Origin of the sequence: Paraclostridium dentum (assembly GCF_012922555.1) — a bacterium.
In the GTDB taxonomy this organism is placed as follows: domain Bacteria; phylum Bacillota; class Clostridia; order Peptostreptococcales; family Peptostreptococcaceae; genus Paraclostridium; species Paraclostridium dentum.
This window is the reverse complement of the sequence record NZ_WIPK01000003.1, coordinates 57672-115342: the sequence shown is the minus strand read 5'-3', so window position 1 is coordinate 115342 and position 57671 is coordinate 57672. Positions and strand designations below refer to the sequence as shown.

55 protein-coding genes, 1 pseudogene and 1 other annotated feature (1 of these 57 only partly in view) are annotated in these 57671 nt (G+C 29.1%); of the genes and pseudogenes, 8 read left to right on the top strand and 48 right to left on the bottom strand.

What is annotated here, in order from left to right; all coding sequences use genetic code 11:
• The 14 genes and pseudogenes from GFJ41_RS08115 to GFJ41_RS08045 all read right to left on the bottom strand — a co-directional run.
• Positions 1 to 1132 carry the 5' portion of an L-cysteine desulfidase family protein gene (locus tag GFJ41_RS08115; protein WP_170075055.1) on the bottom strand. 170 nt of this gene lie to the left of the window's left edge, so 1132 of the gene's 1302 nt are visible here — the first part of the coding sequence; its start codon is at positions 1130 to 1132; its stop codon lies off the left edge, out of view.
• Positions 1133 to 1306: 174 nt separating this feature from the next.
• Entirely contained in the window at positions 1307 to 3082 is a 1776-nt protein-coding gene (locus GFJ41_RS08110) for a sigma-54 interaction domain-containing protein (protein ID WP_021430278.1), read from the bottom strand.
• Positions 3075 to 3224 carry a hypothetical protein gene (locus GFJ41_RS08105; protein WP_021430147.1) on the bottom strand — a complete coding sequence of 50 codons (150 nt, stop codon included), beginning with the start codon at positions 3222 to 3224 and terminating at the stop codon, positions 3075 to 3077. Before GFJ41_RS08105 ends, GFJ41_RS08110 begins: the two co-directional genes overlap by 8 nt.
• Positions 3225 to 3269: 45 nt before the next feature.
• Positions 3270 to 3833, bottom strand: coding sequence for a class I SAM-dependent methyltransferase (locus tag GFJ41_RS08100; RefSeq protein ID WP_035117108.1), 564 nt, complete (start codon positions 3831 to 3833; stop codon positions 3270 to 3272).
• Between the two features lie 139 nt (positions 3834 to 3972).
• A complete protein-coding gene (locus GFJ41_RS08095) occupies positions 3973 to 4608 on the bottom strand; it encodes a single-stranded DNA-binding protein (protein ID WP_021430247.1) in 636 nt (211 codons plus the stop codon).
• 181 nt (positions 4609 to 4789) lie between these two features.
• Positions 4790 to 5662 (bottom strand): sulfite exporter TauE/SafE family protein, encoded by an 873-nt coding sequence (locus GFJ41_RS08090; RefSeq protein WP_021430298.1) that lies wholly within the window; start codon positions 5660 to 5662, stop codon positions 4790 to 4792.
• 113 nt (positions 5663 to 5775) lie between these two features.
• Positions 5776 to 6783, bottom strand: coding sequence for a proline racemase (locus GFJ41_RS08085; protein WP_021430157.1), 1008 nt, complete (start codon positions 6781 to 6783; stop codon positions 5776 to 5778).
• A gap of 19 nt (positions 6784 to 6802) precedes the next feature.
• Positions 6803 to 8050: pseudogene (gene prdD, locus GFJ41_RS18710) on the bottom strand (proline reductase cluster protein PrdD).
• A 58-nt stretch (positions 8051 to 8108) separates the two neighbouring features.
• Positions 8109 to 8834, bottom strand: coding sequence for a D-proline reductase (dithiol) protein PrdB (gene prdB, locus GFJ41_RS08070; RefSeq protein ID WP_077175920.1), 726 nt, complete (start codon positions 8832 to 8834; stop codon positions 8109 to 8111).
• A 16-nt stretch (positions 8835 to 8850) separates the two neighbouring features.
• Positions 8851 to 9120 (bottom strand): CBO2463/CBO2479 domain-containing protein, encoded by a 270-nt coding sequence (locus GFJ41_RS08065; RefSeq protein WP_021430161.1) that lies wholly within the window; start codon positions 9118 to 9120, stop codon positions 8851 to 8853.
• 37 nt (positions 9121 to 9157) lie between these two features.
• Positions 9158 to 11041 carry a D-proline reductase (dithiol) proprotein PrdA gene (prdA, locus tag GFJ41_RS08060; RefSeq protein ID WP_035117114.1) on the bottom strand — a complete coding sequence of 628 codons (1884 nt, stop codon included), beginning with the start codon at positions 11039 to 11041 and terminating at the stop codon, positions 9158 to 9160.
• A gap of 19 nt (positions 11042 to 11060) precedes the next feature.
• The gene (gene prdC, locus GFJ41_RS08055; protein ID WP_206001526.1) at positions 11061 to 12347 is read right to left on the bottom strand and encodes a proline reductase-associated electron transfer protein PrdC; all 1287 of its coding nucleotides are present in this window, start codon (positions 12345 to 12347) and stop codon (positions 11061 to 11063) included.
• A gap of 334 nt (positions 12348 to 12681) precedes the next feature.
• Positions 12682 to 14451: a sigma-54 dependent transcriptional regulator PrdR gene (gene prdR, locus GFJ41_RS08050; protein WP_170075053.1), complete on the bottom strand. Its 1770-nt coding sequence runs from the start codon at positions 14449 to 14451 to the stop codon at positions 12682 to 12684.
• Between the two features lie 137 nt (positions 14452 to 14588).
• A complete protein-coding gene (locus GFJ41_RS08045) occupies positions 14589 to 15353 on the bottom strand; it encodes a polysaccharide deacetylase family protein (protein ID WP_053832093.1) in 765 nt (254 codons plus the stop codon).
• 123 nt (positions 15354 to 15476) lie between these two features.
• Here GFJ41_RS08045 and GFJ41_RS08040 point away from each other — a divergent pair, with 123 nt between their 5' ends.
• From GFJ41_RS08040 to GFJ41_RS08030, 3 genes are all read left to right on the top strand, one after another.
• Positions 15477 to 15641, top strand: coding sequence for a hypothetical protein (locus GFJ41_RS08040; RefSeq protein WP_021430201.1), 165 nt, complete (start codon positions 15477 to 15479; stop codon positions 15639 to 15641).
• Positions 15642 to 15755: 114 nt separating this feature from the next.
• Entirely contained in the window at positions 15756 to 15953 is a 198-nt protein-coding gene (locus GFJ41_RS08035) for an alpha/beta-type small acid-soluble spore protein (RefSeq protein WP_021430292.1), read from the top strand.
• A gap of 178 nt (positions 15954 to 16131) precedes the next feature.
• Positions 16132 to 16668 carry a DUF4364 family protein gene (locus GFJ41_RS08030; protein ID WP_021430274.1) on the top strand — a complete coding sequence of 179 codons (537 nt, stop codon included), beginning with the start codon at positions 16132 to 16134 and terminating at the stop codon, positions 16666 to 16668.
• A gap of 1 nt (position 16669) precedes the next feature.
• On the opposite strand, the gene GFJ41_RS08025 is transcribed toward GFJ41_RS08030, so the two are convergent.
• Positions 16670 to 17536 carry a YncE family protein gene (locus tag GFJ41_RS08025; protein WP_053832094.1) on the bottom strand — a complete coding sequence of 289 codons (867 nt, stop codon included), beginning with the start codon at positions 17534 to 17536 and terminating at the stop codon, positions 16670 to 16672.
• Positions 17537 to 17701: 165 nt separating this feature from the next.
• On the opposite strand from GFJ41_RS08025, the gene GFJ41_RS08020 reads away from it, so the two are divergent.
• Complete coding sequence (locus GFJ41_RS08020; protein ID WP_021430220.1) at positions 17702 to 17953, top strand: TIGR03905 family TSCPD domain-containing protein; 252 nt, start codon at positions 17702 to 17704, stop codon at positions 17951 to 17953.
• Between the two features lie 51 nt (positions 17954 to 18004).
• Here GFJ41_RS08020 and GFJ41_RS08015 read toward each other — a convergent pair whose 3' ends face one another.
• The 14 genes from GFJ41_RS08015 to GFJ41_RS07950 form a co-directional block, all read right to left on the bottom strand.
• Positions 18005 to 19300 carry a bifunctional folylpolyglutamate synthase/dihydrofolate synthase gene (locus GFJ41_RS08015; protein ID WP_170075052.1) on the bottom strand — a complete coding sequence of 432 codons (1296 nt, stop codon included), beginning with the start codon at positions 19298 to 19300 and terminating at the stop codon, positions 18005 to 18007.
• A 316-nt stretch (positions 19301 to 19616) separates the two neighbouring features.
• The gene (locus tag GFJ41_RS08010; protein ID WP_021434113.1) at positions 19617 to 20240 is read right to left on the bottom strand and encodes a PH domain-containing protein; all 624 of its coding nucleotides are present in this window, start codon (positions 20238 to 20240) and stop codon (positions 19617 to 19619) included.
• Positions 20241 to 20551: 311 nt separating this feature from the next.
• Complete coding sequence (locus GFJ41_RS08005; RefSeq protein WP_170075051.1) at positions 20552 to 23215, bottom strand: valine--tRNA ligase; 2664 nt, start codon at positions 23213 to 23215, stop codon at positions 20552 to 20554.
• A 54-nt stretch (positions 23216 to 23269) separates the two neighbouring features.
• Positions 23270 to 23500 (bottom strand) — a binding site (T-box leader).
• A 67-nt stretch (positions 23501 to 23567) separates the two neighbouring features.
• Entirely contained in the window at positions 23568 to 24380 is an 813-nt protein-coding gene (locus GFJ41_RS08000; RefSeq protein WP_025162342.1) for a polysaccharide deacetylase family protein, read from the bottom strand.
• Positions 24381 to 24548: 168 nt separating this feature from the next.
• Positions 24549 to 25202 (bottom strand): phosphate signaling complex protein PhoU, encoded by a 654-nt coding sequence (gene phoU, locus GFJ41_RS07995; protein WP_170075050.1) that lies wholly within the window; start codon positions 25200 to 25202, stop codon positions 24549 to 24551.
• Between the two features lie 37 nt (positions 25203 to 25239).
• A complete protein-coding gene (gene pstB, locus GFJ41_RS07990) occupies positions 25240 to 25995 on the bottom strand; it encodes a phosphate ABC transporter ATP-binding protein PstB (protein WP_021430165.1) in 756 nt (251 codons plus the stop codon).
• 1 nt (position 25996) lies between these two features.
• Entirely contained in the window at positions 25997 to 26821 is an 825-nt protein-coding gene (gene pstA / locus GFJ41_RS07985; RefSeq protein ID WP_025162339.1) for a phosphate ABC transporter permease PstA, read from the bottom strand.
• Position 26822: 1 nt separating this feature from the next.
• Positions 26823 to 27728: a phosphate ABC transporter permease subunit PstC gene (pstC, locus tag GFJ41_RS07980; protein WP_052169210.1), complete on the bottom strand. Its 906-nt coding sequence runs from the start codon at positions 27726 to 27728 to the stop codon at positions 26823 to 26825.
• Positions 27729 to 27957: 229 nt separating this feature from the next.
• Positions 27958 to 29742, bottom strand: a complete 1785-nt coding sequence (gene pepF / locus GFJ41_RS07975) for an oligoendopeptidase F (RefSeq protein WP_035117130.1) — start codon at positions 29740 to 29742, stop codon at positions 27958 to 27960.
• A 26-nt stretch (positions 29743 to 29768) separates the two neighbouring features.
• Entirely contained in the window at positions 29769 to 30620 is an 852-nt protein-coding gene (locus GFJ41_RS07970; protein WP_035117131.1) for a DegV family protein, read from the bottom strand.
• Positions 30621 to 30667: 47 nt separating this feature from the next.
• Positions 30668 to 31288, bottom strand: coding sequence for an MgtC/SapB family protein (locus tag GFJ41_RS07965; protein ID WP_261914080.1), 621 nt, complete (start codon positions 31286 to 31288; stop codon positions 30668 to 30670).
• A 151-nt stretch (positions 31289 to 31439) separates the two neighbouring features.
• Positions 31440 to 32276, bottom strand: a complete 837-nt coding sequence (locus GFJ41_RS07960) for a mechanosensitive ion channel family protein (RefSeq protein WP_035117132.1) — start codon at positions 32274 to 32276, stop codon at positions 31440 to 31442.
• Positions 32277 to 32401: 125 nt separating this feature from the next.
• Positions 32402 to 32575, bottom strand: coding sequence for an aspartyl-phosphate phosphatase Spo0E family protein (locus GFJ41_RS07955; protein WP_021430156.1), 174 nt, complete (start codon positions 32573 to 32575; stop codon positions 32402 to 32404).
• Between the two features lie 65 nt (positions 32576 to 32640).
• Positions 32641 to 33150 carry a Gx transporter family protein gene (locus tag GFJ41_RS07950; protein ID WP_025162335.1) on the bottom strand — a complete coding sequence of 170 codons (510 nt, stop codon included), beginning with the start codon at positions 33148 to 33150 and terminating at the stop codon, positions 32641 to 32643.
• A gap of 174 nt (positions 33151 to 33324) precedes the next feature.
• Here GFJ41_RS07950 and GFJ41_RS07945 point away from each other — a divergent pair, with 174 nt between their 5' ends.
• Both GFJ41_RS07945 and feoB read left to right on the top strand, forming a co-directional pair.
• A complete protein-coding gene (locus GFJ41_RS07945; RefSeq protein WP_025162334.1) occupies positions 33325 to 33543 on the top strand; it encodes a FeoA family protein in 219 nt (72 codons plus the stop codon).
• 11 nt (positions 33544 to 33554) lie between these two features.
• The gene (gene feoB / locus GFJ41_RS07940) at positions 33555 to 35483 is read left to right on the top strand and encodes a ferrous iron transport protein B (protein ID WP_035117133.1); all 1929 of its coding nucleotides are present in this window, start codon (positions 33555 to 33557) and stop codon (positions 35481 to 35483) included.
• A gap of 57 nt (positions 35484 to 35540) precedes the next feature.
• On the opposite strand, the gene htrA is transcribed toward feoB, so the two are convergent.
• The 16 genes from htrA to lon form a co-directional block, all read right to left on the bottom strand.
• Positions 35541 to 36623: a serine protease HtrA gene (gene htrA, locus GFJ41_RS07935; protein WP_085282894.1), complete on the bottom strand. Its 1083-nt coding sequence runs from the start codon at positions 36621 to 36623 to the stop codon at positions 35541 to 35543.
• Positions 36624 to 36770: 147 nt separating this feature from the next.
• Entirely contained in the window at positions 36771 to 38123 is a 1353-nt protein-coding gene (locus GFJ41_RS07930; RefSeq protein WP_170075049.1) for a glucose-6-phosphate isomerase, read from the bottom strand.
• A 181-nt stretch (positions 38124 to 38304) separates the two neighbouring features.
• Positions 38305 to 39927, bottom strand: a complete 1623-nt coding sequence (locus GFJ41_RS07925) for a Na/Pi cotransporter family protein (protein WP_170075048.1) — start codon at positions 39925 to 39927, stop codon at positions 38305 to 38307.
• A gap of 143 nt (positions 39928 to 40070) precedes the next feature.
• The gene (locus GFJ41_RS07920; protein WP_170075047.1) at positions 40071 to 41669 is read right to left on the bottom strand and encodes an NAD(P)/FAD-dependent oxidoreductase; all 1599 of its coding nucleotides are present in this window, start codon (positions 41667 to 41669) and stop codon (positions 40071 to 40073) included.
• Positions 41670 to 41752: 83 nt separating this feature from the next.
• Positions 41753 to 42130: a hypothetical protein gene (locus GFJ41_RS07915; protein WP_170075046.1), complete on the bottom strand. Its 378-nt coding sequence runs from the start codon at positions 42128 to 42130 to the stop codon at positions 41753 to 41755.
• Positions 42131 to 42169: 39 nt separating this feature from the next.
• Positions 42170 to 43207 (bottom strand): SEC-C domain-containing protein, encoded by a 1038-nt coding sequence (locus tag GFJ41_RS18865; RefSeq protein ID WP_021430280.1) that lies wholly within the window; start codon positions 43205 to 43207, stop codon positions 42170 to 42172.
• A 75-nt stretch (positions 43208 to 43282) separates the two neighbouring features.
• Positions 43283 to 43957 (bottom strand): hypothetical protein, encoded by a 675-nt coding sequence (locus GFJ41_RS07905; protein ID WP_170075045.1) that lies wholly within the window; start codon positions 43955 to 43957, stop codon positions 43283 to 43285.
• Positions 43958 to 44030: 73 nt separating this feature from the next.
• On the bottom strand, positions 44031 to 44453 hold the full coding sequence (locus tag GFJ41_RS07900) for a hypothetical protein (protein WP_170075044.1): 423 nt from the start codon (positions 44451 to 44453) through the stop codon (positions 44031 to 44033).
• A gap of 9 nt (positions 44454 to 44462) precedes the next feature.
• The gene (locus GFJ41_RS07895; RefSeq protein WP_170075043.1) at positions 44463 to 44909 is read right to left on the bottom strand and encodes a hypothetical protein; all 447 of its coding nucleotides are present in this window, start codon (positions 44907 to 44909) and stop codon (positions 44463 to 44465) included.
• 2 nt (positions 44910 to 44911) lie between these two features.
• Positions 44912 to 45721, bottom strand: a complete 810-nt coding sequence (locus tag GFJ41_RS07890; protein ID WP_170075042.1) for a type IV pilus biogenesis protein PilM — start codon at positions 45719 to 45721, stop codon at positions 44912 to 44914.
• A gap of 12 nt (positions 45722 to 45733) precedes the next feature.
• Positions 45734 to 46108, bottom strand: coding sequence for a pilus assembly FimT family protein (locus GFJ41_RS07885; RefSeq protein WP_170075041.1), 375 nt, complete (start codon positions 46106 to 46108; stop codon positions 45734 to 45736).
• A 23-nt stretch (positions 46109 to 46131) separates the two neighbouring features.
• Positions 46132 to 47316 (bottom strand): type II secretion system F family protein, encoded by a 1185-nt coding sequence (locus tag GFJ41_RS07880; RefSeq protein WP_170075040.1) that lies wholly within the window; start codon positions 47314 to 47316, stop codon positions 46132 to 46134.
• The gene (locus GFJ41_RS07875; protein ID WP_226890240.1) at positions 47303 to 48577 is read right to left on the bottom strand and encodes a GspE/PulE family protein; all 1275 of its coding nucleotides are present in this window, start codon (positions 48575 to 48577) and stop codon (positions 47303 to 47305) included. The genes GFJ41_RS07880 and GFJ41_RS07875 overlap by 14 nt, the downstream gene beginning before the upstream one ends.
• A 354-nt stretch (positions 48578 to 48931) precedes the next feature.
• Entirely contained in the window at positions 48932 to 50008 is a 1077-nt protein-coding gene (locus GFJ41_RS07870) for an ATP-binding protein (protein WP_170075039.1), read from the bottom strand.
• A 218-nt stretch (positions 50009 to 50226) separates the two neighbouring features.
• Complete coding sequence (gene yihA / locus GFJ41_RS07865) at positions 50227 to 50838, bottom strand: ribosome biogenesis GTP-binding protein YihA/YsxC (RefSeq protein ID WP_025162320.1); 612 nt, start codon at positions 50836 to 50838, stop codon at positions 50227 to 50229.
• A complete protein-coding gene (lon, locus tag GFJ41_RS07860; RefSeq protein WP_021430256.1) occupies positions 50828 to 53185 on the bottom strand; it encodes an endopeptidase La in 2358 nt (785 codons plus the stop codon). The genes yihA and lon overlap by 11 nt, the downstream gene beginning before the upstream one ends.
• A 167-nt stretch (positions 53186 to 53352) precedes the next feature.
• Here lon and GFJ41_RS07855 point away from each other — a divergent pair, with 167 nt between their 5' ends.
• Together GFJ41_RS07855 and GFJ41_RS07850 are read left to right on the top strand one after the other, a co-directional pair.
• Complete coding sequence (locus GFJ41_RS07855; RefSeq protein WP_021430250.1) at positions 53353 to 53868, top strand: chromate transporter; 516 nt, start codon at positions 53353 to 53355, stop codon at positions 53866 to 53868.
• On the top strand, positions 53853 to 54380 hold the full coding sequence (locus tag GFJ41_RS07850) for a chromate transporter (protein WP_021434139.1): 528 nt from the start codon (positions 53853 to 53855) through the stop codon (positions 54378 to 54380). The genes GFJ41_RS07855 and GFJ41_RS07850 overlap by 16 nt, the downstream gene beginning before the upstream one ends.
• 30 nt (positions 54381 to 54410) lie before the next feature.
• Here GFJ41_RS07850 and clpX read toward each other — a convergent pair whose 3' ends face one another.
• From clpX to tig, 3 genes are all read right to left on the bottom strand, one after another.
• On the bottom strand, positions 54411 to 55661 hold the full coding sequence (gene clpX, locus GFJ41_RS07845; protein ID WP_021430344.1) for an ATP-dependent Clp protease ATP-binding subunit ClpX: 1251 nt from the start codon (positions 55659 to 55661) through the stop codon (positions 54411 to 54413).
• A 17-nt stretch (positions 55662 to 55678) separates the two neighbouring features.
• Entirely contained in the window at positions 55679 to 56263 is a 585-nt protein-coding gene (clpP, locus tag GFJ41_RS07840) for an ATP-dependent Clp endopeptidase proteolytic subunit ClpP (protein ID WP_021430325.1), read from the bottom strand.
• A gap of 83 nt (positions 56264 to 56346) precedes the next feature.
• Positions 56347 to 57633 carry a trigger factor gene (gene tig / locus GFJ41_RS07835; RefSeq protein ID WP_170075038.1) on the bottom strand — a complete coding sequence of 429 codons (1287 nt, stop codon included), beginning with the start codon at positions 57631 to 57633 and terminating at the stop codon, positions 56347 to 56349.
• Positions 57634 to 57671 lie beyond the last annotated feature (38 nt).

Genomic DNA, 57671 nt, shown 5'->3' with positions numbered 1-57671 from the left:
GTACTGCTGCTGATGCTGCTGATGCAAGTTTTAATGCACATCCAGCCTTAGCTCCATCACATATCATACCACTTAAGTTAGCTACCATATTTTCTATAGCACCTTCTATTTGAGTTTCATTACAACCCATTAACCAAGATAATCCTGATGTAGCTCCTATACTTGCTGCAACTCCACATCCACATACTGCAGATAATCTTCCTGTGTAGTTTTTAACGTATGCAGTTAATAAGTGAGATATTGCTAATGATCTAGCTAATTTATCTTCGCTTTGAGGGAATTTATCGTTGTATGCAACTATTGGAAGTATAGCAGTTATACCGTGGTTTCCACTTCCGTTAGAACTCATAACTGGTAATTTAACTCCAGCCATTCTTGCATCAGATGCAGCTGCTGTTATCATCATTGTGTAGTTCATTAAGTCATCACCTAATAATCCTGATTCAATAGATTTCTTTATACCGAACCCTACACCTACTCCTACTTTTTCATTTAATCCGTACTTAGCTATCTCTTCATTCATAGTTATTCCATCTAATAAGAATTTTATGTCTTCAAAATCTACAGTTTCCATAGCTTCTACTATTTCTTTTATTGTTATAGTATCTAATATATTTTCTTTAGGTTCTGCTGTAGTTGCAACTTCAACTACTTCTTCACTTACTAATACATCTTCATTTTTTTCAACAAATACTATGTTGTCATGCTTAGTTCTTATAACAACTTTAGCAGTGTTGTTTTTACCTTCTAATTCAACTTCTATATAAACTTTTTCTTCTGTATCTATTGGTGATATGTTTATATCGTTGTTATCCATGAAGTCTTCTGCAACTTTAACATCTTCTTTTGTTAATGTTTCTAAAACTCTTAATCCGTTTTCTGATTTTCCACCTATAAGTCCCATTGCTGCAGATATTTTTAATCCTAATCTTTCAGTTCCTGGTATACCTACACACATACCGTTTTTGTATACGTTAGGGCTAAGACCTATTGTACATTTTACTACTTCTTCACCTAAAGTTTCTTTTGCTTTAGCACAAGCTAATGCTACTGCTACTGGTTCTGTACACCCTAAAGCTGGTTTAACTTCTGCATTTAATATATTAACTAATTTTGTTTGTAAATTTTTCATTGTGTTTTCCTCCTGATAGCTATAATATTTATGTCTTATTTATAAAGCAAGAACTATGCCAACTTTTATTATTTTTCAAACCCTTGAAATCGCTTTATTTATAATTTATAAAAATAATTTTTTATCATTCTAATCTCATTTCGAAAAAAAATAGTCTCAAAATGATATTAAGTATCATTTTGAGACTATTTTATATCTTTCTATTTTTCTATATAAGGTAGCTCTAGATATCCCTAAAGCTTTTGCAGCTAAATCCTTATCTTTTTTATAATCTTTATATTTTTCTAATGCTTTTATTATTTCTTTCTTTTCAAGCTCGTCTAAAGTTTTTATGTTTTCATTAGACTCTATAATTTGATCTTCATTTGAATTTGCACGTTTTATTCTGTTAGGTAAATTATCTAATGTTATAATCTTACCTTCGCATCTATTAACACTATATTCTATAACATTTTGTAGTTCTCTAATGTTTCCTGGCCAACTATATTCACATAAATATTCTAATGCTTGTAAATCTATATCTTGTACATTTTTATCTAGCTTATTAGAATATTCTTTCATCATATATTCAATTAGTAAGTGTATATCATTTTTTCTTTGTCTTAAAGTTGGAAGAACTACAGGTATAACATTTAGTCGATAGTATAAATCCTCTCTAAATGTGCCTTTTCTGACCATATGCTCTAAGTCTTTATTAGTAGCCGCTATTATTCTTACATCAATCGATACATTGTGTTTAGCCCCTATTTTATCAACTTCTTTTTCTTGTAATACTCTAAGTAATTTTGCTTGTAAATGTAAGCTCATATCACCTATTTCATCAAGGAAAATACTACCTTTATCAGCTAATTCAAATTTACCTAAACTTCCACCTTTTTTAGCTCCTGTAAATGCACCTTCTTCATATCCAAATAATTCACTTTCTAGTAAGTTATCTGGAATAGCTGCACAGTTTATAGCTATAAAAGGATTTCCTGCTCTACAACTGTGATTATGTATAGCTCTTGCAAATAATTCTTTTCCTGTACCACTCTCTCCAGTTATTAAAACTGTAGAATTAGTTTTAGATGCCATCAACGCTTCTTCTTTTGATTTATTTATAGCATAGCTACTTCCTATTATATTTTCTAAATATATCTTATGATCATTACTTATCTTGTTATAGTTTTTTATAGCATCTACTTTATCTATAAAATCCAATACATATCCTTTTAATTCTTCATTTAAAATAATCGGCTTTATATTATATATCCCTTTAAATTCCTTCTTTGCTCCTCTATATGTAAAGCTACAAGATTTATCATTATTTATATTATTGAAATTGTTGTCTTTCGCAAAGTTTAATACATCGCCTATAAAGCTTCCTATTATATTGCCTTTAACTTCAAAAATTTCTTTGAATTTCAAATTGTACTTTTCTATATTCGCGTCTTTATCTAATGACACAACTGCTTTATCCATATTATCTAATAATGTTTTTAGCTTTTTCTTTTCTAACTCTACCTCATAAGTTTTTATTTCTGCTTTTAACTTACTTGATATTAAATCTGCCATTTTATGCAAGAAGTTCATTAAATCATCTTTTCTAAATTTAATTACATCGGCTTGCTCTTTAGTAAAAGCTATAAGTCCAATTACACCATAAGACTTATCATCATATACTATAGGACAGCATACCTCCGCAAACTCTTTACAAACTTCACGAGTATAACATTCATTGCATATCTCATTACTCTTTGGATCTTCTATTATTAATTCTTTTTTAGTAGTTAAAGAATATTTAAATGCTGAGTATTCTTCTAATTGTTGTCCTATTTTATGAAAATAAGTTCCGGTACCCGCTATTCTAACTAAACTCGAATCTACTATTGTTACATCAATTTCTAAAACAGACGATATAGCTTCCGCTATGTTTTGTATATCTTTTCTTATAAAGTTTAAATTAATCATACTTCCCATCCCTTAGTTTATCTTTGTACATAAGTACTTTAATTTCATTGAGAGTTTTGTATATTTTATTTAAAGTATACTGTATTGATACTAAGATTACAAACAACATACAGATAATTATCACATTATAATGTATTTTCATAAAATTTCCTCCTACAAGAAAAGACTAGGTTTAACCCCAGTCTTTTTAATCATTCTTCATTCCTATATAAATATACTTTTCACAGTCTTTATTTTCTAATATTCCTTTAAATTTTGAATGTTCTAATGTCTTTATAAGTTCATGTGGGTAGTAGTATTTTATACGTTCTCCACATACTCTATGCTTAAACTTTTTAAGTTTTACTTTAAATTTGTGTAGATTAGAGTCTTGTAATACAACCTCTCCTCTTAATTTTAACACTCTATAAATTTCTTTCAATGCTTTCTTTTGGTTATGAGTGTAATTAAATTGATTTAGTACTATTACTTTATCGAAAAATCCATCTTCAAATGGTAATAATTCTAAACAACCTTTAACAACACTGCAGTTTTCATTATGAATTAATGAATAGCAGATATCTTGGTATGCACTATCTTCAAGTATAGTTACATTGGCTCCAAGCATCCTTAACCTCTTGCCTAGGGTACCTATATTTCCTACCAATAGGATTCTTTCTCCCATTTCATATTTAATTACATTTAATATATCTTCTACGGTATCCTGTGCAAAATAATTTGCTTCATAACTCCATTGTACTACGCTTTTCACAGTGCTCCCCCTCTTTTGGATTTATTATCATTTTTTACATCATAGAATAGATTATAATAAATCCCAAGCAACTATTCAATAACCATTTTGAAGTATTTTAAAATTATTTTTTTAATAATGTTTTCCTTGACTTTCTATGTTAATTTATATTATTTTCATCCAATTTTTTTATTTTAGAAATAGAGACTTCATATGCAACTCTTTTCTCTATTTCTCCATTTTCAAGTTTCTTTTCGTAGTCTCTACTTTGCACTCTACCCCACATTTGGATTCTATCTCCAACTTTTAAATTTTTTGCAAATTTAGCATTTCTACCCCATACTATAGATGGTATGTAATCAGATTTATTATATGGTCTATTTATAGCAACTAGTAAGTCTGCTATTTCTCTTCCTAATGGAGTTTTTCTGTATATTGGATCTTTACATATATATCCATCAAGGAAAATATTGTTTGGATCTTTAGCTTCTCCATCAACAACTTTTATTTCTCTTGCAAATACAGTGAGAACTAATTTATTTTTATTATCTATATTTTTATTATAAGATCTTAACTGGCCAACTAGGTCAACTAAGTTATTTTCATTTAAATTTACTTCTTCTAATAATCTTTCTGATATAGTTATAGGTAAAACATCATATGTATCGCTTAATCTATGTATTTTTATCCTTGCACTATAAAATTTTTCCCCAAATATTTCATGGCTAAATGTCAATTCCTCTTCAAGTTCTCCTCTTAAATTTACTATGTTAGTATCTTCTTTTAAATTTATCATTTTATTCCCCCCACAATTGTTAAACCATATTTTATCTTAAAATCTATATAATAAATATATTTCTGCATGGCCATTTTTATTACACCTTTAATAAAATAAATTTGATTAAAAGCTTTAAATTTCAAAAAATAAAAAATATACCGTATTTTTAAATACGGTATAGTCTTATCTCATTAATTTATTAAGCTGTTTGCTTAGCAAATGCTTTTTTTAACATAGTTACTGAAGTATATGCTATTACAATTATTACTACCCATCTTAATATATCCATAGGCATTGAGCTAACAAAGTTAGCTGCTATAAATACCCCTATAACTCCACCTATTGTTATAAATAGAGAAGTTTTCTTAGCATATGTTCCTTCTTTTATAAATTTAACACTTGCTGTTGGCATTAATAGAGCGCAAGATCCCATCATAATAGGGAATGCTACAGTTGGTGACATTCCTAAGAAATAGACCATTGCCATACAAGGAGAATATAGTCCAACTCCAGCAGTCATTAATGCTCCTAATATAAAGTTACCTACTACCCCTATAACAAGTTTAGCTCCAGTTAATCCTGTTGCATTTCCTCCACCAGGCATTAATCCTAATTGAGCTAATAACATTAATATAGCTGTTACAACTAGTGCGAATCCCATAACTATTTGGATTTTTCTTTCATCCATCTTAGATATAATTCCTGCACCTACATAAGATCCTACAACTGCTGCTCCTAATAAACTTATTAAAGTTATTGAATCAACCTTTATAACTGTCGTAAATATAAACGCTTCAAATACAACTGGTATTGTATGACATACGTTTAGCGTACCTGGTATTAACTTGTCAGGTATATTAATTTTTAGAGCATTCATCATTGCTACTGTTGGCGCAAATGAACCTATTCCTAAAGTATCGAAGAAGTCAGTTACAAAACCTGTTGCTAAAGGCTTCCAAGCTGGTACATCTTCAAACCCGTTAGATGCTTTAGCTTTTGATAAGTCCTTGATGAAGTTAAAACCGAATAATGAAACAAAAGCTGCTAATAATACTCTTACTAAATTTAACATCTCAAATAATTCCTCCTAATGATTTTACTAAAAAGTGTCTTACATAGAAATATGATTAAATACTACTAGTAGTATTTAATCATATTTTAATTAGAATTTATACAGTTATTTTCTTACTTTAGTATAAATCCATATTTTACTGGATCATTATCATCTATTACGAAATGGTTGAATCCTGTTATATACGCAGCTCCTGTTATTTCAGGTATTATTGCTTCATAATCAGCTACTTTATCAACACCAACTATTCTTCCTTTGAATAGAGTTCCTAATATACTTTCATATACGAATAATTCGCCTTCTTTTAATTCTCCTTTAGAGTATAAAGTTGCAAGCTTAGCACTTGTTCCTGTTCCACATGGAGATCTATCTACTTGTCCTTGTCCAAATATAACTACGTTTTTGTAAGTAGCTTCTGGATGAGTTGGATCGTCATATATTTCAACTAAGTCAACAGTTTTTATATGAGATAACTCTGGATGTTGTATTTCTATAGTTTCGTTTATTATATCTCTCATTTTTAAACCTATTTCAGTTAGTTTTTGAGCATTCTTTGGCTCAACTTTTAACCCTAACTCACTAGCTTTAACTATAGCAAAGAAACTTCCTCCGAAAGATATATCGAAAGTTACAGTTCCGATTTCAGGCATTTCTATTTGTACATCTTTTTTGTATAAGAATGCAGGTACGTTTACTATAGAAACTTCTTGAACTCTTCCGTTTTCAACTTTAGCATCTGCTCTTACTATTCCTGCTGGAGTATCCATAACTACATGAGTTGTAGGCTCTTTCATTTCTACCATACCAGTTTCAATTGCAGCTGTTACAGCTCCTATTGAACCATGTCCACACATGTTTAGGTATCCTCCACCATCCATGAAGATTATTCCGAAATCTGCTTCATCGTTGCAAGGTTGAGTTATTATAGAACCGAACATATCATTATGTCCTCTTGGCTCTAACATTATAGCTGTTCTTAAGTGGTCTAGATTATTTTCTAAAAACGCTTTTTTCTCAGCCATAGTCTTTCCTTTTATATTAGGTATTCCACCTGTTACTATTCTTGTTGGTTCTCCCATTGTATGAGAATCTATCGCTTGTATACTTCTTGAAAATTTCATTTTACGGCCCCCTATATTATTATTTTTTTTTATTATTTCTTTGCATTTTTAATTTTAATAAGGCTAATGATTTTTTTGCGTCTAACTCGCTTACAGTGTTCTCTCCGACAACTTCTGTTTCTATCCCCTTGTCTGATTTATTAAAATCTACTATTGTGTCCATATATTTATTTGTAACTACAAACTTAGCTTGTGTTCCATTAAATGTAAGTCCAACTACCGGGATCTCTCTTTTTCCTATTTCTTCAATAGTATTAGCATAATCTACGTGTGAGTTTCCCCACCCATCACATGAAATTATAACACCATCTGCTCTCATAGCTTCTAGCCATGCAGCTGTTCTTTGTCCAACAAATTCTTTTTCTTTGTTGTCCTGAGGTGTTCCTACTACTACTATCCCCAGAAGATCTATGTCTTTGTCATTACTAACTATATCAAGAAGCGGATCTCTAAAGTGATGTAATGATGTTTCTTTAGTTGATGGTCCTATACCCATTATCTCACCTCATTAAGTCATAGCTCTCAAGGCGCCATCTCTGTATTCATTAGGTGATATTATCATCGGTACATTTCCCATATCAATAATGGATGTACCTCCCTCTAAACCACTTGGTTCATGAGAAAATAATTGATTGTCATACATTGCACCCTGACCTGCTATTTGTTTTACTATTACAACTTTTTTAGCGTCAGGTCTAATTTTGTCAAAATATTCACGAATTTCTGTAGCATCTCTTCCGTCTTGCTGTTTTAAAACATTTCTTATACCTTGTATAAAAGTATCACATGCCTTAAATGTCATCATCGGAAGTTTTCTCTCATATGGCAACCCACCTTTAACTGTAACATCAAAATGAATTATGTAATCATTAGTAGATGGAGTACCATATCTTCCAAACACCATTTGCTCAGAAAGTATACCTTCTGAAGATCCAAATTCATGCATTTGTCTTCCATCTTCATCAACACCAGTAAGCATAACATAAACACCTGTTAAAGTGTGTGTTATTCCTTCACCTAATCTACCTAAAACTTTAGTAGATATAGGGATTATATCCATGATAGTATTAATTTCCTTGTTATAATCTCCTGGTTTGATTATATCTAATTTTATGTCTGTTATTAATTCATGTGAATTTTTAATTTCATTTATGTAGTCATTGTTTATGGATAGTGTACCTTTTTTTATTGAGAACTTTTCATTGAATTCAACATTATTTATATGAAATGGTTTAATTACCAAACGTCTAAGTATTTTCTCTTCCATTTATATCACCTTTTTATATAAGCCCTTCTCTATTGCTAGGGAAGGGCTGTGTTATCTATTATACTTGAGCTACATACTCGTATGGTAATTGAATTATCTTACCAGCAGATGGTATAGCTATTAATTGCTCTAAAGTATCTCTTAATATATGCATTTGCATTTCTTTATTGTTTGGTTCACCAGCATTAGCACCCATTGGAACTAGTGGAGCAACTGCTCTTGGAGTTCCGTTTTGTCTAACTACTGGAGGAAGAGCTGCTATTATTATAGTTGGTATACCAGCTTCTTCTATTGCTCTCTGCACGATCACGGCAGTTCTATGGCAAGTACCTCAGCCAGCTGTTAGAACTACACCGTCTACTCCCTCATCTTTTAATCTTTTAGCGATTTCAGGACCAGTTTCTTCAGTGAATTTAGTTTGGTCTCCACCACCACCCATGAATCCTATATGAACTGGAGCTACAGATTTTATAAATCCTTCTTTAGCTAATTCATGTAGTCTGTCTATAGGGAACATACAGTTTATATCTTTGTTAACATCAGCGTTATCATATCCTCCGTGAGATACCATCATCTCATCAGTAGTTGCTGTGTCTGGTATTTCTCTAAATGTAAAGTCACCTGCTAGGTTGAATCTCTTATCAGCTTTTAAATGTACACCTGACGCTGTAGCTAAAGCTATAGTCATATCCTTTAGTTCTTTAGTTACAGGAGTCCAAACAGGAGGAGGTGTTATTGGTACAAATATTTCAGATTGAAGTCCTTTTATTGTTGTAAGGCTCATAGTTTTTCTCTCCCTTCTATTTCTCTAATTCTTCTTTATTTTTTTTATTTCTTTCGATTATATCTACATACTTTTGATTAGGTTCCGGACTTAGTACTTCTGGATAACTTAACATAAACCCAACCTCAAGACCAAGCTTAAGCTCATAATCAGTTATAAGCATTCTTTTCGGTATTTTAAATTGGCCTAATCTGCCTTTTAAGTCTATAGTAACTCCACCGTCAGTGATATCTACTATAACTCCTTCATACATTCTTTCAGTTGATATATATTTTAATCTATCCATAATATTTCATCCTTCCATAACCTATTAACGTCTTTTACTATTTAGCGTCTTTTTCGTATATATTCTTTCTTTTTTCACTCATTGGTAAAGTTTGCTCGTTTTCAACAAGTTCTAACTTCTTACCAGTTTCTTTTTCTATTAATTCAACGTTATTTAATTTAACGTTAGCATTCCATTTTCTTTCAGCGGCTTTAACTTCTTCTCCACCCATTACTGTCTTTAACATTGCTAAAGATCTTACAGCATCTTCTGGGCATAATGTATTGTTTGATAATACTTCATTTTCTATACCTTGTTTAGACTTGTTGTTGTCTATCATGTATTTCATGTATTCATTACCAACAACTAGAGCACCTTGAACAGCAGAGAAACTTACACCTACTACAGCTACATCTCTCTTACCTATTTGCTCTATATGAGAAGCGAAATCTATATGGTTGTTTCCGAATCCTTCAGTTGTTACTATAGCACCATCAACACCCATAGCTTCTATCATCATACCTAATCTCTTAGATACATAGAATTTCTCAGCATTTACTTGTGGAGATCCTACAAATATAACACCTACTAAATCTATTTCTTCATCATGCATAGCTTCTATTACTAATGGCTCTCTCCAGTAATGTCTAGAGTTTTCTTTAGATGCAGGTCCTATACAAGTTAATGCATGTATACCACCATCTAATACTTCAAGTGGAGATAATACTACTGGAACGTTTCCTAAGTCAACGTTTGGTTTAGCTCCTAATGTTCCAACTGGCTCAACAGGTAATATTAAGTTATCATGCATTGCCCCTTGTCCCATTATCTCTTTAACTACAACAACCTTTTTCTTACCAGGTCTTCTATATTGAGTTAATTCTTCAGTATCAACTACTAAAGACTCTTCAGCTTTCTTTAATGCTTCTCTTATTTCTTGAGTTATATAATCAGATGCACAGTGAGCAGCTAATGGTCCTGGTCTTTCCATGTTAGTACCAGCTTTAACTGTTACTTGAGTTTTGATGAATATATCACCTTTATCAGGAGCACCTGGTCTTCCCCACATTATGTTAGTTTCTAATACACCTTCTGAAGAACCGAATTCACCTATTTGAACTCCGTTTTCATCAGTACCAGTTACCATCATTATAACTCCATCTATAACTCTTGTTACACCTTCTCCTATATCTCCTTCTTCTTTAGTCGCTATAGGTTGAACGTCCATTATAGTTTCACTGTATTTGTTGTATTCAGCTGGAGTTATTATTTCTAACTTCATATCAACAACTAATTCTTCTGAATTTACAGCTTCTTTAGTTAATTCTTCTGGAGTTCTTAAGTATAAAGTAGTTCCATCTATTTTAGTTTCTTCAGCGAAAACTACTTTTTCTATTTTAAAATGTTTTTTAGTTAAGCTTCTTATTGCTTTAGCTTCTTGAACTGGCTCAGCTTTAACTTCTACAGCTTCTGCATTTTCTGCTACAGCTACAGGAGCAACTGGTGCTACACCCATTCCTTGAGCTACATTTAAAGGTATTTCTAAGTTTATATCTCTACCTTCACCTATATGTATCTTTATAGTTTGTCCATTTACTGGAGCTATTTGAGATACTGGAGCTACTGAAGCTACTGGTGCTACTTCTTTAACTTCTTCCTTAACTTCTTCTTTAGCCTCTTCAGCTACTGCTACTACACCTTCTACACAGTCAGCAGTTATTGGAGTTAAAGCATCTAAAGTTTTTAATAATTTAGCTCCTAAAACTTGCTCTATTGTTAAACAATCATCTGCTATTGTTAATAATCCTGAATCCTCTAAGTCAGCGAATATTGCTGGATCTTCTAAATTTGATGGTTCTAGTACAGTCCCAGCTTCAAATCTACAGCAGCATACCGCTGGATCTTTAGCATGAGCTTTAGCTGTTTCTACAGTTATTGACATTTTCTAATACCTCCTAGCATTATTTTTTTCTTCTATATAATCTATGTCCCGAAGCTCTTAATACATGGTCTGTACTATGGTATACAGGCAAACCTAACCTAGGCGCCACTTGCATAACTGTGTTTGTTCAGTCCTCGCAGTTACCTATTAATACAGCTTCAGCTCCTTGACTCTTTAACTTAAGCACTTTTTCTGCTTGACCTGGGCATATACCTGGTAAATCACATCTAAATCTACCATTTACCTCAGTCATTCTTTTACATTTTTCTTCTGCTACAACTTCAGCACCCATTAAAGATGCTATTTGTTTTAATCTTTCTTCTTGAGCTCCACATTCACAAGCTATTATTCCTAATTTCTTGCTTTCTTGTGGAAGTGGCATAGATACTAATATACCTCCTAGAGTTTTAGTAACTGGACTTTCTTCTTCACCGTGTCTTCCAGTGAAAGGACCTCCAAGTACTATTTCTCCATATGGTGCAATGAATCCTCCACATTTTTCTATATATGTTATTATAGGCATTCCTATAGGAACATCCATAAATACTTTGCCTTTGTTCTCTGCACCTTTTACTCTTCCTCCAACAGTTATGTCTTTAGTTATAAAAGGTTTTCTTTCTTCTATAGCTTCTACTATACGTTTTATAGTTTCAACATTAGAAACTACAGTTTTCGCTTCTATTGGAAGTTGTCCTGGAACAAGAGTTATTCCTAATAATTCTCTTATTATAACCCTCTCGTCACCAGCTGGGTACATATCTGGTAAATATTTTAATTCTATGTTTGCTTCATTCTTACAAGCTTTTCCTAATGCCATTATGGCTTTTTTGTACTTCGGCTTTACAGCTATATAAGCTTTATCAGCTTTAGTTATATCAAGCATGTATTTTAATCCTTTAATTATTATCTCTGGATTATTTTCCATTAACTCCACATTGTGACCAAGTACTGGCTCACATTCTGCAGCATTTGCTATGATACATCCTCCTGTAAGATCTACATTAAGTTTTACATGTGTAGGGAAACCAGCTCCTCCTGCACCAACTATACCAGCTTCTTTTATAGCGTCTAAGTTACTTTCTGTATCTTTTATTTTTACATACTCATCAGGTTGATTCTCAGAAGCCTCTATTATTATAGAACTTTCTGTAACTTCAACAACTTTACCATAAACACTTGAATGTATATTTGCTCCTAATCCTTGTGGCTCAGCTATAAGTTGTCCTTTTTTAACTTCGCTTCCAACCTCAACTATAGGTTTACATGGCGCACCTACATGCTGTCTTAATTCTATTTTAAGCATCATAGATTTCACCCCCTGACTAATTTTATTTTACACCATTTTATTATTAGCAATTACCGTGCCAAATATTTTATTTTAATTATTTTTTTAAAGTTTTTGTCGTATTTGTTTATAAAATATCATTTTTCGACACGTTTTTCACATTTCTCTTCAATATCTACATATATTTTATACCAAATTTCATCAAATTACAACGACAAATTACGTTTTCCCGAGAATAAGCGTCATATTTTCGACACTTTTAAGGTTTCATTTTAATTTTTTTATAGTTATTTTTATCACATCCCCCTAACTTCCCTATTTCAAATTGAAAACGTTATAAATGTCAGTTTTTCGTCTAATGTCTATTTTTCGTCACCTCTATGTCGTACTGTTCAATCTTATAATAAAGAGTTGTTCTTGGTATATTAAGTATTTTAGCTGCTTTTGCTTTATTTCCATTAGTCATGCTTAGTGCAACCTTTATAGTTTTTACCTCTAATTTGCTTATAGCTTTATTAAGGTCTAATGGATATTCTTCATCTACGCTTATATGTTGACTAGATTCAACTATATAAACAGGTATATCATCTTTATCTATTATATCTCCAGTAGATAACACTACTATATTTTCTATTGTGTTTTTTAATTCTCTTATATTACCTTTCCACGTATATCTTTGTAATATATCCATAGCTTCTTTACTTATTTTTAGTGGTTCTCTATTGTTTTCTTCACATATCTCTTTTATAAATTTATTAACTAAAAGTAATATATCTTCTTTTCTTTCTCTTAATGGTGGTAAATCTATTTCTACTACATTTAATCTATAATATAAATCTTCTCTAAACTTACCTTCTCCAACTAAATTTTGTAAATTTTTATTAGTTGCAGATATAATTCTAGCGTCTATTTTTATAGTTTTTTCTCCACCTATTCTTCTTACTTCTTTTTCTTGTAATACTCTTAATAGTTTTGCCTGCATGCTTAATGGTAAATCTGCTATCTCATCTAAAAATACAGTACCGTGCTTTGCTAGTTCAAATATACCCATTTTACCTTTTTTATTTGCACCGGTAAACGACCCTGCTTCATATCCAAAAAATTCACTCTCAAATAATTCTGATGGTATGGCACTACAGTTTACAGGTATAAAAGGCCCTTTTCTTTCACTATAATCATGTATAGCACGTGCAAAAACTTCTTTACCTGTTCCACTTTCTCCAAATATAAATATACTACTATTTGTATTCGAAACCCTTTTAGCCACTTCCTTAGCTCTTTCTAATTTATAACTTCTGCCTAATATATTATCAAAACTTCCTTTTGATAAGTTTTTTACTTCATCCTCTAAGTATTTTAATCTATCATTTGCCTTATCAAGTTTTCTTGAAAGCTTTTGTGCCTCTGTTATATCTACTTCTGTACATACAACTCCTACAAATTCCGAATTTATAAATATAGGGTTTGCATCAACTACTCCATAAACATCATTTTCATTATCATTATTTTTGTATATACCACTTTCTCTTGTTTTAGTTCTTAAAACTCTAGCTGATATAGTTCCACTAAGATACTTCTCCATGGATTTCCCAACAATCTCTTCTGACTTTATTCCATATCGATTTTCCATAAACTTATTCCAAAGAACAACTTTTCCATCTGTATTTATAGCACATATTCCTTCTTTTATTTCACCTATTATATGCTTAACAGTTATTCCGTAATCTTCTAACTCCATATATAAGAAATCTCTTATATGTTTTTGATTTACGACCCCTATTAACTTTTCATTTTCTAGTACTGGTAGTACCCCTATGTTATTTCTCATCATTATGTTTCTGCATTCATCTAACTTTGCATCTTTATTTATACTTATTAGATTTTTACTCATTGCATTTTTAACTAACTCATTTTTATAATCTTTACGTTTTAATGATAGATTGCATATATCCGTTAATGATACGATTCCTTTTATGCCGCCGTTTCCATTATCAACCATAACTTCTCTTTCATTTTTACTTACAATCAAATCGATAGCTTGTCCTAGTGTGATGTTTTCATCAACTAAGACAAAACTCTTTCCCATAACATCTTTTACTATTTTAGTTTCTGGTACAGAAAACATTATAACCTCCTGAGAATGAAAATTTTTATAAGTACTATTATACTATATACCTTCTACATAAAATACTTTCTATTTAAATACCTTTTAGAAAATAAAAAATTAGAAAAAAGTTATAGGCTTTTGCCTATAACTTTTTTCTAATTACTTTTTAATTTTTGAATTCCATTTGAATCAACTTCATAACCTTCATTATACATTAACTTTGATAATGGAACTATTTCATATTTTTCTTTTAACTTTGATATTGTTTTTTCTAAGTATTGTTCACTATTTTTTATATCTCCATGAAATAAAACTATAGATCCTGGTTTAACTCCCTTTAAAACTTTCTCTGTAACAAAATTAGGCCCTATTTCCTTCCAGTCAAACGAATCTATATCCCAATTAACTACAGTGTATCCTAAATCTTCGCAAACCTTTAAACTTTTATTATCAAATTCTCCAAAAGGAGGTCTATACATCGTTGTCTTTTCTCCTGTTATAGATTCTATTTTGGATGATGTTGTGTTTAATTCATTTTTTAAATCTGATTCACTTATTTCTTTCATATTAGCATGTGAATTTGAATGGTTTCCTATATCGTGCCCACGCTCACTAATTTCTTTTACTATTTTTTCATTTTCATCTACCCAATTTCCAACTAGAAAAAATGATGCTTTTACATTATATTTATCTAAAACATCCAATATAGTTTCTATATTAGATGATCCAGATGCTATATCAAAAGTTAAAGATATTTTTCTATCATCAGTTTCCACTTTACTTATTGGCATTTTTTCATTTGACATATTTTCCCCTATGTACCTTACGCTATACACTACCCCAAATACAATCGTAAGCGTAAAAGCAAAAAACAAGAAACTAGATATCAACGATTTAATTTCAGTTATTTTCTTATTCATATCATCCCTCCAATTATAAATACTCTAGTACAAGTTTATTTTTATTTTTTTCAAAAAATTACTACTAAATTAATTTTATTAATTGGGAAAGTTAATTGTAATCTAAAAAAAGGTGGTGTATTTATGACTAATCTAAGAAGTGAGTTTGGAATTTTAAAAGGAAAAGCTGAAAACAATGAAATCAAAAGTGTTAAATTAAACAGTACACATTTTTTAAGAGAAGCTCATGGAATTCAAGAAGGAATTAGAAAAGATAAAAAGATAAAAATAAATAAAAAATTTAAATAAAAAAAATTTTAAAAATGTGAATATAATTTTGGGCATTGGTTAAATTAATACCAACAACAAGATTTTAGAAAAAACTTGTTGAGACATCTTATAACTTTAAGGAGGAAATTTACTATGTCAACTAAAAAAGCCGTTCCAGAAGCTAAAGCAGCATTAAATCAAATGAAGCTAGAAATAGCTAATGAGTTAGGTTTATCTAACTATGAATCAGTAGATAAAGGAAACTTAACTGCTAGACAAAATGGATATGTAGGTGGATACATGACTAAAAAGCTAGTAGAAATGGCAGAAAGACAAATGTCTGGAAAATAAGTAGTAAATTAGACACCTAGGATTCATAAGAAGGCTACCTGACAAGGTAGCCTTTTTACATAGATAAATAAAATTTTTATATAAGTGCATATATTTAAATATTAAATTCTACTTTTATTTTTATATGTTTTAGTTTAATATAGTAGTTATATAGAAACATTATACGGAGGATGATATTATGTTTGAAAACTCATCTGAAGAATTAGCTTACCATAAGTTATTAATCTTATATGTTTTAGAAAAAGCTAAGATGGATTTAACAAATTCTCAAATAACACAAGTTATTCTTGAGACGGAAGTAATGAATTATTTCTCATTACAGCAATTTCTTTCACAACTTATGGATGCCAAATTCTTAAAAATATATGAAGATTCAAATAGAGAGTATTACACTTTAACACAAAAAGGTATTGAGACTCTAAACTACTTCTTATCTAGAATTCCTTCTCAAATTACAGAGAAGCTAGATGAGTATATAAAATTAAATAAAGAAAACTTATTAGCAGATACTCAAGTAAAGTCAAGCTTTGTCAAGCAAAGTGATAATGAATATATAGTAAATCTACGAGTTATTGAAAACCAATCAAACTTAATAGATTTAAATTTAAACGTATCTTCCGAAAAACAAGCAAAATTAATATGCGACAATTGGAAAAAGAATGCATCGTATATGTATGCTGAAATAATAGAACTACTTATTACAAACAAAAAATAGCCTACACAAAAACTATAGTGGTAGGCTCTTTTCCTACCTTAATTTCATCTATAATCTCATTTTTATCCGTTCCATAAATCTTAACACTATTATTAAAAGTATCAGTTAAAAACAAAAACTTACTATCATTTGATAGTTCTAACCCTTGAGGATTTCCATTTATCTTTATACACCCAATTTCTTTATGTGTTTTATAGTCTAATATTTTTATAGCTTTATATCCTAAGTCTGCTATATATATATGTTCTTTTTTATAATTTACGCATATTTCAACTGGTATTAAAAAATTTCCTATTGTATCTAATATATTTAAGTTTTTTTTATCTAAAATAATTATCTTACCATCTAATGTAGATGTATATATAATATCCTTATATTTATCTATTTTTATATGCCATGCTTTATAATCTAAATCGACCTTTCGTTCAACTATTTTCTTTTCTATATCTATACATAAAATAGAATCGATACAAGGCACATATAGTTTATTATCTACTTTATCATATGCAAACCCATGAGGCATATTGTCAACGCTAATAACCCCTATTGGTTCCAGATTATCCTTATCCAATACATAAATACTATTCGAATCTTCATTAGCTACAAAAAGTTCATTTTTACAAAGCGAAACCTGGCTTAAATTTCCTCCTATAGATACAGAATCTATTATTTTCTCTTTTCCAATATCTAAAACATAAAGAACTCCATCAAACGAACTTGGTATATACATTATGTTTTTATCTTTTTCTATGCAAAAATGGTGAGGATATATGTCTGGCCCTAAATTTATTTCTTTTTCCAATTTAAGAGTCTGATAATCTATTACACTTAAACTTTGTGATAAATAATTAGATGTATATAGCTTCAAAACAAAACCTCCTCGCAATAAAATGTACTATCATAGTATATTGTTTAAAATGCTCGTCTTATTACTTTTTTTACTAACTAGGAAATTATACTTATTAAAAAGTTGTTGATATTCATCTATATTATTTGATATTATTTACTTATCATGTTTTTGGAGGTATTTACAATGAAAGTATCATTTAAACCATCAGGGGTTTGTTGTAAGGAAATGGTGTTTGATATCGATGAAAATAATATAGTTACAAGTGTAGACTTCGTTGGTGGATGTCCTGGTAACTTATTAGGTCTTAAACATCTTGTAGAGGGAACTCGTGCTGATGAGGTTGCAGAGAAATTAGCTGGTATAACTTGTGGAGGAAAATCTACTTCTTGTCCTGATCAATTATCAAAAGCTTTACGTGAACAATTATCAAAATAAAAAATAGAGTTTGTAATTTAAGTATTTTAACTCAGATTACAAACTCTATTTTTATTTATTTACTATTATAGTTCTTACGTTTCCTATCATATATAAAGATCCTGCACTTATTATTACATCATCTTTATTTGATATTTCTAATGCATAGTCAACAGCTTCTTTTATATTTGGTTTGCAAGTTACTTCTATATTATATCTTTCTATTTTTTCTTTAAGTTTATCAGCATCTATAGCTCTTGGATTATCAGGTGTAGTAGTTATAACATTATTAAATTTAGGTATTAATAAATCTAATACAGATTCTATATCCTTGTCTTCAAGCATTCCTATAACTAGAATTTTGTTTTTATTTTCAAAATATTTATCAATAGAATTTGCAAGTGATTTAGCACCTTCTTCATTATGTGCTCCATCTATTATAAACATTGGATTTTCACTTATTTTTTCTATTCTTCCTGGCCACTTAGTTTCTAATAGACCTTTTCTAATATTTTCTTCAGATATGTTTGTAATTTTAATATCATTTAAATACTCAATAACATTTAAAGCTACAATAGAATTTTTTATCTGATGATTTCCTATTAATTTAATTTCTAAATCTCTTAATTCTTTTCCATTTATATTACAATTATATATTTGTGAGTTAATATTTGATGATTTTATTTCTATATTTTTAAAATCGCATTCTATGTATTTAGATTTCTTTTCCTCACATATATTTTTTATAACTGCACTTGCTTCTTCTTGCTGTGGATACACTATAGTAGGGCAATCTTCTTTTATAATTCCGCCCTTTTCAAAAGCTATTTTTGCTAATGTATCTCCAAGTATACCTGTATGATCTAAACTTATTGAAGTTATTGCACTTACTACAGGTTTATCGATAACATTAGTTGCATCGTATCTACCTCCAAGACCAACTTCTAGAGCAACAAAGTCAACTTTTTCTTGGTTGTAATAATAAAATGCCATAGCCGTAACTATTTCAAATTCAGTAGGATAAGAATATCCTTCACTAACCATTATTTCTATTTTTTCTTTTATTAAAGATACTATTTTTCCAACTTCTTCTTCACGTATATTTTCTCCATTTACTCTTATTCTTTCTGTAAATGTCTCTAAAAATGGAGAAGTATATAATCCTACTTTATATCCGCTTTCTTTTAAAATAGATGATATGAAAGAACATGTTGATCCTTTACCATTAGTACCTGCAACATGTATTATTTTTAAATTACTTTGCGGGTTTCCTAATAGTTCTAATAATTTTTTTATATTACCTAATCCTAGTCTCATACCAAACTTATGACTTTCGTGTATAAACTGTAAAGCCTCATTATAATTCATATTGTTCCTCCATTGTATAATTAAGTGTAAATTATTTCTAATGTTATTTAATTTCGGCAAAATACTCAATTAATCCTCTTGTTAATAACTTAAAAATTCTATGCAAATTTCTTTCCTGAAAATTTTCAAAAACAAAATTGCCAACTTATATTTTAACTTATATTTAGGCAAGTTATCTATATACTATTTCATATTTTTTAGCTATAAACATAAAATAGCCCATATATAAGTTTTAGCTACATTTCAAAGCATCTTTACCGCTTTGTTAAGCAAAATTTATATATGGACTCTACATACTCTACTATTATATATTGGTTTAATTATTTATATATTTTTCAAATACTTCAGTGAAATCTTTATTGCTATAATTTAATCTTAGCGATTCCATCCAATCTAAGTTAAAGTTAGTTAACTCTTTTACAACATTTACTGCATTTCCATCTAAATTACATCTTGAAATTGCATTGTTTGCCATATCAAGGCCTTTTGTTCCATCTTGTATAGCAACTTGGTTTTTACCTTGTTGTATTCCAACTTCAACTAAAGCTTTATATAAATCTTTTAATTGTTCTAATTGTTTTTTATCTACATCTATACTAAATGCTTCTTCTCCAAAGCTAAATTTTATCTCTATGTCTAAGTCTACAGTTCCCGCAGTTTCTAGTGTTACTGAATGTACTCTTTCATAATAAAATTCATGTCTTTTAACAGTTCTTTTTTTACTAATTGCATTAGCTCCGTCTACATGTAAAAGACCTCTATTTGTAAATACATACTCATCCGATTTTGATTTTATAACAAAGAATATTTTTTCTCCATCTTCATGCATTATATAATCATCACCATCTACTTTATCAAAATCTCTTGGCGATATTATTTTACCTATATCAGATAAACCTAAAGTATCAGCTGCCATTCTTCCAAATAAATTTCCTGCCATAAATACCCCTCCTTAAATTTTATTATTTACTATTATACCCTATAATCCATATTCTTCACATAACTCTTTACCTTTATCCTTATCTTCCCATCGTAAAGAGATCCTGACGACATTTCAAAGCGTCTTTTCAGCTTTGTGGAACAAAACTCATCCTTACCTTCCTCTCCACAAAATAGATATCTAAATTAAGTATAAGCATAGTAAAGAGACCCTATATAAGTTTTAGCGACATTTCAAAGCAATCTCTACAGCTTTGTGGAGCAAAATTTATATAGGGTCTCTACATCTATACTATTATATATCTATTTTTACTACTTCATTTTAGCTTCTATATTTTCGATTCTTTCAATAACTGATTTCATCATTTCTTCAAATTTTTCTTTTTTAGCTTTTTCTTCATTAACTAAGCTTTCTGGAGCTTTAGCTAAGAATCCTTGATTAGAAAGTTTTCCGTTTACTCTCTTTATTTCACCTTCTAATTTAGCTTTTTCCTTATTTAATCTATCTAGTTCTTTAGTGAAGTCAACTAATTCATCAAGAGGTATAAATATTTTTACACCATCTATAACAACACTTACAGCGTCTTCTGGTATATTAGTTTCATCTTCAACTATTTCAACTGTAGATGCAGATGCTAATGTTACAAAGTAATCAAGTCCAGCTTCCATAGCTTCTTTCTTATCAGCTGTCGGAACTATTATCACTTTAGCTTTCTTTGATGGTGGTACGTTCATTTCAGCTCTTACGTTTCTTATGTTTCTTATACCATCCATTGTTAAGTTCATCATTTCTTCTTCTTTAGCCATATTGTCAGCTTCATCGTAATGAGGGAACTGAGCTACAACTATACTTCCTTCTACAGTTGGAAGGTGAGTATATATTTCTTCAGTTATAAATGGCATGTATGGATGAAGAAGTTTTAATATTTTTTCTAATACATATGTTAATGTATATAATGCTGTTTGCTTAGCTTCTTTATCATCTGAGTATAATCTTGGCTTAACTATTTCTATATACCAGTCACAGTACTCTGACCAAGCAAAGTCATATATCTTCTGAGCTGCTATTCCTAAGTCAAACTTATCCATGTTATCAGTAACTTCTTTAACAACATTATTAGCTCTTGAAATTATCCATTTATCAGCTAAAGTCATATTTTTTTCTACTGATTCTCTAGTAACACCATTCATTATTTCTTCATCTATATTCATAAATACGAATCTAGATGCATTCCATAACTTATTAGCAAAGTTTCTAGATGATTCAACTCTTTCCATATAGAATCTCATATCATTTCCTGGAGAGTTTCCTGTAGCTAACATGAATCTTAAAGCATCAGCTCCATATTGATCTATTACTTCTAATGGATCTATTCCGTTTCCTAGAGATTTACTCATTTTTCTACCTTCTGAGTCTCTTACAAGTCCATGTATTAATACATGTTCAAATGGAGTTTCTCCCATACAGAACATTCCTGCAAATGCCATTCTTACAACCCAGAAGAATATTATATCGTATCCAGTTACAAGTACACTTGTTGGGTAGTAGTAGTTTAGCTCTTCTGTTTTATTAGGCCATCCTAATGTTGAGAAAGGCCATAATGCAGATGAGAACCATGTATCTAATACATCTTCATCTTGCTTAAAGTGAGTATGTCCACATTTACATTGTTTTGGCATTTCTTTAGCAACTACTACCTCACCACATTCTTGACAGTAGTATGCTGGTATTTGATGTCCCCACCATAACTGTCTTGATATACACCAGTCTCTTATATTTTCTAACCATTGTAGGTAAGTTTTATCAAATTTATCTGGAACAAATTCTAAATCTTGTTTCTTTAATATGTCTATAGCAGGTTTTGCTAATTCATCCATTTTAACGAACCATTGATCTGATAATCTTGGCTCAACTACAGTTTTACATCTGTAACAAGATCCTACATTGTGATTATGATCTTTTATCGCTATTAAGTATCCAGCTTCTTCTAAATCAGCTATAATTTGCTTTCTACACTCATATCTGTCCATGCCTTCATACTTACCAGCTAATTTATTCATAGTTCCATCTTCGTTCATTACGTTTATCTTTTCAAGGTCATGTCTTTGACCTACTTCAAAGTCATTAGGGTCATGTGCTGGAGTCATTTTAACTGCACCTGTTCCAAACTCTAAATCAACGTAATCATCTGCAACTATTATAAGTTCTCTTCCTACTAGTGGAAGTATAGCATGCTTTCCTACTAAATGAGTATATCTTTCATCTTCAGGGTTTACTGCTATACCAGTATCTCCTAACATTGTTTCTGGTCTAGTTGTTGCTATTTCTAAGAACTCTTCACTACCTGCTATTGGGTATTTTATATGATAGAACTTTCCATCATGCTCTTCATGCTCAACTTCAGCATCAGATAATGTAGTTTTACAATCAGGACACCAGTTTATTATTCTGTTTCCTTTGTAAATTTGACCTTTTTCATATAACTTTACAAAGAATTCTGTAACTGCTTCATTACAACCTTGATCCATTGTAAATCTTTCTCTTTCCCAGTCACATGAATCTCCTAATTGTTTCATTTGGTCTACTATCTTTCTACCAAATTCATTTCTCCAGTCCATAGCTCTTTTTAGGAACTCTTCTCTTCCTATTTCGTACTTAGTTTTTCCTTCTTGTTCTTTTATTCTTTCAACAACTTTAACTTCTGTTGCTATAGAAGCATGGTCTGTTCCTGGTTGCCATAAAGCTTCATAACCGTCCATTCTCTTCCATCTTATAAGTATATCTTGTAATGTATGGTCAAGAGCATGCCCCATGTGTAATTGCCCCGTTATGTTTGGTGGGGGAAGCATTATAGTAAATGGCTTTTTATTTGGGTTTGGCTTAGATTTGAATAAACCTTCTTCTACCCACTTTGAATATAATCTTGATTCAAAGTCTTTTGGATTATACGTTTTTGGTAAGTTTGTATTTTCCATGTAAATTCCTCCTATTTTTTATTTTATATACATAAAAAAGAGCCCTTCATCCTATTTAAGGACGAAAAGCTCGCGTTACCACCTTAATTTTATGTAAAGCTTTTAATCAAGCTCTACATAACACTTAATAAATTTAACGATTCTCACCGTCTAAGCTTACTATTATTTTCAGCTTAGAAACTCCAAAGCTACCTTCTGCAATTCATTTCTTGGAAAGTCTTTCAGCCGGTGAACTTTCCTCTCTGTAAGTTGAGTTTGCATACTCCTCTTTTTCTCAGTTTTTAAATATTCTGTTTATCTTTTAATTATATATAATCATCATTATTATTGTCAATATTTATAAATATTATATTCAGTTACGTAAATTTTGTTCCCAAAAATTTTTCGGCATATCACTTTCTTCTATTGGCATTATTGTATATCCTTTTTCTTTTAATTGATTTATTATACCTTGAAGAGCTTTAACACTTTGTTCCTTTTCATGCATTAAAAGTACAACTTCACTATGTTGATTGGAATATTTATTTACATTATTTACTATAGTTTGTGGAGTCCCCTTCCAATCTTCTGTATCCAAATTCCAATCCCAGATTTTAAATCCATCATCAACTAATGCATTGTATGATTCTTCTGGAGCATAAGGTTTACTACCATAAGGCAATCTTATTAAGTTTGAGTTTACTTTAGTAATTTTATTTAATGTGTCTTGGCACTTATCAAATTCATTAACAGTATTTTCCGGAGTTTTATATAGTACAGATATGTCGTGACTTACACTGTGAAATCCCATAGAGTGGCCCTCTTGAGCGATTCTTTTTAATTGTTCTGGATGTTGTTTCATATTACCTTCTATCATAAAGAACGTGGCTTTAACATTATTGCTATCTAAAATAGATAGTATTCCATCTGTGTATTTAGATGGTCCATCATCAATTGTTATATAAGCAACCTTCTCAGGTTTTGGCTTTGGTCCTCTATTATTTACACTACTTGCTTTCATCATGAGGTCAGTTAATGTCATCGTATCACTTTCTAGCAATTTTATATCTATATTATTTTGTTCACTTGATGTAGCAATGATTTTATCAAATGTAACAAATAATAAAAACAAAAGTAATACAACTGTAGATACACTTAAAAAAATAGGTTTTATTTTTCTTTTCATCCCCACTTCCCCTTTGTTTTTTATATTTTAATAAATACTATTAGTTATTATTGACAATTATTTCAATCAATATAGCTAAATTTTATAATTAAACACTGTACTTTAATAGATATGTTTGTACTCAATAAAATATTAGCACAAAAAAAATAAAACTACATTCCTGTAGTTTTATCCTATTTCAATCATATCGCCTCTTAATGCATATATAATCTTTTCACATATATTGGTAATATGGTCTCCAATTCTTTCTAAATACCTAGCAACAAACAACATCGTCACTCCTTGATCTATGTTTACTTCTTTTTCATGCATAACCTTAAGTGTATGTTCATGTATAACATCATACAACTTATCTACTAAGTCATCTTTTAAAGCTGTATTGTATGCAAGTTCTTCATCTCTTAGTTCTAAAGCTTTCTTTGCATCTTTTATCATATCAATGCATATATCTTTCATTTTAGGTATGTCTATTAATTCTTTTATATATTCTTCTTTTCCTATCTTTACAACTTCAACTGATATATTTACAGAATAATCGCCTATACGCTCTAACTCTAAGCACATACTTTCTAATGCATATATAAATCTTAAATCTTTTGCCATAGGTTGTTTTAATGCCATAAGCTCAATACTTCTATCCCTTATATAGTCTCTTAAAGTGTCTATTTCATCATCTTTTTGTGAAATTCCTTTTGCTTTTTCAATATCTTTTGTCATCATGCTGTTTACTGATTCTTCTAGAATTTCTTGACTTTTATCAAACATTTTTAGTGTATAGTTTATAAGGGTATTTATATTTAACTCTAAGTTATTGTTGACCATTTTAAAACTCCTTTTTATTGATTATTTTATATTTATTTTATCCAAATCTTCCTGTTATATAATCTTCTGTACGTTTATCCCTTGGACTAGTAAATATAGTTTTTGTTTCGTCAAATTCTACAACTTCTCCTGATAGGAAAAATGCAGTTTCATCCGATACACGAGCTGCTTGTTGCATATTATGAGTTACTATTACTATAGTATATTTATCTTTTAACTCATCTATTAATTCTTCTACTTTAGATGTTGATATCGGATCTAGCGCTGAAGTTGGCTCATCCATTAATATTACTTCTGGCTTCATAGCTATTGTTCTAGCTATACAAATACGTTGTTGCTGTCCTCCTGATAATCCTAAAGCTGATTTATTTAATCTGTCTTTAACCTCTTCCCAAATAGCAGCTCCTCTTAAACTTTCTTCAACAATCTTATCTAATGTAGCTTTATCTTTTATTCCATGTATTCTAGGTCCATAAGCAACATTATCATATATGCTCATCGGGAATGGATTTGGTTTTTGGAATACCATTCCTACTTTTGTACGTAGTTTTATAACATCATCAGATTTATATATATCTTCTCCGTCTACAGATATTTCCCCTTTTATTTTAACATTTTCAATTAAATCGTTCATTCTATTTAAAGTTCTTAAAAAAGTTGATTTTCCACATCCTGAAGGTCCTATTAATGCAGTTACTTTATTTTCTTTTATCTGCATGTCTATTCCTTTTAATGCTTTGTTATCTCCATAGAAAAGTTCTAAGTTTTTTACATTTATTTTTATATTATTCATCTTAATAGCTCTCCTTACTAAGCTTTTTAACTATAAATTTAGCTAAAGTATTTAAACATAATACTATAATTATTAAAACTACACCTACACTAGCTGCTTGTTGTATATTTCCAGTTTCTTTAGCAACTAAGTAAGATTGAACTGTAAGTGTTCTAGCACTATCAAATATGCTAGTTGGCATTTGTGCTACTGTTCCAGCTGTTAATAATATAGCTGCTGACTCCCCAACCACACGACCTATCGATAGTATTATTCCTGATAAAATCCCTGGTAATGCACTTGGTACTATTACTTTGTATAGAGTTTGGAATTTTGTAGCTCCCATAGCTAAAGATGCTTCTCTATATCCTTGTGGAACTGTCTTTAATGCTTCTTCTGTTGTACGTATTATTACAGGTAAAATTATTATAGCTACTGTTAATGATCCTGCAATAATTGAATATCCCATTTGAAGTGTTATAACAAAGAATATACCTCCAAATAATCCATAAACTATAGATGGTATCCCTGCTAAACTCTCTGTTGCGAATCTTACAATATTAACTATTGGTCCTTTTTTAGCATATTCTTGTAGATATACTGCCGCTAAAACACCTATTGGTGTAGCAACTATTAATGATAAAAATACTGTATATAAAGTTGTGACGATCATTGGTAGTATTCCACCATCACCACTTGCTGAATAATCACTAGTTAAAAAGTTTAGGTTTATTCCCCCAATTCCTTTTATAAATATAAATCCAACTATTACTAACAACATTCCTATTGTAAATATAGCTGATAGCCAAACTGCCGCCTTTAAAAAATTTTCTCTTAATTTTCTCATATTAATTGCCTGCCTTATTAGAAAGTTTACTTAATACTAAGTTAAGTACTAATATAAAGATAAATAGTACAACTCCTGTCGCAAATAACATCTCTTGATGTGTTCCAAATGCGTATCCCATTTCTAATGCAATATTAGTTGTTAATGGTCTTACACTATCCATAAGTGAGTTAGGTAAAACTGGTGAGTTACCTGCAACTAGTATTACTGCCATAGTCTCACCTAAAGCTCTTCCTGTTCCTAATACTACCGCCGCTAAAATACCTGATTTTGCAGCTGGTAAAACTACTTTAAATATTGTTTCAATCTTTGATGCTCCTAAAGCTAAAGAGCCTTCTCTATAAGCATCTGGTACAGCTTTTATAGCAGTTTTTGAAACAGCTATTATTGTAGGTAACATCATTATAGAAAGAACTATTATTACAGCAAATAAACTTTGTCCCTTTGGTAAATTAAATACATCTTGAATAGTTGGAACAATAACTGCTAATCCAAATAATCCATAAAGTACAGATGGTATTCCTGCTAATAAGTCAACTCCAGAACTTATTATGTTTGCTATTTTTTTAGGAGCTACTTCTGCAATAAATGCTGCAGTAAGAATTCCAATCGGAGCTCCTATTAAAAGTGCACCTATTGTTGATAAAATTGATGCTACTATCATAGGTAAAATTCCATATTGATCTGCACTTGGAACCCATGAAGTACCTGTTAAAAAGTCTATAAATGAGTATCCCTTTGATATAAATGGTGTAAGTCCTTTATAAAAAACAAAACCTATAATAAGTAATAAGCTAATTACTGCAATTAAAGCACTTATCATGAATACATTTTTTGCTATTTTTTCTATTGTATACTTTGTTTTGTTGTTATTTTTAGTTTTAATCAGTTGCTCATTAGCTAACATAAATACCTCCATTTTTTATAACTCTTATGATTTCTAATTTATAATTTTAGTTTGTCAACTTTACTATGCTTTATTCTTTTTTAAGTTTTTTCTCTACAATTCAATAATAAAGTTTAAATGTTAAGTTTAAATTAGAGTTATGTTAACTGAAAGTAAAGTATGTTAACTCGCCGTAAAATGATGTTTTTCAAACTAAATTCAATATTTTCAAAAAAAAAGAGAATGTTGATTAACATTCTCTCTCTAATTCATTTACTAAATCTTTAAATACATTTAAAGCATTTTCTATAGATTCTTTTTTCTCCATGTCTACTCCAGCAGCTCTTAGTTGGTTAAGTGGATATTCTGATCCTCCACTTTTTAAGAATTCTATATACTTCTCAACAGCTGCATCGCCTTCTTTTAAGATTTTTTCACTTAAAGCACTAGCTGCTGAAAATCCTGTTGCATATTTATATACATAGAAATTTGAATAAAAATGAGGTATTCTAGCCCATTCTAATCCAATTGGTTCATCTACTATACAAGATTTCCCATAGTATTTTTTATTTAAATCATAATATATTTCTGTAAATTCTTTAGCAGTTAAAGGTTCTTTGTTTTCTACTTTTTCATGAGTTATCTTTTCAAATTCAGCAAACATAGTTTGTCTATATACTGTAGTCCTGAATTGTTCTAAATAATAATTTAAAAGATACATTCTTTCTTCTTTTGATTTTGAGTTTTCTAATAAATAATTTACAAGTAATAATTCATTTAAAGTTGATGCAACTTCTGCTACAAATATTTTATATGATGAATATAAATATTCTTGATTACTTCTTGAGTAGTAACTGTGCATAGAATGTCCAAGTTCATGAATCAATGTAAACAATGAGTTTAAATCATCCTTATAGCTCATCAATATGTATGGAGATGAATCATAACTTCCCCATGAATAAGCTCCACCTTGTTTACCTTCATTTTCATAAACGTCTATCCATCTTTCATCAAAAGCTTTTTTAACAACATTTAAATACTCTTCACCTAGTGGTTTTAATGCTTTTAATATTATTTCTTGTGCTTCTTCATACGTTACCTTCATATCAAAATTTGACGTTATAGGTACATATAAATCATACATATGCATTTCGTCTATACCTAAATATTTTTTTCTTAAATCTACATATTTATTTAATGTATCTAAACTCTCATCAACTGCATCAATTAAGTTATTATATACATCTACACTTATATCATCTTGGAATAACGAACCTTCTATAGCTGATTTAAAGTTTCTCATTTTTGCATAGAAAATTTCACTTTTTATTCCACCATATAAAGTTGATGCAAATGTATTTTTATATTCATCGTAAGTTGAATATACTGCATCAAACGCATCTTTTCTAACTCTTTTATCCTTACTCTTTAAAAATGCAGAGTAATTTCCATGAGTAATTTGCACAGTTTCTCCCTTTTCATCTTTTATTTCAGGGAATTTTAAATCTGCAAAAGAAAACATTTCATATACATTTTCAGCTATTCCACTTAAATCTGAAGCTGCTGCTAGTATTTCTTCTTCTTTTTCTGTAAGTGTATGAGGTTTATCTCTTAGTATTTCATCTAAATGTTTTTTGTAAAAGCTTAACTTTTCATCACTTAAATACTCTTGTAATTTTGATTCATCCATCGCTATTATCTCGGGAACCATATATGATGTTGCCATTGATAATTCCGTAGATAGCATTTCAGTCTTAGTAGCTTTGGCCTGATTCTCGTTTTTTCTAGTGTCTTCATGTTGTCTCATATGAGTATATACATATAAATTTTGAAGTATTCTAGATGCTTTTTCTGAATCTGTTAATACCTTATAAAGGTTTTCTTTGCTATCAGCAAGTTTTCCTTTATAAGTTTTAAGCTCACCTATAATTTCATCTACTTTTTTTATATCTTGGTCTATAGCTTCTTCACTTTTATACATAGTGTCTATATCCCATTTAAACTTTTCTTCTATAGAAGCTCTATCTAATCCCATAATTTCACTCCTTCGTTTATAATATTTTACAGAACAGCTATTAATATTGCTCCTTCTGATGTGTAAGTTCCCATAACAGGACCTATACTTGATATTATTATGTCCTTATGTTCATAATTTTCTTCTATATGTTTAGCTATTTTTTCAGCTTTTTCTTTACAGTTTGAATGTCCTATAACTAAAGTTTTATTTTTTATATCATGAACATTATTTTTTACCTTCTCAAATAGCTTTTTCATACTATTACCTTCGCCTCTTGCTTTATCTATAGGTTTAACTAATCCTTCTGATATTTCTATTATAACTTTAAAGTTAAGCGCATTTATTAATTTTCCAGCAATAGGATTCACTCTTCCACCTTTTATAGCGTTTTCAAGCGTATCTAACGCACCATAAAAAGCTATGTCTCCTTTTATATCTTCTAAGTATTCAACTACTTCTTTTAAACATTTTCCTTCTTCTATTAATTTGTTAGCTTTATAAACCATTAATCCAACTCCTATAGATCCACTTAATGAATCTACAACAGCTATTCTTTTTTCACTTTCAGGATTATGTTCTAAATATATATTTTTAGCTAATACAGCACTACTATAAGTACTAGATAATTTAGAAGTAAGTGTAATAATTAATATTTCCTCTTCTTCACAGTCAAACATTTCTATGAATCTCTCAGGTGATGGACTTGATGTCTTAGGTAATTCTTTGCACCCCTTCATTTTCTCATAAAACGTTTCTTCAGTAATTTCTTCTCCGCCTATATAGTTTTCCTCTCCAAATGCTATATTTATTCCTACAACTTTTACTCCCATTTCATCTAATAGTCCTTTAGGGAAATCAGTTGACCCTTCAATTATTACTCTTATGTTTGTCTTCAATTCATACACCTCGATTTTAATTATAGCTATATCTTATTTTATATATTTTAATGTAAATAATCTACACTTATTATATTTTTTAGGTCATTTAATTCTAATATTATCTTTTCTACCATAATTCGTCTATCATAAACAATGAAAAAGTTTATTATATAATCATTTTCTCCACTAACTACATCAATATTACTAACATTTATTTGAGATTTTTCAAGTTTATTGTATATAGTAGAAATAATATTTACATTATTAACCTTTATAGTTAATATATTTTGTTTTTTTCTAAAAACTACCTTATCTATATTTTTCAATATATATAATGTAACCATTACAAATAGCCACGCTGATATTCCTAATATATATTGACCATATCCTATAGCAATTCCTATACATGCTGTTGCCCATATTCCTGCTGCTGTAGTAAGCCCTCTTATTCCACTTGAGTTTTTAAGTATAGCTCCTGTTCCTAAAAAACCTATACCTGACAATACCTGAGCTGTTAATCTCGATGGGTCTAAATTTGTTTTTGAACTATATTCCATAAATAATATTACAGATGTTATAGCTGTTATGCACGATCCAATTGAAACCAAAATATGTGTTCTAAATCCTGCAAATTGATACGACTTTTCTCTCTCTAGCCCAGTCAGTCCTCCTATAATAAGAGCTATTAATAATCTAGTTAAAATTTCAGTAGGTGATATTTTACTCCCCCTCCTTTATAGTTAGGTATATTTATATTTATATTTGTAGGGGTTAGTCCATTATTACGACTATATTTTAACCCAAAATAAAAAGGACTATTTTGAATAGTCCTTAATCTTAATCACACATATTTTGTTTAACTATATTTATATGGGTAGGGTAAGCTATATTTATTCCATTATTTCTAAATGTTATGAGTATCTGCAATTTTGTGTCTTTCAGAACTGTAAAGTACTTATGAGATTGAACAACACCTGTTATAGTGTACTTAGCTCCTACAGACTTTTCTTCAATATCTGTAACTCCATATACGCTAAATGACCCAGCATTTTCCTTCCCCTTTTTTGTATGTAAAAATTCTTTATGTCTTTCATTTAATATGTCGCATACTTCTTCTAAAGACTTAATAACTTCTAGAGGATCTTCTTGATATGGAACTCTAACACTTACAACTACTCTCATATTTTTCCTGCTATAATTTCTGATACTAATAATATTTCCATTTGGAATAGTTACTCTTCTCAAATCCCAATCTCTTAAGCTGGTGCTCCTAAGACCTATTTCTTCTATAGTCCCTCTATATTTTTCATTTATATAAACAAAGTCACCAACTTGTATTTGTTTCTCAAATATTATAAAAAAACCATTAAATATATCTTTTAATATGCTTTGAGACGCAACCCCAGCTATCAATCCGACTATACTTGCTCCTGTAACCAAAGTACCAAATTTAGTTACATCTACTATATTAAATTCTTTCAATAATAATATTATTGTCAAAATAAATATCACATAGTATGACATTGAGCATAAAAGACTGTTTAAAGTATTTTCATATCTTACGTCAAATCTAGTAAATTCAAATAGTTTTTTTAAAAAGTATTGTATTAATTTTAATAAAACGTACGCACAAACAATTATAATAACTGAGTTTATTAACTTTGCTAAAATCATAATTAATACCTTTCTTTTAACAATTTCTATATCTCAATTATTAATTATTAACTCTATATTTAAATCATATACCTAATCAAACTAGTTTATATATCAATTTTTTAACACACAAAAAAGCCTTCTCTTTATTCGGAAGACTCTTTGCTAAGCTGTATATACTTATTTATCGCTTGATCAATTTTATTACTCGTACTAACCAACTCGTCTTTAAATATATCCGGGTATTCTATATAAGTATTTATTTCTTCCCTCAAAGCTTCTATTTCTTTCTTTAGTAAAACCAGTTCATTTTTAGTCATATTATCACCATAGTTACAAATTTATATATATTCATTTATATTTTAACAAGGTTTTCCCTAGTGTGTCAATAAACGTTTTTATCAATACTAGATAACTTCCCTACTGTAAATTTAGAAGCAATTCCAACAAACAACCCAGTTATTATAGATGCGAATAACATATATGGTAAATATCCAAATATCATACCATTTTTTATTATCATTCCAGCCACTGCTAACTGCCCTATATTATGACCAATAGCTCCTATAACGCTCACCCCTATTAATGAAAATTTATTAATTTTTAAAGCTAAGTACATAAATATCAAACTTAAGTATGAACCCGCTATACTAAACAATAAATATGATATTGGCCCTGCAAAAATAGATGACATAAGCACCCTTACAGATAAAATTATAAATGTATCTTTTAGACCAAATAAAACTAAAGAAGTTAGCGTAACTATGTTTGCAATCCCTAACTTAGCGCCTGGAAATATAGCAATTAGCGGATTTGGCATATAGCTTTCTATTATATACAATATTAAGCTGTATCCAACCATCAATGACATATGAGCCAGTTTTTTAGTCTTCATATATTTTGCTCCCCCTTAGTTGAAATTTTTTATTAACTATATATTACCATAGTCTTAAAGTAAGTTTTTTAATTATTTTTTTAATCTATTCACTATTTATTGACTTTTTGAATATTAAATGGTATATTTATATTATAATTAATTGAGAATGAAACTCATTAGGAGGTGCTAATGATGACTGTTTACGATTTAAAAGTCGGTGAAAAAGGTATCATTAATAATATATATGGAAACGAAAAATTAGCTAAAAGATTATTAGCTCTTGGATGTATAAATGAAACTGAAATAGAAGTAAGAAAAATCGCTCCATTAGGAGATCCTATATTAGTTCGTTTTAGAGGATTTGATTTAGCGATAAGAAAAAGTGACGCAAAAAACATTAGCTTAAAATAGGAGGTATCATCGTGATTAATGTTGCATTATTCGGTAATCCTAACGTTGGTAAAACTACAGTGTTTAATATTCTTACTGGATCTAAACAATATGTAGGTAACTGGCCTGGAGTTACTATAGAAAAAAAAGAAGGATTTATAAATGAAGATATTAAGGTTGTAGATCTTCCTGGTATATACGCTATGGATACATTCTCTAACGAAGAAAAAGTATCTAAAAGATTTTTAGAAAGCGGAGATGTAGACTTAATATTAAATATAGTAGATGCATCTAGCTTAGATAGAAACTTATATTTAACTACTCAGCTTATGCAATACAATAAACCAATTATATTATTGCTTAATATGATAGATGTTGCAGAAGCTAAGGGTGTACACATAGACCCAGCAAAACTTGAAAAGGAATTAGGGGTTAAAGTAATACCTATAGTTGCTAAGAAAAAAGAAGGTCTTGAGAATATATCTGATGAAATAAAATCATGTTTATACACAAGTTTTAATTATAGAAAAGATTTTGGAAACGAAATAAATACCTATAAGGAAATCGAAAAAATATTAAGTAAATCTATGAAATCGGATTCTAAAAATAAAGAAAGTATTAGTAGTAAATTAGATAATATAATATTAAATCCAATATTAGCTTATCCTATATTTGTTTTAGCACTATTAACACTTTTTAAATTTACATTTGAATGGGTCGGTGGTCCTCTTCAAACATTAACAGAAACTTTAATAGATACTTATATAGCTACACCTGTAGATGCTTTGTTAGCAAATTCTAGTCCTTGGTTCCATTCACTAATAGTAGATGGAATAATAGGTGGATTAGGTGGAGCTCTACCATTCTTCCCATTAATATTTGTATTATTCTTAGGAATGTCATTCTTTGAGGATAGTGGATATATGGCTAGAACAGCATTCTTAATGGATAACATAATGAAAAAAGTTGGTTTATCTGGTAAAGCATTTATACCTATGATAATGGGATTCGGTTGTGCTTCTCCAGCGATAATGGCTACTAGAACTTTAGAAAGTGAAAAAGATAGAAAAGTTACAGCACTTATTGCTCCGCTTATGACTTGTGGTGCTAAAGTACCTGTTTACGCATTATTTGTTTCTATATTTTTCCCTAAAAATGCAGCTATTGTAACTACATCTTTATATCTATTAGGTATCGTAGTTGCAATAATAATAGCCTTAATATTAAATAAAACAGTGTATAAAGCTGATATAGAACCTTTCGTTCTAGAATTACCAGAATACAAACTTCCAACTCTAAACGCTTTATTTAAAAATACATGGAATAAAGCTAAAGGTTTCTTAATAAAAGTTTGTACAATAATGTTTGCTATGTCTGTTGTTATATGGGCATTATCATCATTTAACTTCAGCGGATTTACTAGTGACATAAATACTAGTTTCTTAGCTTTAATAGGTGGATTAATAGCTCCTATATTTGCTCCTTTAGGATTTGGAGATTGGAGAGCAGGAGTTTCTATATTAACTGGTATAAGTGCAAAAGAGGTTCTTATAAGTACAATGGAAATACTTTACGGAAATTTAAATACAGTTTTACCAACAGTATTTACAAGTGTTTCAGCTTATGCATTTTTAGTATTCTCTGCTTTATATACTCCATGTATAGCAGCTTTATCTACAATGAGAAAAGAATACGGAAGCAAGATGATGATGATATCCGCAGTTTACCAATTTGTTTTAGCTTGGATTGTAGCATTCATAGTTAAAACTCTAGGTTCATTAGCGTTTGAAGGTGCTTCAGCTTCTTCATTAGTAGAATTATTAGTTGGAGGAATAATCGTACTTGCAGCAGCATTTATTCTTTATAAGAACGTAAAAGCAAAAGGCAATGGATGCTCTGGTTGTTCTGGTTGTTCTAGCAGCGGTTCTTGCCCTAGCAGCAAAAACAAAATGACAAGTTAATCTATTTAATATAAATAAAAAAAGATGGGATTAGATCCCATCTTTTTTATTTATATATTAGAACTTAACATCTATAGTTATATTCTTTCCGCCTCTGTTTACTTCTACTTTAGCTTTATCTCCTACTGAGAATTTATATAATGCTTTATTTAAATCACTCATTGATGTTATCTTTGTATCTCCAACCTTTGTTATTACATCTCCTGCTTGTATTCCTGATTTTTGAGCTGGAGTATTAGCTACTACTTCTGCTATATAAACACCTTCATCAGCAGCTAAGTCAGTTCCTGTTGTTGTTTCAAATGTTTTTACATCTATACCTTTTATACCTAATGTTACTTTTTCAAATTTACCATCTTTGATAATTTGCTCTACTATAGGTTTTGCTGTATTTATAGGTATTGCAAATCCTAATCCTTCTGCTCCAGATGCTTTAGCTGTGTTTATACCTATAACTTCTCCTTTATCATTTAATAAAGGTCCTCCACTGTTACCTGGATTTATACTTGCATCAGTTTGTATAAGCCCTGTCATATTAGATTGCTCTGTTTGTATGCTTCTATCTAATCCACTTATTATTCCTTGTGTAACACTTTTTTGGAATTCTAATCCTAGTGGATTTCCTATTGCTACTGCTAAATCTCCAGTTCTTACAGAATCACTATTTCCTAAGTCTGCTACAGGAAGTCCTGTCTTATCAACTTTTACAATAGCTAAATCTATAGTTGGATCATTCCATAAAACTTTTCCCTTTGAAGTTGATCCATCATTAAATAAAACATTTACATCAGATGCTTTTCCATCAGATACAACATGTGAATTTGTTAATATGTATCCTTTAGAATCTACTATAAATCCTGTTCCTACACCTTGTGATTGTTGTGGTATTGCAAATATATTGTTAGTATCTATTGTAGTAGTTGTTATACCTACTACAGAAGGCATTGCCTTGTCAGTTACTGCATGATATATATTTTCACTTTTAGTCCCTTCATTTACAACTATATCTTGTTTATTTCCATTAGATTTAGATGATAGCTTATCCCCAAGTATAAAAGCTGTTATAAAACTTCCAACCATCGCACTTATTATACTAACTATTATAATAAGAGTTATACTAGTCTTCTTTCCACTACTCATATATTTATCCCTCCTATTTAATTTTTATATTATTTTACTTTTGTATTATTATTATTTTTTTAATGCTTTTATATTCTTAAATATAAAAACACTATACAGTTAATTTCTGTATAGTGTTTATTATATAACTGTATCCTTAATTAAACCTTAATTGTTTAATCTTTTTTCTAATTCAGCTCTTTCTTTTTCAAAACCAGGCTTTCCTAATAAAGCAAACATATTTTTTTTGTATGCTTCTACTCCAGGTTGATTAAATGGATTTACTCCTAATAAGTATCCACTTACTGCACATGCTTTTTCAAAGAAGTAAACTAAGTATCCAAAGTTATACTCATCTAATTGAGGTATATTTACTATTAAGTTTGGAACATTTCCATCTGTATGTGCTAATAAAGTTCCTTGGAAAGCTTTCTTATTTACAAAGTCAACAGTCTTGTCAGCTAAGTAATTTAAACCATCTAAATCTATTTTTTCTTCATTTATAGTTATTTCTCTTCTAGTTTTTTCAACATTTAAAACTGTTTCAAATATTATTCTTTTACCTTCTTGTATATATTGTCCCATAGAATGTAAATCTGTTGAAAAATCTACTGAAGCTGGATATATACCTTTGTTATCTTTTCCTTCACTTTCTCCGTAAAGTTGTTTCCACCACTCTCCAACATAATGTAAGCTTGGCTCATAATTTACCATTAACTCTACATCTTTACCTTTTCTGTGAAGAACATTTCTAGCTACAGCATATTGATAACTGTAGTTTGACTTTAAGTCAGGATTAGAAAAATCATCCATTGCATCTTTTGCACCTTGCATCATAGCATCTATATTTATATCACAAACTGCTATTGGTAATAATCCAACAGGAGTTAATACTGAGAATCTTCCTCCAACATCATCAGGTATTACAAAGCACTCATATCCTTCTTCATTTGCTAAAGATTTTAATGCACCTTTCTTAGAATCAGTTGTAGCATATATTCTTTTACTAGCTTCTTCTTTTCCATACTTTTTCTCTAAGAAATCTTTGAATACTCTAAACGCGATAGCTGGCTCTGTTGTAGTTCCTGATTTAGATATAACATTTATAGATACATCTTTATCTTTGATTATATCTAGTAAATCTAACATGTATGTAGAACTTATATTTTGACCTACAAAATAAACTTCTGGAGATTTTCTTTCTTCTTTAGTTAAGTTGTTTCTAAATGAGTGTCCTAATGTTTCTATTGCAGCTCTCGCTCCTAAGTAAGATCCACCTATTCCTATAACTAAAAGTACATCTGAATCTTCCTTTATTTTTTGTGCAGATTTTTTTATTCTATCAAACTCTTCTTTATCATAATCACTAGGTAAGTTTACCCAACCTAAGAAATCGTTCCCCTCACCAGTTTTATTATGTATCATTTCATGAGCAACTTTTACATACTCGCCCATACAATCGATTTCTTTTTGGTTAAAAAAACCTATTGAATTACTATAATCAAAACTTAACTTTTTCATAGCCCATTACCTTCCTTATCTCGTTAAAAATTTATTATATAGAAAATTATATCAAACAATATGTATTTTTCCAAATTAATTATAATATTTATTTATAATTTAATTATAATATTTTCAATTATTCATTTATATATACAAAACTCCTGTATATTTTTTATACAGGAGTTTGTCGATAATTATATTATTGTTTTTCTAATTTGTTTGCTATAACTTGTTGAGCTATATTAACCGCATGGTCTGATATTCTTTCAAGGTTAGATATTAAATCTAAGAATATAATTCCGCTGTCTATACTACATAAACTATTATTTAATCTATGTATATGATTTGCTCTACATGATTTTTCCATTATATCAACTTGTTCTTCCATCTTTATAACTTTACAAGCTAAGTCTACATCATAAGTTTTCATAGCTTGTAATGCATAATCATAAGTTGCTATAACTTTATTGTATAATTCTCTTACTTCTTCAGTTCCTTGCTTAGATAATTTTAAATCTGAATCAATTATATCTTGAGCTAACTCAGCTATATTTTCAGCATGGTCCCCTATTCTTTCTATATCATTTACTGTATTAAATAAAGAGTCTACTATATCTCTAGCATCTTCATCTAAATGAGCTTTTGATAATTTAAGTAAATAGTTTAGAATTCCCTTTTGTAATTCATTTACTATTTTTTCATTTTTAAATGATTTATCTATATTCTCTTGAGATTGTTCTAAAAATCCATCTAGTGCATAATTTACACTTTCTTTAGCTTTTTTACCCATTCTTAAAGTTTCTTTAACTACACTTGCTACAGCTATTGATGGCGTCTCAACTATTCTATCATCCAGATACTTTATAGCTTTGCTTTCATCTTCTTCTCCAGCTTTATCTGGAACAAGTTTTATAGCAAGATTTATGATAAACTTCGTAAATGGAAGTAGTATAATAACTGATATTATATTGAATAATGTATGAGTATTAGCTATTTGTCTAGCTACATCACCAGGATTCATATTAGTTACGAAGCTTACTACTGGTTTGTTTAATACTATTAAGAACACTGCCGTACCTAAAACATTGAATATTAAGTGCATAACTGCTGCTCTTTTAGCATTTCTAGACGCTCCAACACTTGATATTAATGATGTAACACATGTCCCTATATTTTGTCCGTATAATATAGGTAATGCTGCATTTAAAGGTATTAATCCTTGTGATGCTAAAGCTATAAGCATTCCCATAGAAGCACTTGAACTTTGAACTATAGCTGTTATACCAAATCCTAATAATAATCCTAATAAAGGATGATCTCCAAACCCTACTAATAAGTCTGTAAATCCTTTATACTCAGCCAATGGTTCAACTGCATTTTTCATAAAGTCCATACCAGTAAATAATATACCAAATCCAATTAGTATTTCTGCTATGTTTTTAACTTTTGGCTTAGATGCAAATAAATATAAAATAATACCGATCCCTAATGCTATAGGTGCCATTCCATTTAAGTCAAATGATACAAGCTGAGCAGTTACAGTAGTTCCTATGTTAGCTCCCATTATAACGCCTATTGCTTGTGTTAAGTTCATTATACCTGCATTTACAAATCCAACTACCATAACTGTTGTAGCACTACTACTTTGTATGATTGCAGTAACAAATGCACCTACAATAACTCCCATGAATACATTACTAGTAAGAAGTTCAACTATTCTTTTAAGTTTTGATCCTGCTGATTTTTCAAGACCCTCTGCCATTAAGTTCATTCCATATAAGAATAAACCCAATCCTCCCATAAGGCTAATTACTATATCCAATTTCATTTCCTCCTTGAAATATTTATACTATTAGTCTACAAATATAGCGCCTTATCCATTTTATCAAACAGCTTGCCTAGTTTTGTTAAATCTATGTTAAATATTAAAAATATATTAAATATTTATTAAATTATGGTTAACTTTTAATTTTCACAATATTTAGAAATAATTTTTTCAGCACACTTTATTCCATCTACAGCTGCAGTCACTATTCCTCCTGCATATCCAGCGCCTTCACCACTAGGATATAAATCTTTTACATTAACAGATTCTAGTGTTTGCTCATCTCTAACTATTCTTATAGGTGCAGAAGATCTAGTTTCTACCCCTGTTAGAACAGCATCATTCATAGCAAATCCATTTAACTTTTTATCTAGTAAAAGTAATCCTTCTTTCATTGTGTCACATACAAACTTCGGTAAACAGCCTCTTAAATCTATAAATTCATATCCTGGTTTATATGAAGGTCTTACAGATCCTAATTCAGTACTTACTCTATCATTTAAAAAGTCTCCTACTAATTGAATTGGAGCTTTATAGTTTTTACCACCTAGTTCAAATGCTAATCTTTCATATTTTTCTTGGAAGTAAACTCCCGCTAACGGATGGTCACTTTCAAAGTCCTCCGTAGTAACATTCACTAAAACTGCACTATTCGCGTTCTCTTGGTCTCTAGCATGTTCACTCATCCCATTAGTAACAACTTGTCCTTCTTCAGATGCTGAGGCTATTACAGTCCCTCCTGGGCACATACAAAAAGTATATATACTTCTTCCATTTGATGTATGTTCAACTAATCTATAGTCTGCTGCCCCTAATCTAGGATGATCATGGAACTCTTTGTATTGAGATTTATTTATTAATGTTTGAGGATGCTCTATTCTTGCTCCTATAGCAAAAGGTTTTTGAGTTATTTTTACACCTTGCTCATATAACATCTTATACGTATCTCTAGCACTATGTCCTATTGCAAGTATTACAGCTTCTGTTTCGAAAGTTTCTTTATCATTTACAATTACAGATTTTATTTCGTTATTTTCTATATCTATCTTTGTAACTTTAGCATCAAATTTAACTTCTCCGCCTAGTCTTATAATTTCTTCTCTTATATTTTTAACTACTTCTTTTAATATGTCTGTTCCAACATGCGGTTTATATGAATACAAGATCTCTTCTGGAGCTCCAAAGTTAACAAGTTCTTCTAAAACCTTTCTGCATCTTATATCTTTTATTCTAGTAGTTAATTTTCCATCTGAAAATGTTCCTGCTCCACCTTCTCCAAATTGAACGTTAGATTTTGAATTAAACTTTCCATCTTCCCAGAATTTTTTAATATCTTCTGTTCTTGTATCTACATCTAGTCCTCTTTCAAGTAGTATTGGATTATATCCTCTTTGAGCTAAAACTAATGCTGCAAATAATCCAGCCGGCCCACTTCCTATTACAACAGGTCTGTTTTTTAACTTTTCAATTCCACTTTGTACATCTGTATATGATTTTTCTTTAACTTCTACAACATCTTTAATTTTTGATTTTTTTAATATGTTATTTTCATGCTTAATTTCTACATCAACAGTGTAAACAAAATCTATTTTGCCTTTTCTTCTAGCGTCTATAGATTCTTTATATATCTTATAATTAAGTAATTCTTTTTCACTAATTTTTAATTTTTTTAATAACATAGGTTTTATATTATCTAAGCTTTCATTTATATCTAATTTAATATTAGAAACTCTTAACATGTCATACCTACCTTTCTTTAGTAAAAATAAAAGCTAGGCTTCGTAGGGCCTAGCTTTTATGGTAATTCTAATTATATTGTTACTTAATCTCTTTGAGTTATTAACCCTCTTATAACTTTCATGTTGTTAAATACTTTTTCTAAGAAATTCTCTGCCTCTTCATTATCTAGTAATGCTATTTGAGTTTGCTCATCATCTTTTATACCGTTTTGTTCACAGTATTGTTTTGCTATACTTACTAATTCATTTTTATCGCTATCACATAATTCAAATTCTTTATAATCTATAATTATGTATTGCATCGCCTTTTCTAAACTGCTTTCGTTGTACCCTATTTCTATATGGTATATTACTGCATATAAATTCTCAGGAGTTGCATCTCCCTTGTATACTGGTACCGCTGGATTAGATTTTATATAACTTGTTGATACAGCAATTGCTTTTCCTAAATTAAGACTCATCTATATACCTCTTTCTGTATATTTTAAATTAAGTTTTTACTACATTTTTAAGTCTTTATGTCTCTTACCTAAAGTACTTGGACTTATGTCATATTTTTTAGAGATTTGTGATTGAGTTACTGTTTGTCCATTTTCTTTCTTAATGTGATATTCTACTGCTGCTGCCCATCCATTTTCAGAACCTTTTATTTCGCTATTTTTAGCTTTATATTCGTTCCAAAACTCTAAACAGTTTTCTAGTATATCACTTTCAACTTGAGCTTTAAGTAAAGCTGAAACTGAACATTCATTTTCATCAATCATTTCTTTAACTTCTTCTTGTTTTTTAGCTTTAACGTCTTTTTGATCTTTAAGATATTCAGCTATGTTAGGATCTAGTAATTGTTGAATGTACTTGTAAAGTATATGAGTATGATATATTAAGAAAGTTTTTATATCTTTATATAAATCTTCATATTGGCTAAAGAAATGATTTATATCATTTACTATTACGTCCTTAACAGCATCTGATATACTTACTGTAACGTCTAATAATAGATGAGATTCTCCTACTTCAACTATTCTAGCTATTATACAGTCACCTTGATTAAATCCGTTTAATAGATTTATATCTTCAGTGTATATTTCGTCTCCTGTTATAGCATCTTTTAATAAGATTCTATCTTCTAACTTTTCTTTTATAACATACACACTTACATAAGATTCAAATAAGCTTTTTAGTATATCTACTTCTGGCTTAGTTAAACTATTTTTATTTTCTTCAAAAAAGTCTACAGTTATAACTTTTTTATTTTCCATTATATGGTCTTGTATAAAGTATGTATTAAAGAAGCTTTCAAACTTACCATTTACATTTTCATCATCTAATATATAAAACATTTCTTGTGCTTTTTTATACTCTTCTTTAAACTTTGGCTGTCTTGAATATTCATATAGTTTTGAGTACAGTTGTGAATATTGTTTTTGTGAAAGTACAATTTTTCTACTAGCTCTCTCCGACACAACATCTTTATTTAAACAGCATTTTTTATATTTTTTCCCGCTTCCGCATGGGCATAACTCGTTTCTCCCTAACACTGTTACTTTCACTCCTTCATTTCTAAATTTAAATACAATTTATAATTATATCATCTTTCCCTCAATGATTCTACACTATAAAGGTATTTTATTGATTTTAAGCGATTTTTTATTGATTTTCTGTATGATTCCATCTAAAATTGCCTCATTATATTTGTTTTTCGCATCATCTATCATAATTTCATTCACTGAGTTAATTATCTTTTCTACATTTTCTTTTAAATTTAACTCCCTTATTCTTTCCTCCATACTAGTTAGGTAAAATTTTTTTATATTTTCAACTAATTTATTTTCATCATTAATATATATATCTTTTAACTTTATATCGTGTTGAAATTTTTTTATTTCAAGGTATTCATCATCTTCAGATTTTGATAAAAGTTCAGCAAAATCTGCTTCATTAATATCCTTATTTATATTTTTAAATTCTTTTATTAACATGTAATTGTTGTATCCTAACAAATGCCCTTTTAAATATGAATACAATATAACTTTTTTCCTATCCGTCTTTATTAAATCATAAACATCTTTAGATATTTTCTCTATGTTATCCATGTCTTTACACTTTTCATTAATTGTTTGACTAAATTCATCCATTATATTTAATGTCCAAATATATATGCTTATCTTTTCTATATCTACACCATAAAACTTTTTACATATGTAAGTATACTTTGTATTTCCATTTTTAAGAAAATCATATTCGATATCATTTATATAATTGTTTAAAAAAAGTATATTATTATCCATTGGAGTCCCCCTTAAGAATTTGTAGAATATTCTTATATATTAAGTTATTCTACATAAAACATAGGAAAACCTTTTATATCACTTTCACTTTAAATTTGCAATCTATAATATTTTCATCCATTTTTGTTATATTTATACTATCTACACTTATTTTTTTCTTTGATTTATTTATGCTTTCAATACTTTTATACATTAAATTTCTATCTCCATTTATCTCACCTTCTAGCTCTATTTCATTATTACTATTTAAATCTGTTTTGATATATTTTATTGTAGCTATATCTTTAAATTGTTTCTGCATACTTATGACTACATCTTCCCTATATCTATTTTTTAATTTTTCTTCTTTTTCATTTTCTAACTTTTTTATAACCTTAATTTGATTAGATAACAATTTCTCTTTTTTATCTAATTTTAAATATACAAAATTAAAGTTACAGACTAAGAATAATACTAAAAAAACACTTATATTTATTTTATTTTTATTTATTTTCATTATTAACTCCTAAAAACTACTTATTTCAAATTCATATATGTTTTCATTGTTATTTATAAAATCGATATTAGCTTCTTTTGTATTTTCTATTTTCTTAACTATATCTAAGTAATTTTTTATTTTTTCAAAGTCATTGGTTTCACCTTTAAGTTTTAATTTTTTATTTTTCATTTCTACACTTTTTAATTCGCTAGCATCCATTAAATTAAGTATACTAGATAGCTTTGATGTGGTTTGTTTTATATTTGGAGTTTCTTTGCTTTGTTCAATACAGTTTAAAACAGATTTTCTTTCTGTCACGTTTTCTTCTAACTTTTGAATTTTATAAAATTTATTTAAATTAATTACAATTGTAAATACTATAATGCCAATTAGTATTAATTTTTCTTTATCTATTTCCTTATTATAAAATTTCTCATTTTCGTAAAAAAAGTTTAATATTTTTTCATTTTTCATAACTATATCAATCCTATATTATTAATAAAATTATTTAATTCATCTTGTTTTGCATCTTTTAAAAAAAGTTTATTTAGCTTAAATTTTGTATTTAAATTTTTTATAAGTTCACAGTTTTGAAAGCCATAGTAATATATTTTCCCATAATTATTTTCAATTTCATTATTCAAAAAGTCATATACATCCATATTATTTAATGTGTATGAATTTATAATAAGTTTATTTTTTATTAAATTCACATTGGTGTATTGTCTCCCCATATCTAAAATTAAATTATTTTCTCCTTCTATTTCAATATCTTCGTTATATATAAGTTTATTTAATATATCAAAATTAACACTTAAGCTTATAGGTTTGAATTTTAATGATTTAGCTAATTCTCTATAACTTTTTATAATGGATATTGGCATAAGTATAGCCTGTACATCTAGGTAATCTTCTTCTTGCTTTAATATGTTGTACTTTAATATATAATCTTTAATATTTATAGGCAAGTATTCACTTAGCTCATATGCTATAAGCCCCTTTATATCACTCTTGTACCCAGTGTTTATTACTTTAACATTCCTATTTACTATACTTTCATTTTGAACCGCAAAAGATATTCTTCTACATGGTATTTTAAAATTATTTAATTCATTTTTTATTATTTTACTTAACTTGTTAATATCTAAAATCAATCCATTTTGATCTATTTGGTCAAACTCAAAAGTTTTCATATTTATAAATTTAACATAGCCAAAATACTTTTCTATAACAAGCATTTTAATTGTATTTTCTTTTATCTCTAAAGTTAATGTTTTTATTTTCATCACCTCTATAATTTATTCTTGTTCATTTTTAGGATAAAAAGTTTGTCCGTCTACTTTCACCTTTATATCTTCATTTTCTGTATATACTTCAAAGTTTTTATCTTTTTGACTTTGAACCTTAGGCTTACCTTCTAAATAATTATTTTCAACTAAATAATCTATACTAACTTCTGATATAGATGGATCACTATTTATTGCTAATTTCGCAGCTGTAGCTATATTGTTAGCCGTAACGTAATCTGCGTTTATCTTACTATTTTTTTCAACATCACCAAACTTGACTAATGCAATGCTTGATAGTACTCCAAGTATTGCAACTACAATTACAAGTTCTATTAATGTGAACCCTCTTCTTTTTTTCATAATTATCTTCTTATCTATTTTCATTTTACTTCTCCTTTTATTTATTTTTATTCAAATGAAGTTACTGCATCAAATACAGGCGTCATTATAAAAACTAGTAAAGTTCCTATAACTAATCCTAAAACTAAAACAATGATAGGCTCTATTAGTTTAATTATTTTACTAGTTAAATTGTCTAAATTATTTTCATAATTTGTATTTATATTTCGTAGGCAATGTTCCATTTTACCTGTTTCTTCACCTACTTCTATCATAGATATCACTATTTTAGGAAATACTTGTGACTTATCTAATGAGAATGCTATGCTGTTTCCTTTTTGAATTAAGCTTTTTGATATATTTAATTTCTGTGACATATATTTGTTACTTATTACATCACAAGATATATCTAGGGCCTTTGTAATTTGTACTCCACTACTTATCAATATGTATATACACCTTATGAATTTATTTACTTCTATGGTTTGAATAATATTTCTAGTTAATTTAAATTCAAATAATTTCTTATCAAAATACATCCTAACTTTATATTCTTTTTTAAACATGTAAATTAGAAGTCCTATAATAGCACCTACTATTAAAAAAATTATTTTATAATGATTTCTTAAGTTCATAGAAAAATTTATTAAAATCTTAGTAGTTAGAGGCAAGTTACTTTCACTTCCAATAAATGATTGTTGAAATTTAGGGACAGTATATATTAATGTAAATAAAATTACACATATACATGTAAGAATTAATGCTATAGGATATACCATAGCCAAGATTAGTTTTCTTTTAAATTCATATTCTTTTTTATAATAATCAGATAGATTCATTAAGATTTCATCTAATTTACCACTTACTTCGCCTGCTTTAACCATATTTATAAAAAACTTGGAAAACTTAGCTGAATTTTTAAATGACAATGATATAGGATTTCCTTTTTGAAGATTATAATTTATGCTTTTTAGAATTGGTTTTAATTTTTTACTGCAATTTAATTGAATTGTATTTAGAGAGTGTGTAATTTCACATCCAGATGAAATCAACATCCCTAATTGATTACATAAAACAGATAGATCTTTGTCTCTTAAACTTTTATTATTTTTATTTTTTATCAATTTTATATTTGCTATTTTTAAGTTTTTTTCTATTGCATATACTTTTAATTCTTTTTCTGAATCAAAACTTAATTTTTTCCTTGATCTGTTTCCCTGCTCATCATATACTATACACTCATATAGAGACATTTGCTTCACCTCTATTTAATATAGCTCTAGCACTTATAATTTCTTCTATTGTTGTTATGTTTTCATTAATTAAATATGAGCAACTATCTAAAAATGTAATCATATTATTTAATCTAGCAGTATTATAAATATCTTCTATGTTCTCTTGACTCATTATCGCTCTTCTAATATCTTTATCCACTTCTACTATTTCATACAATGCTACTCTTCCTTTATATCCAGTATCATTGCAATCTCTACACCCCTTAGCCTTTTTAACTTTTATATCCTTATGTAATTTTAGATATTTAGATATATTTGTTTCTATAGTTTCTTCATAACTGCAATTTTTACATACACGCCTTATTAATTTTTGAGATATTATACCGTTTAATGTTGATGCAATTAAATACCTCGGTATACCCATATCCATCAATCTATTTATTGACTCAATCGCATTATTAGTATGCATGGTACTTATTACTAAGTGGCCTGTAGAAGCAGCTCTAATAGCTATTTGAGCAGTTTCTTTATCTCTTATCTCTCCTACCATTATTACATCTGGATCTTGTCTTAATATCGACCTTAATCCTTTTGAAAAAGTTAATCCTATTTTTGTATTTACCTGAGTCTGATTTATACCTTCTATCTTGTACTCAACTGGATCTTCTATTGTTACTATATTTTTATCAATAAATTTAAAATCATTTAATATTGAATATAAAGTTGTTGTTTTACCGCTTCCAGTAGGCCCTGTTATAAGCAATATACCGCTCATCCTATTAACTATATTTCTAATTTTATTTACAGCAATATTTGAAAATCCAATTTCTGATTTATTCTTTAGAAATTTATTTCTATTTAATATTCGAATAACTACTTTTTCTCCATGCACAGTAGGTATAGTAGATAATCTAAGATCTAATATATTTTTATTAATTTTTTTGTCTATACGCCCATCTTGAGGTAATCTTTTTTCAGCTATATCTAATCCTGCAATTAATTTTATAACTGTAACTAATTGCATATGCATGTCTTTCGAGTAGTTATAAATCTCTTTTAAGTTTCCATCTATTCTCATCCTAATTTTTAGATTATCCTCAAATGGTTCTATATGTATGTCACTTGAATTAAAATTTAATGCTTTGCATAGCATATCATTTAATACATTTTGGTAATAGTCATCATTATTTATATCACAATCTGAATAATATACTTTTATAGCTTCTTTTATTTTCAATTCATCTTCTAATTTAAAAACTATATTTTTTCTAGTTGCCAATCTAAAATCTTGTAATGCATAAATGTTTTCTTTGTTTATAGCTACTACTAAATCATTTTCTCTTATTTCAATCGGTATTGCATTATACTTTATAGCTAAATTTTTTCTTATTGTAGATGGAGCTTTTTTATCTAATACTAAAATTTATCTCATTCTCCTTTCACTTATTTATATTATTTTAAAGTTAGTATATAGACTATTAAGCATTCCAGTAATCTATATACTAACTTTACCTACAATTATTAACATATAGGATTTATTCATACATTCAAATACTTCTATTTGTATAAATAAAATTATATAAATAATTAACTTAAGCATAAAAAAAGAGCCTGATAAGGCTCTCTTTTTATCTTATTTATATTCTAAAATTCTATCTATTATTATATCTTTTAATTTATTTACTTCTGAGAAATTCATATTAGGAACATAGTACTCTTCTAATAAGTCATGTTGTTGTTTTGCTCTTTTAATATTTAACAATCCATATTCAACTAAATCATTTAAAACTTTATTACTATAACTTAGCTCATCTTCATACTTATCATGTTTTTTAGTATCCATATAACTATTTAAATCAAAAGTTTCTAAGTTTTTATCTTTAAATAATTTACTAGTTGTTATAGCTAAGTTTAAATCTTTAATTAAAATAGTTTCTATTTTTTCTGGTAATAGTGGAGCATGGAATGTTTCTACCTCTAAACCATTTTCTGTAGCTTTATTTGCAACTTTATTTAGTAAAGTTGATTTTCCCGTACCTAAATCTCCTTCTAGGTAGTAAATTTTATTTACATCTTTCAGAATCGTATCTGTATATTCTACATGACCTAAAGGAGATAATGCACTTCCAAATAAGTGTATTTGTTCTTTATATTCACCATTAGGAATTACATTTTCAAATATTGATTGAAGTAAATTTGCAGTTAACAAGTTTACTTTTCCAAAGTCCATACAATCTACATTTTTAGATTGTATTTCATAAGCTATCGGAGCCGCTGCTTCAAAATATTTAAATCCAACTTGGAAGAATCTACTTACCTCTTTATTACACTCAATCGAGTCTTTTTTATTCAATTCAATAGCTTTTCTATCCCAATATCTTCCTAAATCTAAAATTTCATCTATAGCTCCTGGATTTTTAGGATCTACAATATGAGGAGCTGTTGCATCTAGCATAACAACACCTAATTTTTTTATAACTATAACATCTAATGAATCTGGATCAGAAGAACATGGGTATAAGTCTACATCGTATCCTTTAGAAATCATATCTTGTGCAACTTTTTTCATTAATGATGATTTCCCTACTCCAGGTCCTCCCTTCATACAAAAGATTCTGTTTACATCTTTGGGAATTGTATAATCAAAAAATGATTTAAATCCTTTTGATGTATTTCCACCTGGAAACATTTTTCTTACTTTACCATCCATTGTAAACTTCCCTCCAAATAAAAATTTATTACCTTTATTAAATTATTAAACTTCTATATTATTTGTGTTTGTCCAAAAATTTATTAACATAAAAATACATTTCATTTAAATGTCTGTATGTAGCAGGCATCATGCTTAGCCAGAACTTAGTAAAATACTTAAAAAAGTTTTTTAAATATAAAAAAGCAACTAAACTCAATGAGTTTAGTTGCTTTAAATTAATCAACTCTTATTTCATAGCCTTTGTGTGTATATTGTTTTATAACCTCTGCCCATAATTCTTCAACACCTGTTTTCTTAAGTGCAGATATAGGGAAGATTTTATCTTCTTTTGATAACTCTAATTTTTTTCTAATTATATTAAAATGTTTTTGATATTGTCCTCTAGATATTTTATCTGCTTTAGTTGCAACTATTACACAATCATATCCAAAGTGTTTTATCCAGTCATACATCATCTTATCTTCATTTGAAGGTTCATGTCTTATATCTACAAGTAGGCAAATAGCACATAGCTCTTCTCTTTCTTGTAAATATCTTTCCATTATAACTCCCCATTTTTCTTTTTCAGATTTAGATAGCTTTGCATATCCGTATCCTGGTAAGTCTACAAAGTAAAACTCTTCATTTATTAGGTAGAAATTTATAGTTCTAGTCTTTCCTGGTGTTTGACTTGTTCTTGCAAAATTTCTTCTATTTAATAAAGTATTTACTGTTGATGATTTTCCAACATTAGATCTTCCAACTAATGCAATTTCTGGTATACCTTCTGCTGGGTATTGACTTTTGTTAACTGCGCTCATTGTAATTTCAGCACTTCTAATTTTCATTTTTTTCACCGTTCCTTAATAATGCATGTTCTAATACTTCGTCCATATGGCTTACTAAAACAAATTCCATTTCATCTTTTACCTTTTGAGGTATTTCATCTAAGTCTGCTTCACACTCTTGCGGTAATAAAACTTTAGTTATACCTGCTCTATGTGCTGCAAGAAGTTTTTCTTTAACTCCTCCAACAGCTAGGACTCTACCTCTTAAAGTTATCTCTCCTGTCATAGCAACATTGTTTCTAACTGGTATGTTAGTTAATGCTGATATAACGCCTAGAGCCATAGTTATACCTGCAGACGGTCCATCCTTAGGTACTGCTCCTTCTGGTAAATGTATGTGTATATCATTTTCTTTATAGAAGTTTGGATTTATATCAAATCTGTCTGCTATAGATCTTATATAAGATATACCTGTTTGAGCAGATTCCTTCATTACATCTCCTAGTTTTCCTGTTAAAACTATCTGACCTTTTCCTTTTAACACATTTACTTCTGTTGTTAAAGTTTCTCCTCCAACAGCTGTCCATGCTAGTCCTGTAACAACTCCAACCTCTGGCTCTTTACCTGCAACTTGATGTCTTACTTTTTGTTTTCCTAAGTAGTCTTCTAAATTGTCTTTGTTTACTACTATCTCTTCTATAGATTCATCTTCTACATATTTTCTAGCAGCTTTTCTACATATTGTTCCAAGAGTTCTCTCTAAACCTCTAACTCCTGCTTCTCTTGTATAGCTACTTATTATTTCAAGCATAGTTTCATCATCTATTTTTATAAACTCTTCTTTTAAAGCATGTTCTTTTATTTGTTTTGGTAATAAATACTTTTTAGCTATATTTAATTTTTCTTCTTCAATATAACCTGATATTTCTATTATTTCCATTCTATCAAGTAATGGTCTTGGTATAGTACTTAATGTATTTGCAGTTGTAACAAATAGTATTTTAGATAAATCAAAAGGAACTTCTAAGTAGTGATCCACAAAGTCTTTGTTTTGCTCTGGATCTAAAACCTCTAGCATAGCTGCCGCTGGATCTCCTTTAAAGTCTGATGACATCTTATCTATTTCATCTAATAAGAATACAGGATTTTTAGTTTTTGCTTCTTTTAATCCATTAACTATTCTTCCTGGAAGAGCTCCTACATAAGTTCTTCTATGTCCTCTTATTTCAGCTTCATCCCTAACTCCACCTAAAGAAATTCTAACGAATTTTCTATCTAGTGAATTTGCTATAGACTTAGCTATAGATGTTTTACCAACACCTGGAGGTCCAACTAAACATAATATAGGCCCTTTTAGACTCTTTGATAATTGTCTAATTGCTAAATATTCTATTATTCTTTCTTTTACTTTATCTAATCCATAATGTTCTTCATTTAATATTTCTTCAGCTCTTTTTATATCTAACTTATCTTTAGTTTCTTTATTCCAAGGTAATGAGAATATAGTATCTAAGTAAGTTCTACTTACAGCTAAATCAGGAGCCATAGGAGAAATTTTAGAGAACTTGTCTATTTCTTTTGATATCTTTTCTTTAGTTTCTTTAGAAGCTTTCATCTTATGAAGTTTTTTTCTATATTCATCTGTTTCAGAATCTATATCTTCATCTTCTCCTAATTCTTTTTGTATAGCTTTTAACTGTTCTCTAAGATAATATTCTTTTTGAACTTTGTTCATACTTTTCTTTACTTTTAAAGCTATTTTCTTCTCTATTTTTAATAACTCAATTTCTTCTAATAATGTTCTTAGAATTAATTCTAGTCTAGCTTGAATATCAAATTCATCTAATATTGCTTGTTTTTGATCTGGCTTTAAGAACATATTTGCAGCTATTGTATCTACAAATCTATTTTCATTATCCATTTCAGCTAGATTTATAAGAATTTCTGGTGAAACTCTATTACTTATATTTATATACTCTTCAAAAGCATCAAATACATTTCTAACAGTTGCTTGTACCTCTTTATCTTCATTTATGCTTTCAACATCATAAACAGCTTCTTCTATAGCAACTTTTATATATGGTTCGTCTTGCACAAACTCTGTTATAGTTCCTCTAGATATACCTTCAACTAGTACTCTGACCCCTTCTCCTGGTAATTTTACCAGTTGTTTCACTTTACATATAGTACCCGTATGATAATAGTCATCTTCTGTAGGTATATCTATTGATGAATCTTTTTGAGCTGTTAAGAATATCATTTCATCATCAGCCATAGCTTCATCTAATGCCTTTAGAGAAATTTCTCTACCTACATCAAAGCTTAGTATCATATATGGGAATATAGCCAATCCTCTTAGCGGGATTAACGGTAATTCACGTTCTATTATAGTATAATTTTTATCCATGCTAACATCACTCCTTCCAAATGCTAGATTGCGTCACTTTATTTATTATATATTTACATAATTGAATTTTCAACAACATTAGCTATTTCTTAATCATTTCAATCCATTTATTACTATTATGTTATAATAATATTACTTATATACCAAATTTTAATGTGGAGGATTTTATGTTTAAACTTTTCTTAACATTTTTAAAAATAGGTGCATTTACCTTTGGTGGTGGTTATGCTATGGTTCCTTTGATAGAAGATGAGCTTGTCACAAAGCAAAATCTATTAACTCAACAAGAGTTTATTGACTATCTATCTATCGCCCAAAGCTATCCAGGTGTACTAGGTGCAAACATCTCTATTTTATTGGGTTATAGGCTTTATAAAATTCCAGGTGTTTTAGTTTGTACATTAGGTTCAATACTTCCATCATTTTGTATAGTGTTAGTATTATCATATTTTTATTTCAACAACCAAAGCTCAGATATTTTAAATGGGTTCTTTTCTGGAGTAAATCCAGTCGTTATAGCTTTAATACTTTACTCATTTGTAAATATGTTTAATAAATTACCCAAATCTAAGAAAAATATATCATTTTTAATTATATCATTCTTTTGTGTAGGTGTATTTAATATCAGTCCAATATATTTAATAATATTAGGAGGTGTTTACGCTCTATGTCAAAAGTCTTAATGTTATTCCTAATATTCTTTAAAATAGGTAGTTTTAGTTTTGGTGGAGGCTATGCTATGCTTCCCTTTATTCAACAAGAATTTATAGATAAATACCACTTTATTACCAACAAAGAATTTTTAGATTTATTGGCATTATCCCAATCTACTCCAGGTCCTATCGCTATAAATAGTGCTACCTTTATAGGATTTAAAGCAGGAGGTTTTTGGGGATCTTTAGCTTCAAGTATTGGTGTTGTATTATTTTCAGTAATAGGTCTCACAATAATTGCAAGCCTATTTGATAAATTTAAAGATAATGAAAAAGTTGAAAAAATTCTTTCTGTTTTACGTCCAATAACCTTAGGTTTTATATTATCGGCAGTATTTTCATCTGCTACAGGAATAACTTGGGGTCTTTATGATATTATAGCTTTTATATCAGCATTTTACTTATTATACACAAAAAAAGTTGGCTCAATAGCCATCGTGTTTATATATGGATGCATAGGTATTTTACTATCTTTTTTTTAAAATAAAAAGGAGCTTAATTAGCTCCTTTTTTTATGCACTTTCTTCTTCATCTTTTAAAACAATAACTGGATCAGAATCTTGTTTAACAGACTCTTCTGTCAGTATTATTTTCTTTATATCATCTCTAGATGGTATTTCATACATTATATCCATCATTATATTTTCAACAATACTTCTTAGACCTCTTGCACCCGTATTTCTTTCAATAGCTTTTTTAGCTATTGCTCTAAGTGCAGCATCTTCAAATTCAAGTTCAACTCCATCTAATTCAAATAGTTTTTGGAATTGTTTTACTAAAGAGTTCTTAGGCTCTTTTAGTATACTTACTAGTGCATCTTCATCTAATAATTCTAAAGTTGCAACTACAGGAATTCTACCTATAAATTCTGGTATTATACCAAATTTAAGTAAGTCTTCTGTTTGAACTTGTGCATAAATTTTTCCAAGGTCCATATCTTTTTTACTTTCTATCTTAGCTCCAAATCCTAGTGTTTTTTCGCCGCCTCTTTTTTGAATTATTCTTTCTATTCCATCAAAGGCTCCTCCTAATATAAATAGTATATTAGTAGTATCTAGCTTTAAGAACTCTTGGTGTGGATGCTTTCTTCCACCTTGTGGTGGAACATTAGCTACAGTTCCTTCTAAGATTTTTAGTAGAGCCTGTTGAACACCTTCTCCACTAACATCTCTAGTTATAGATGGATTTTCTGATTTTCTAGCTATCTTATCTATCTCATCTATATATATTATACCTCTTTCAGCTTTCTCTATATCAAAGTCTGCTGCTTGTATAAGCTTTAATAATATATTTTCAACATCTTCTCCAACATATCCAGCTTCAGTTAGTGATGTTGCATCTGCCATTGCAAATGGAACATTTAAAGTTTTAGCTAGTGTTTGAGCAAGAAGCGTTTTTCCTGATCCAGTGGGTCCTAATAAAAGTATGTTACTTTTTTGTATCTCAACATCTTTATTAGTTCCTTTGTTTTTTCCATAGATTCTTTTATAATGATTGTAAACAGCTACTGATAAAGCTTTTTTAGCTTTTTCTTGTCCTATTACATAATCATTAAGAGTGTTCATCATTTCTTTTGGTTTCGGTAAGTTTACAGTTTCCTCTTCTGTTGTTTCTTCAACTTCTTCTTGAATTATTTCATCACATAATTCAACACATTCATCGCATATATACACATTTGGACCTGCAATAAGTCTTCTAACTTGTTCTTGGTTTTTACCGCAGAATGAACATTTTAATTGTCTCTTATCTTCATATTTTGACATATTAACACCTCTCTTATCTACGGTCTTTTAGTAATTACTTCATCTATTAAGCCGTATTGTTTAGCTTCTTCAGCACTCATGAAGTTATCACGTTCAGTATCCATTTTTAATTTTTCTATAGACTGGCCTGTTCTTTCAGCTAATATAGAATTTAACGTTTGTTTCATTTTTACTATTCTATTTGCATGTATTTCTATATCTGTCGCTTGCCCTCTTGTTCCTCCTAGTGGTTGATGTATCATTATTTCACTATTTGGAAGTGCATATCTTTTTCCTTTTTCTCCTGCTGCTAATAAGAATGCTCCCATAGATGCAGCCATTCCTATACATATAGTTGATACATCTGGTTTTATATATTGCATAGTATCATATATTGCCATACCAGCAGTTATACTTCCTCCTGGAGAGTTTATATATAAGTGTATATCTTTATCTGGGTCTTCTGCCTCTAGGAATAATAACTGAGCTACTACAAGTCCTGCTGTAGCATCATTTACTTCATCACCCAAAAATATTATTCTATCTTTTAGAAGTTTTGAATATATATCGTAAGATCTTTCTCCTCTTCCTGTTTGTTCTACTACTACAGGTACTAATGCCATGGATTATACCCCCTATCATAATTATCTATATATACAATATACAGTAGCTGTAACAGCTACTGTATGAAATATACCTATAATGATTAAACTAATTTAGCACTATCAACTAATGAATCTATTGTTTTTCTTATTTTTAATTGACCTTTTATATCTTCTAAGTCAGTTGGTCTCATTACTGATTTTATTTTTTCAACTTCCATGTTGTACATTTTAGCCATTTTTTCAACTTCAGCTTCAACATCAGCTTCAGAAACTTCTACATTTTCAGCTTTAGCTATAGCTTCTAATATTAAAGATGATTTAACTAACTTTGTAGCTTCTTCTCTCTTTTCATTTCTTAAATCTTCCATTGATCTTCCTGTCATTTGTAATAATTGCTCTAATTGTAATCCTTGGTATTGTAATTGGTAGTTAAGCTCCATTAACATGTTATTTATTTGAGTTTCAACCATTGCATTTGGAACTTCTACTTCTGTACCTTCAGATATTTTTTCAACTAAAGAATTTCTCATTTCAGCATCTGCTCTATTTTTAGCTTCTTCTTCTACTTTAGCTTTTAAATCATTCTTTAATTCTTCTAATGTATTGAATTCTGTTGTATCAGCTGCAAATTCATCATTTAATTCTGGTAATTCTTTGCTTTGTACATTCTTTACAACAACTTTGAAAGTAGCTGGCTTTCCTGCTAAGTTTTCAGCATGATATTCAGCTGGGAACTCAACGTTTACTTCAACTTCTTCACCTTTGTTTTTACCTATTAATTGCTCTTCGAATCCTGGTATGAATGTGTTTGATCCTATAACTAAGCTATAGTCTTCTCCTTTTCCACCTTCAAATGCAACACCATCTACAAATCCTTCGAAGTCTATAACAGTATTGTCTCCATTTTCTATAGCTCTACCTTCAACATCTACTAATCTTGAAGCTTTATTTCTCATTTCATCTAATCTTAAAGTTACTTCATCTTCATTTACAGTATAGTCAGGTTTTGCTATTTCTATACCTTTGTATGATCCAAGTTCGAACTCTGGCTTAACTTCTACATTAACAACCATTACTAATCCGTTGTCTTTGCTTATTTCTTCTATGTCTAAGTCAGGTCTATCTATTGGATCTATGTTTAACTCATCTAAAGCTGATGGATATATTTCTGGGAATAACATATCTATAGCATCGTTGTAGAATACTCCTTTTCCATATTGAGATTCTATTATTTGCTTAGGTGCTTTACCTTTTCTAAATCCTGGTATATTAAATTTACCTTTGTTTTTGTTGTAAGCTTTTGTTACTGCACCTTCAAATTTATCATTATCAACTGTTAGTTTAAAAGTAACTTTGTTACCTTCTTTCTTAAGTAATTCTGCTTTCATTATTATTAATCCTCCTATTGATTATGTATTCTTTTATA

Excerpts from the sequence above, each read along its gene's own strand:
- GFJ41_RS08110 (WP_021430278.1), bottom strand. The coding sequence starts at position 3,082 with ATGATTAATTTAAACTTTATAAGAAAAGATATACAAAACATAGCGGAA.
- GFJ41_RS08105 (WP_021430147.1), bottom strand. The coding sequence starts at position 3,224 with ATGAAAATACATTATAATGTGATAATTATCTGTATGTTGTTTGTAATC.
- GFJ41_RS08095 (WP_021430247.1), bottom strand. The coding sequence starts at position 4,608 with ATGATAAATTTAAAAGAAGATACTAACATAGTAAATTTAAGAGGAGAA.
- GFJ41_RS08090 (WP_021430298.1), bottom strand. The coding sequence starts at position 5,662 with ATGTTAAATTTAGTAAGAGTATTATTAGCAGCTTTTGTTTCATTATTC.
- GFJ41_RS08085 (WP_021430157.1), bottom strand. The coding sequence starts at position 6,783 with ATGAAATTTTCAAGAAGTATACAAGCGATAGATTCTCATACAATGGGA.
- GFJ41_RS08065 (WP_021430161.1), bottom strand. The coding sequence starts at position 9,120 with ATGGATAGATTAAAATATATATCAACTGAAAGAATGTATGAAGGAGTT.
- prdA (WP_035117114.1), bottom strand. The coding sequence starts at position 11,041 with ATGTCAATAACTGTAGAAACAGCTAAAGCTCATGCTAAAGATCCAGCG.
- prdR (WP_170075053.1), bottom strand. The coding sequence starts at position 14,451 with ATGTTTTCTGTACCAGAAACTAAAATAGTAAAAGATGTTATGGGAAAG.
- GFJ41_RS08045 (WP_053832093.1), bottom strand. The coding sequence starts at position 15,353 with ATGAATAAGAAAATAACTGAAATTAAATCGTTGATATCTAGTTTCTTG.
- GFJ41_RS08040 (WP_021430201.1), top strand. The coding sequence starts at position 15,477 with ATGACTAATCTAAGAAGTGAGTTTGGAATTTTAAAAGGAAAAGCTGAA.
- GFJ41_RS08035 (WP_021430292.1), top strand. The coding sequence starts at position 15,756 with ATGTCAACTAAAAAAGCCGTTCCAGAAGCTAAAGCAGCATTAAATCAA.
- GFJ41_RS08030 (WP_021430274.1), top strand. The coding sequence starts at position 16,132 with ATGTTTGAAAACTCATCTGAAGAATTAGCTTACCATAAGTTATTAATC.
- GFJ41_RS08020 (WP_021430220.1), top strand. The coding sequence starts at position 17,702 with ATGAAAGTATCATTTAAACCATCAGGGGTTTGTTGTAAGGAAATGGTG.
- GFJ41_RS08015 (WP_170075052.1), bottom strand. The coding sequence starts at position 19,300 with ATGAATTATAATGAGGCTTTACAGTTTATACACGAAAGTCATAAGTTT.
- GFJ41_RS08010 (WP_021434113.1), bottom strand. The coding sequence starts at position 20,240 with ATGGCAGGAAATTTATTTGGAAGAATGGCAGCTGATACTTTAGGTTTA.
- GFJ41_RS08005 (WP_170075051.1), bottom strand. The coding sequence starts at position 23,215 with ATGGAAAATACAAACTTACCAAAAACGTATAATCCAAAAGACTTTGAA.
- GFJ41_RS08000 (WP_025162342.1), bottom strand. The coding sequence starts at position 24,380 with ATGAAAAGAAAAATAAAACCTATTTTTTTAAGTGTATCTACAGTTGTA.
- phoU (WP_170075050.1), bottom strand. The coding sequence starts at position 25,202 with ATGGTCAACAATAACTTAGAGTTAAATATAAATACCCTTATAAACTAT.
- pstB (WP_021430165.1), bottom strand. The coding sequence starts at position 25,995 with ATGAATAATATAAAAATAAATGTAAAAAACTTAGAACTTTTCTATGGA.
- pstA (WP_025162339.1), bottom strand. The coding sequence starts at position 26,821 with ATGAGAAAATTAAGAGAAAATTTTTTAAAGGCGGCAGTTTGGCTATCA.
- pstC (WP_052169210.1), bottom strand. The coding sequence starts at position 27,728 with ATGTTAGCTAATGAGCAACTGATTAAAACTAAAAATAACAACAAAACA.
- pepF (WP_035117130.1), bottom strand. The coding sequence starts at position 29,742 with ATGGGATTAGATAGAGCTTCTATAGAAGAAAAGTTTAAATGGGATATA.
- GFJ41_RS07960 (WP_035117132.1), bottom strand. The coding sequence starts at position 32,276 with ATGATTTTAGCAAAGTTAATAAACTCAGTTATTATAATTGTTTGTGCG.
- GFJ41_RS07955 (WP_021430156.1), bottom strand. The coding sequence starts at position 32,575 with ATGACTAAAAATGAACTGGTTTTACTAAAGAAAGAAATAGAAGCTTTG.
- GFJ41_RS07950 (WP_025162335.1), bottom strand. The coding sequence starts at position 33,150 with ATGAAGACTAAAAAACTGGCTCATATGTCATTGATGGTTGGATACAGC.
- GFJ41_RS07945 (WP_025162334.1), top strand. The coding sequence starts at position 33,325 with ATGACTGTTTACGATTTAAAAGTCGGTGAAAAAGGTATCATTAATAAT.
- htrA (WP_085282894.1), bottom strand. The coding sequence starts at position 36,623 with ATGAGTAGTGGAAAGAAGACTAGTATAACTCTTATTATAATAGTTAGT.
- GFJ41_RS07930 (WP_170075049.1), bottom strand. The coding sequence starts at position 38,123 with ATGAAAAAGTTAAGTTTTGATTATAGTAATTCAATAGGTTTTTTTAAC.
- GFJ41_RS07920 (WP_170075047.1), bottom strand. The coding sequence starts at position 41,669 with ATGTTAAGAGTTTCTAATATTAAATTAGATATAAATGAAAGCTTAGAT.
- GFJ41_RS07915 (WP_170075046.1), bottom strand. The coding sequence starts at position 42,130 with ATGAGTCTTAATTTAGGAAAAGCAATTGCTGTATCAACAAGTTATATA.
- GFJ41_RS07905 (WP_170075045.1), bottom strand. The coding sequence starts at position 43,957 with ATGGATAATAATATACTTTTTTTAAACAATTATATAAATGATATCGAA.
- GFJ41_RS07900 (WP_170075044.1), bottom strand. The coding sequence starts at position 44,453 with ATGAAAATAAATAAAAATAAAATAAATATAAGTGTTTTTTTAGTATTA.
- GFJ41_RS07895 (WP_170075043.1), bottom strand. The coding sequence starts at position 44,909 with ATGAAAAATGAAAAAATATTAAACTTTTTTTACGAAAATGAGAAATTT.
- GFJ41_RS07890 (WP_170075042.1), bottom strand. The coding sequence starts at position 45,721 with ATGAAAATAAAAACATTAACTTTAGAGATAAAAGAAAATACAATTAAA.
- GFJ41_RS07885 (WP_170075041.1), bottom strand. The coding sequence starts at position 46,108 with ATGAAAATAGATAAGAAGATAATTATGAAAAAAAGAAGAGGGTTCACA.
- GFJ41_RS07880 (WP_170075040.1), bottom strand. The coding sequence starts at position 47,316 with ATGTCTCTATATGAGTGTATAGTATATGATGAGCAGGGAAACAGATCA.
- GFJ41_RS07870 (WP_170075039.1), bottom strand. The coding sequence starts at position 50,008 with ATGGATGGTAAAGTAAGAAAAATGTTTCCAGGTGGAAATACATCAAAA.
- yihA (WP_025162320.1), bottom strand. The coding sequence starts at position 50,838 with ATGAAAATTAGAAGTGCTGAAATTACAATGAGCGCAGTTAACAAAAGT.
- lon (WP_021430256.1), bottom strand. The coding sequence starts at position 53,185 with ATGGATAAAAATTATACTATAATAGAACGTGAATTACCGTTAATCCCG.
- GFJ41_RS07855 (WP_021430250.1), top strand. The coding sequence starts at position 53,353 with ATGTTTAAACTTTTCTTAACATTTTTAAAAATAGGTGCATTTACCTTT.
- GFJ41_RS07850 (WP_021434139.1), top strand. The coding sequence starts at position 53,853 with ATGTCAAAAGTCTTAATGTTATTCCTAATATTCTTTAAAATAGGTAGT.
- clpX (WP_021430344.1), bottom strand. The coding sequence starts at position 55,661 with ATGTCAAAATATGAAGATAAGAGACAATTAAAATGTTCATTCTGCGGT.
- clpP (WP_021430325.1), bottom strand. The coding sequence starts at position 56,263 with ATGGCATTAGTACCTGTAGTAGTAGAACAAACAGGAAGAGGAGAAAGA.
- tig (WP_170075038.1), bottom strand. The coding sequence starts at position 57,633 with ATGAAAGCAGAATTACTTAAGAAAGAAGGTAACAAAGTTACTTTTAAA.